Here is a 57,671-nt window from a genome sequence, read left to right as displayed (position 1 = left end):
GTTAAACATCAAATTAATTGGATTGAACACAATGGCTAACCAACTATTTGGGTTAATCTGCGAATACATAGCAAGACCTGTGCAAATTTCAAGGAACATCATAATATACACCAGTAAATAGCTAGTACGAGCTAACGAATTGCGTAGTACACGATGTTCTTCTTGACGTGGCAGCATTAAATAATGCAAAGTTGTCTGCTTAAGACCGTCCCAATATAAACGGCTACGGAATTTAGGCAACAAACGGTCACCACGATAGCGAATGGCCCCATAAATACGGAACACAAAAGCAAAAATTAAAACAAAGGCAAAGCCAAAATGGACACGGCGAATCATTTCCATTGAGAACCAACTATTAATAGCTTCTGCTGGCTCACGGCCTACAAACATACTAAAACCTGGATCACCAATATAAAGACCTGTCCAGAATAGGAAGGTTACGCATAACACCATAGTCCAATGGAAAATACGCAACCACAGACTAAATACGCGATACGGCTTTTTGTCCGGTTGTTCAAACATCTAAATCCCCCCTATTATTTGCACATAGCATCTGTATTAACGGAGATGATTTTTTCACCCTTCTTGTTATACAAGTGCGTTGCACAAGCTAAGCAAGGGTCAAAGGAATGAATCCCTTTCAAAATTTCAAGTGGTTTATCAGCAATTTTAACCTTAGTATCAATCATATTCGCTTCGTAAGCACCATGCTCATTGGCAATGGTCTTAGGACAAGCATTCCAAGTTGTCGGCACGATACATTGGTAATTGCTAGTTTTACCATCTTTAATATCACACCAATGGCCTAAACCACCACGAGGGGCATCAACTAAACCAACACCTTTAGCTTCTTTTGGCCAAGTATTTGGATCAAAATTCTTTGTATTAGCAACAGCGGTATCGCCGCCTTTAATATTGGTCACCAATTTGTTAAAGAAATATTGACTCATATTAGCAGCCACTTGTGCATCTAAGCAACGACAAGCTGTACGGCCAACAGTACTACACATCCAAACATGAGCCGGTACACCGAGTACAGAAGACACTGTATCAATTTGTTTTACAATCATCTGCTCTGCCCAAGTAGGATTGCTAATAATACCTTGTTTTACTTTAGTATAAACAATAATATATTTAGCCAATGGACCTACTTCACAAGCTTTACCTTTAAAAGTTGGAGATTTAATCCAAGAATATTTCTTCGTTTCATCAAGGTATTCCCAATGCTCTTTAGTGCCTGTTTTAGGCCCTGTATAATTTGGTTTTGTAATCCCTTCTGATGGATGAATCGTTTTCTTGCCATCTGGATATTCATACCAAGAATGTTCAACTTCTTCTGATAAGAAGTCTGGATTCATAAGGTCTTCCCCTTCAAGAGGCAAGAATTTAGCTTTATCTACACCAAGACCAAAGTCTTCAACTACCCCATTAGCACGGACTAAGCATTTTTTGAAATAATCGCCATTTTTAATGCCTGTATATGGTTCGTCTGGATAATCGCCATAAGCTAATACACGTTTCTTGGATAAACCGCCACCATCGACCATACCTGCTTTAGCATAAATCTGGCCAATAGCTAATACATCTGGCAAGTAGAAATGGTTAACCAAATCTTTAGCTAAGGCAATAGATTCATCAACTACAGCTAACCTAGCTGAGTTAACTGGCGCATTCATATCGTCCATAGAAATAGAACAAGGCATACCACCTACGATGTAATGTGGATGTGGGTTTTTACCACCAAATACAACATGAGGCGTAACAATATCACGCTGTTTGTCTAAAATATTTAAATAATGAGCTACGCCCATTAAATGCACTTCTGGTGGCAACAACTGATAATCAGGATGATCCCACCATTGAGCAGCAAAAATACCTAATTGACCACTTTCAACAATTTTTTTAACTTTCCCTTGAATGGCTGCATAGTAAGTAGCATTGCCTTTTGGGAATTCCTTAGGATAAGCAGATGTAGTAGACTGTGTTTCTGCAGGTTCAAGACCACTTAAGTTATATGTTTTAAGGACAGTTTCTTGAAGCGCAGCTGTTTTTGCAGGATCTGCTTTCAAGGCTTCCACTGGGCTTACCCAGTCAAGGGCATGCAGATGATAAAAATGCACAATATGATCATGGGCATCTAAGCAACTATGCATAATATTGCGAATATAGTTTGCATTCTTAGGAATTTCAATATTTAAAGCATCTTCTACGGACCGCAAAGAAGCTAATGCATGAGTGGACGTACAAACGCCACAAATACGCTGTACAAAGGCCCAAACATCACGAGGATCGCGGTCTTTCGCAACAAGTTCAATACCACGCCAAGCAGTACCACTAGACAACGCGTCTTCTACTTTCCCTGTTGCTTCGTCAACATTCACCTCAACTCGTAAATGACCTTCAATACGAGTAATCGGATCTACAACTACACGTTTCATTAGTGGTTACCTCCTTCATTGTTCGCCTGTTCTTTGGCAGCTTTCTTTGCATCAAGCTCTTCTTGATATTTCTTTTCTAACTGAATCGTATCATATTTATGTTTTGCCAATGTCACACCACCATGAGCTACTACCGCACCAAATGCAGTTAAACCTGCAATGGTACCAATGGTATCAGCCGTTGTAATCGTGTTAGCCACCTGTACTTGTGGCAAGCGCTGATGGAAGTTGTCATTATCCCAGAAGCCTTTTTCACTACAACCAATACAACCTGAGCCAGATTGAATTGGGTAGGATAGGCCATTCCACCACCGTAAATTACCACAAGAGTTGTACGTTACTGGACCACGGCAACCCATTTTATATAAACACCAACCGGCTTTAGCACCTTCGTCATCAAATTTTTCCACAAAAAGACCAGAGTCAAAGAATGGACGACGATAGCATGTATCATGAATGCGATTACCATAAAACTGTTTTGGACGCCCTTCCACATCAAGTGGTGGAATTTCACCAAATAGAGCATAGTGCATAATTACACCAGTCATAACTTCTGGAATTGGTGGACATCCAGGTACTTTAATAATTTTCTTACCTGAAATTACGCTAGAAACGGAAACAGTATTTGTAGGGTTTGGTTTCGCAGCCTGTACACCACCCCAAGCAGCACAAGAGCCATATTCAATAATAAAGGCGGCCCCTTCAGCACATTCTTTGAGTACATCAACAAATGGACGACCACCTACCATACAATAGGTTCCATTATCATCTAGTGGCACCCCACCTTCAACAGCCAACACATACTGACCTTTCTTTTCTGTCAATATTTTGTGTAAATGTGCTTCAAATGGAGCCCCTGCTGCTGCTGCCAAAGTATCATCATATTCTAGAGCAATCATATTCAAAACCACATCAGAAGCAAATGGTGACGTGGAACGAATAAAGGATTCGTCACAACCAGTGCACTCATGACCATGCAACCAAATTACGGTTGGCAACTCTTTCGTATCTGCTGCATCAACAACTTTATTCAATAATGTTGGTGGTAGGCCTAAAATGGCGGTCAAAGCCACACAAGTTTTCATAAATGTGCGGCGGCTGAGTTTACGTTCCTGGAATAATTTCCACAGACTATTTGTCTTTTCTTTCACAGGTGGACCCCCCTTGCTTGCAATAACTTTACTGTCCGTTTTTTAACATTTAAAAATCTTTTATCAAATAGTATTGATAGTATAACACTTTATCCCTCTAATTTCTATAGAATATTTCGTGAAAATAAGTCAATACTGTTGAAACTTAACTATATACTTTATCGTTTTATTTAATAATAGAACGAATGAGTCCTTCAACGACTGGAGCTGGCTTGTAGCCTGCAATACGGTCTTTTTCTTTACCATTCTTAAAGCAAATCAATGTAGGTATGCCTTGGATATTGTATTTTAAAGCCACTTCTTTAAGGGCTTCCACATCAATTGTTACTACATCAAGATCCTCTTTCATATCTTCTGCTAACTTTTCGATTTCAGGATTCATCAATTCGCAAGGTTTGCACCAGGTAGCCCAAAAATCAGCTACCACAACTTTTGAAGATTCTTTTAAAACTGTCTCCAAAGCTTCTAAACTTTCAATTTTTGTTACTGCCATTACTAATTCCTCCTTATACCTTATCCTCTTTGTATACTTTTAATTGTATGCTTCTGGCGACAATGTTTAGTCAAAAATCAATCTTTTTTTACAATTGATAATGACTAGACAAAATAAAACCGCCCCAAGGAGCGGTTTTAAGCAAGCAATCAATAAGCCGAGTTCTGTTCTGCTTGCGCAGTGGTGATTATCTTTCTAGGCCTATAGTTGCCTATAGGCTCAAGCGGCACAACCCGAAAGGTAGGCGGGCCACCCTTATCCCTTTCCTATTCGGCCTTGCTCCGGATGGGGTTTACCGAGCCAATACATTACTGCATTGCTGGTGCGCTCTTACCGACACCGTTCCACCCTTACCGCTAATGCGGCGGTTTACTTTTCTGTGGCACTATTCCCTATGGTCTCCCACGCCGGACGTTATCCGGCATCCTGCCCTGCGGAGCTCGGACTTTCCTCGAACTTACGCTCGCAATCACCTTTCATACTTGCTACTTAAAGTCTAGCAGATACACCGATGAAGGTCAATTATCTTTTTCTCAAAATTAATATGAACAGATAGCACATCTAAGGTTATCGATTAAATAAAACTATCTACCAATAATTAAGCAAAGAAAAAATCACTTTGCGTTTCACTAATGTGAACTGGAATTGTCGTGATAGCTTGTTCACGTAATTTCATTTCAATATGAGCGGCTAATAAAGAAGACGCCCCTACTTCAGTGCCAAAATGACCTACATCAGCCACTAATAGGCCAAGTTCCTGAGCCAACTGCATATCATGATATTTTACATCCCCCGTCACATAAGCCTGTGCCCCTGCCTTAGCAGCCGCTTTAATAAATTCAGCGCCCGCCCCTGTACAAAGGGCAACTTTAGTAATGGCCTCTACTTTAGCGCCACCGAAACGTGCTCGTCCTTGCGGAAACGCCGCTTTTATCAATTCTATAAAATCTTCCCAACCCAGCGTATCGCCTAACACACCGATACGACCAATTGTCTCTACTTTACTAGGCTCTACTAATCGATAGACTTCATACGCCACCTCTTCATAGGGATGAGCTTCTTTCATAGCGTCTATAACGGCCTGTAACTTTGCTTTAGGCACAATTGTTTCTAAACGATCTTCCGTTACCTTTGCTAGTTCACCCACATTACCAATATAAGGCTGAGCTCCTTCTAAAGGAAGAAAGGTCCCCGTCCCTTCACTATGAAATGTACAGTGACTGTAATTACCAATATACCCAGCACCTGCGTCACCCATCGCTGTTAAGACAGACTCCGTATGTGTAGTAGGTACAAAGGAAACTACTTTATATATCCCTTCTTCGGCGGTTACTTCAAGGCCGGTGACCTCAGCTAAACCAATCTGTGCAGCGGCCAAATCATTTAGACCACCTTGGGCAATATCTAAATTAGTGTGAGCACTATAAACAGCTATATTATGGCTAATTAATTTCAATACTAAGCGTCCTAACGCAGTTTCATCAGTGACTTGTTTAAGTCCTTTAAAAATAAGCGGATGATGACTCACAATTAAATTACAACCCTTAGCAATCGCTTCCTTTACCACTGCTTCCGTTACATCAAGTGCTGTCACAATACCGGTTACTGCCATCTGTTGCTGACCTACCATCAAACCTACATTATCCCAAGATTCTGCTAAGTGTTTAGGCGCCAATTGTTCTACAATCTGCCCAATTTGTTTTACTGTAGCACGCTCTTCAGTTACTTCAACTTGTGAACGTGCGCCACCTATCATTTCACTCATAGTAAAGCCTCCAATTCCATAATCTCTTTCGTTAAAATTTTATATTTCTCCGTATTCGCTAACTCAGCCGACATGCTTTGTAAAGCGGTCTGACGTAAATGAATCAATCGCTCTATATATTTTGTCCACAAAGAAGGACGTTCCTGTGCCAGTAAAGCACCCACTGACCACAACAAGGAATCTGATGATAAATTAGCATATATATCTTGCCCACTTGACTCTATGTCACTTACATACTTAGAGAGCTGCTCCTCTTTAATCGCCAATAAGGCTTGGTATAATTTTCCCATGTCTTCAACTAAAATTTCTTTGACAATACTATAGCCTTTGTTAACTAAAAACTGGCGTAACTCGGCTTGTCCATTTTGTGGCTGTAACACATAGAAATCTAATAATTCGGGGCCTTCTGCAATAATATCGCGCATAAGAAAACCACCCATGCCACAAAGCACTGCCCCTTGCAGTTCGCCCGCCTTCGTAACCTGTAAGCCATCACCAAGACGACAATCAATCAAGGACTCCAATCCATTTGCTTTGATATAAGCCTTAGCCGACTCCAAAGGGCCTTTATGCACATCACCAGCAATAACGCGTTCTGCCCGATTACGTCGTATCAATTCTACAGCCAAATAGCCATGATCTGTACCAATATCCGCTATTGATGGGGCCTTAGGTATCAATGTAAAGACCGCTTCCAAGCGGTTCGTTAGAATTTTTATTATCACAAGTGCTCCTTTATATAATCACCTAGTAAATTATTAATCTGTGTTTATTGTAACATATTTATTAAATCCACCATATATTAACCACATTTTAAGTTTACTTTAAGTAAACTTAAATAGATTTAATTCACTTAATGTGATATTATAGAATTAACGAAAGGATGTGAATTCCTATGACTTTTGGTTCAATATTATTTCATTTAAGAACTTCACGGCAAATTACTCAAGCAGAACTTGCAGCACAACTAAATATATCTAAAAGTCTAATCAGTATGTATGAACGAAATCAAAGAAAACCCAGTTTTGATATACTAAAAAAAATCTCAATTTTTTTCAACATTGATATGAACACACTTCATGGAGTAAATAGTAACAATCAACCTCAAAATCTAAACACAAATAACTACGACATTCAAAGTAAAATACAATCACTATTAAACGACCTTAATGATAAAACTGCTATAAACTTTTATAACGGCGGTGTAATTATGGATGATGAAACAAAGGAATTACTGCGCATTTCACTTGAATCATCCATCAAACTTGCCCAAAGTCGTGCCAAACATCATCTAGACGGAAAAAATAGCCAATAAATATTTGTATTTTATAATCATTTAGAGGATTCTATGGATTTAAAAAATAAAAATAACCTTTACGCTCTAATAAATGCAATAAAAAATTTATCAAAAAGACAAGAATCATATCTAATAAACGAAACTCAATATAATCATCATAGAGCCGCTATTCTATATTATGGTATGAATGATACTTTATCAAAAATAAAAAATGAGCATATTTTTCATAAAAATAAGCAATTTACAGAATACAAACGTGGTATGATATTAAAAATAAATTTTGGTTTACCTGTTGGTTCGGAATTTGGTGGTGACCATTATGCCATAGTACTGAGAGATAGCAAACGAAATAATCCTTTAGTTTCTGTATTGCCACTTAAAAGCTTTAAAGGTAAATTTCATAATAGTGATATTATTTTTAATTCTGAAATATATGATGCTATAAAAGCACATCTCACTATCTTTAAATCGATAAAGCGTCATAAATTGAAAATTTTTCATAGAGATTTAAATGCCAATAACAAAAAAATTCAAACCCTTTTTCAATTAGCAAAGGAAGAAGGATTTGCCTATTCGGAAAAATCTTTTGATTTATTAAATGCTTTATTTTACGGAAGTGATAAATTACATAACCTCCTAGCTTTTAAAAGTTCTACGTTTAGACAACAACTTTCTTCAGACCTCAGTAAAATCGAAGAGTATATGCTAAATATAGAAAAACTAAATTTAGAATCCACTAAATTTAAATCTCAAAGCATTGGCATAATCTCTCAAGTTCGAACCATTAGTAAAATGAGAGTAAAGTTTTCAGCAACTATTTATGACCCCCTTTACGGTATAAAACTTTCCTCTAATACAATGAAAAACATAGATAAAAAACTAATTTCTTATTATACTACCACTAAAGTACATTAATTTGACTCTATATTCAGAATGCTGTACAATTAATACATAAGCGGTTCGCCCGCATTTACTAATTATAAAAAAGACATGTGGTTCAACTAACCACATGTCTTTTTTATACTCTCTAAATTAGGGTTATAGGACAAAATAAGAGGGGCGTATAGAACAGCATTAAAATCTATAATATTTTATATCAATTAGCCAATAGCTTTATAATCAAAAACCGCTTACACAACTTTCACGTTGTATAAGCGGTTTATTTTTGTAAAAATTGGTGGGCCCACCTGGGTTCGAACCAGGGACCGACCGGTTATGAGCCGGTTGCTCTACCCCTGAGCTATAGGCCCATAGGGAAATACCGTAGTATTCCACCAAGATATTATACACAAAATAACTTCTTGTCGTCAATGAAATTATAAGAAGTCTTTAATTTTATCACGTTTTCCACGATTACGTAACTTAGTTAGCGCTTTACCTTCAATTTGGCGAATACGTTCACGAGTAACGTTAAAATGCTGACCTACTTCTTCCAAAGTACGAGGCTTGCCATCTTTTAAACCAAAGCGCAATACTAATACTTGCTGTTCTCTTTCGGTTAAACAAGAGAATACATCTTCAATTTGTTCTTTCAACAAAATATAGCTCGCTGCATCATCTGGTGCAATGGCGTCCTGATCTTCAATGAAATCGCCTAAATGAGAGTCTTCTTCTTCCCCAATTGGTGTTTCTAAAGACACTGGTTCTTGTGCGATTTTTTGAATTTCACGAACACGTTCTACACTAATGCCCATACCTTCAGCAATTTCTTCTGGTAATGGTTCACGCCCTTTATCTTGCAATAATTGACGAGAAATACGAATCAATTTATTAATCGTTTCAACCATATGAACAGGAATACGAATCGTTCTTGCTTGGTCCGCAATCGCACGAGTAATAGCTTGCCGAATCCACCACGTAGCATAGGTCGAGAATTTATAACCTTTAGTATAGTCAAATTTATCAACAGCTTTAATAAGGCCTAAGTTACCTTCCTGAATCAAATCCAAGAATAACATACCACGCCCTACATAGCGTTTTGCAATACTAACTACCAAACGTAAGTTAGCGTCAATCAGTTTCTGTTTTGCTTTTTCACCAGCACGCATATCCTTATAAGAAGCATCCTCTTTAGCGCCAGCTTCAATCTGTTGCGCCAATAAAATTTCTTCATCAGCTGACAACAAAGGTACGCGACCGATTTCTTTCAAATACATGCGTACAGGGTCATCAATATTAACCCCTTCTGGAATGCTAAGGTCTAAACTAACCTCTTTTGCTTCCCGCACTTCATCATTTTCTTCTTCATCTTCAATAATATCATCGTCATCATCGGCCACTTCTACATCATCCGTGATAACATCAATATTACTCTTTTGTAAGACTTCATACATATCATCTAGCTGTTCTGCCGTAAGTTCCACTTCTTCGTGAAGAGCATCCGTAATTTCTTTACTGGTCAATGCCCCTGCTTTACGTCCTTTTGCTAGTAATTGTTCTATAATTTCTTCTAACCGCGATTTAGTTTGCTTCTTAGCCACAATGCTCTTCCTTTCCTTCATAGTTGATCAAGTCCATTCCTTGATTAATGTCTGCAAATCCTGACACATCTTCAATTCTTCAACAAACCGAGTATCCCCAGCCCGATTTAACTGATCTGCTAACACACTATGCGTTTTATATTGTTCTCGTAATGACTTCAAGCGCACTGCGCGTATATAGCCATCCAATTGTGCTTCATTAAATTCCGTTTCACCCATAACCATCAGGCGTCCGTAAGCACTTCTTTCTTCCTCAGTAAGGCTTTCCTCCAACGCTGTTGCTTGTAGCGACCCGGTCTTACTGAGAATGTCCCCTGCTTTTTTAAATAAAGCTTGATACAAAGGATTGGTTATATCCTCCAACGGCAAGTAAGCCTGCACTCGTTGCCATGCTAACGGATCCGTTAGCGCAATGGCTACCAGCTTATCTTCCTCACCAATTGTGCCGACAGAGGCGGTTGTACCCGCTGTCACTTTGGGCAGCGTAATATCGCCTTTGCCTAAATATTGCCTAAACATGCGATAAATTGTACTATTATCCATCCATAAAGGCAGTGCCAGCGCTTTTAGATAGTTCTCCCGTTCTATCTGATTACTGGTAGCACTAATTAACGGAAATACTTCTTCTAATATAGCCTCTTTACCATTCACCGTATTACTATCATGGCTAATCAAGGCACTATTTAAGTAAAATTCAAAAGGAGTCACCGCATTCGCCACCAACTCTAAAAAAGCTTCTGACCCATGGTTACGCACATAATCATCTGGATCCTTGCCATCGGGCATAGCCACCACACGCACTTTAAATTCTGTATCTTGTAATAGCTCAATAGCTCGACGCGCTGCAATCTGCCCGGCATTGTCCATATCATAGGCTAATACAACTTCCTCAGCTTGACGAATTAATAATCGTCCCTGATCTTTTGTATACGCCGTTCCTAACGACGCTACCACATTAGTAATACCTTGATTATGAGCACCTATAACATCCATATACCCTTCTACTAAAATGACCTGTTTTTTCTCCCGAATAGTTCGGTACGCTTTGTCAAAAGCAAAGAGCATATGACCCTTATTAAATAATTCATATTCTGGTGAGTTTAAATATTTTGGTTTGCTATCATCTAGCACGCGCCCACCAAAGGCAACAACTCTACCTTTCCCATCACAAATAGGAAACATGACGCGATTCCTGAAATAATCATATAATTTGCCAGCTTCATTCCTACGACATAAACCACTTTCAATCAACAGTTGGTCATCAATGCCCCGTTCGTGAAACGAGCGATACAGCTTATCCCAATTATTAGGAGCAAAGCCAAGCTGAAAGTGCTCTATAGTTTCTGCCGATAAACCACGGCCTTGTAAGTAAGCCAGCCCTGGTTTCCCCATTTCTGTTTTCGTCAAACAGTTGTGGAAAAAAGTCGCTGCTAACTCATTTACTTTATACAATTTGTCTCGGTGTTCTTTTCGCACTAATTCAGCCTTAGATAAGTTTCTTTCTGGCAATACTATACCAGCCCGATTGGCTAACTGTTCGAGTGCTTCTGGAAACGACACACCATTATACTTCATAAGAAAACTGATTGCATTACCAGTTTCACGACATCCGAAGCAATAAAAAAAGCCCTTTTCTGGGTTTACACTAAAAGAAGGGGTCTTTTCATTATGAAAGGGACAACAGCCCCAATAATTCCTACCCATCTTCTTCAGCGTCATATGCTCAGAAATCACTGACACAATATCATTTGCGTCTTTTATTTGTTCAATTAATTCTGCATCAAAGTGTCTACTCATCTCTTCACATCCCATAATAAACTTCTCTGCTTATATATTTCTACAAAGGATATTATTTCTCCTGCTATGTCAAGAAGATTTTTTTCAATATCTCTATTTTTAATCTGCAAATTTTTTATGCTAATTTTGCAATAATAGGGAAATCGGCACTATTTTTGATTATCTGCAATTATTATTCACACGGAAATCTATTGTACTTCTTTTTACTAGTAAATTGCAAGATATAAAAAAAGACTACAATTGTCCATCTCCTTATGACGTTACACAAAGGGTTTCCAATTGTAGTCTTTAAGTGACTAGCTGTATTTAGTTCATCTATATATCACATAAGATATATAGGCTACGTCTAATCTGTATCATGCCTAATAGCTACTTGTATAGAAACGGCAACTACTATTTAGCATAATCTACGACTCTAGTTTCACGAATGATTACTACTTTAATCTGACCTGGATATTCCAATTCAGACTCAATGCGTTTAACCATATCGCGTACTAATAAGGTAGCTTCTGCTTCATCCACTTTATCAGGTTTAACCATTACGCGGATTTCGCGACCTGCTTGAATAGCAAAACATTTTTCAACACCATCAAAGGACTCGGCAATTTCCTCTAATTTAGTCAAACGTTTTAAGTAATTTTCAAGCGTTTCACGACGTGCCCCTGGGCGAGCTGCTGAAATAGCATCAGCGGCTGCCACCAAGACAGCTTCAACAGATTTAAATTCTTCATCACCATGATGCGCGCCAATACAGTTCTGTACCAATACGCTTTCATGGTATTTCTTAGCTACATCCACACCAATTTGTACGTGGGAGCCTTCCATTTCATGGTCAAGGGCTTTCCCTAAGTCATGAAGTAAACCACCGCGTTTAGCTAAGGTTACATCACAACCTAATTCCGCTGCCATCATACCCGCTAAATGAGCTACTTCAATGGAGTGTTTCAACACGTTTTGACCATAGCTTGTGCGGTATTTCAAACGACCTAAAATACGTATGATTTCAGGATGTAAGCCATGTACATCGGCTTCAAAGGTAGCTTGTTCACCAGCATCTTTAATAACTTGGTCAACCTCTTTACGAGCTTTACCAACCATTTCTTCAATGCGGGCTGGGTGAATACGACCATCCACAATTAATTTTTCAAGCGCAATACGCGCTACCTCACGACGAATTGGATCAAATCCAGAGAGGATAACTGCTTCAGGGGTATCATCAATGATAAGATCTATACCTGTTAAGGTTTCTAGGGCACGAATATTACGGCCTTCACGACCGATAATTCGCCCTTTCATTTCATCATTTGGAAGAGCTACTACGGATACCGTAGACTCTGCAACATGGTCAGCAGCACAACGCTGAATAGCGGCTGCAATGATTTCGCGGGCATTCTTTTCCGCGTCTTCCTTCGCCTGTTGTTCTAAATCTTTTACAAGAACCGCCGTTTCATGACGAATCTCTTGTTCTACATTCGAAAGTAAAATTCCTTTTGCTTCCTCAAATGTCATGCCAGAAATACGTTCTAATTCTGCCATCTGTTGATCGTACAATGCTTCTGTACGTTCTTTTAAAGCTTTTGCTTCTTGTTCTTTACGATGCAACGCATCTTCTTTCTTTTCTAATGATTCTAATTTACCATCAAGATGTTCTTCTTTTTGAAGAATACGTCGTTCTAAACGTTGTAATTCGTTGCGTCGATCTCGGTTTTCTTTTTCTGCTTCACCACGAAGTTTATGAATTTCTTCCTTAGCTTCTACTAAGGCTTCTTTTTTCTTTGACTCAGCAACACGTTCTGCATCGGCAACAATGCGTGCTGCTTCTATCTCAGCTTGATTCAGTTTACCTTCAGCAATGTTTTTACGCATCATGTAACCCACACCAAGACCGATGAGCACCATTACAACTGCAATAATGCTATACTCTAAAATAAGATTCACCTCCTCATATAAAAGTAAGAAGCCCACCTAGGCTTCTCCCAGATTGCCGTCTATTTCATATACATTTGAAAATTGCCCACTACTGTGAGACTACTATAATTGTAGTCGGTCAAGAAAAGACTGTCAAGAAAAACTCTATATAGACTATTCATAGTGAGCTACTTGTTCACAAATATTTCGGATAGTACTTAAACTAAATCCTCGATTTTTCAGAAAATTTATTACTTTTTTCTGATTTAGCCGTTCTTCTGTAGGCCAAGCCTCTTCATACCAAGTTATTTCACCCAAAGCCGATGCCCCTAAAAAATGCCGTATTATAAGCTTTAAAGCTGGTTCATATTCGTTATATTGACTCAATTCACTTCCCACGGCTAGGCCTCTTTGAAACATCTTATTACGAATGTATTGCACGCTATATTTAGCTTCTGCCATATAAAATTGTAATACATCATGAGCTAGCCGTTCATCATTAATATAATCTAGCTCTTCTAATCGTCCTAAGACAGTATCGATTAAATCCCGCGGGGCTCCTTTGCGTTGCAATTTTTGGGTTAACTCTAATCGGCTCAAAAAACGAGGCGCCAAGAAGCGCATAGCTTGGTCCATCACTGTCATTTCAGTGTATTCTGTAATACTCTTTTTAAATGCCATGTATGCGCTACCTTTCCGCCATAACTATAGGTTTACTGCTAATTACAAAATGTATATTGTAGGGTTTATTCCTCTGGTTGTTCTTCCCCTACTACATCAAAGGATTCTGGTTCTGCCATTAATGTATCACGCACAATCTTGTCGATTTCTTGCGCAATTTCAGGATGATTACGTAAGTAATCTTTAGCCGCTTCCTTACCTTGCCCCATTCGTTCATCATTGTAAGAGTACCAAGCACCCGATTTTTTAATGATTTCCATGTTTGTACCAATATCAATCAAAGTACCTTCATAAGATACGCCTGTACCATACATTAAATCAAATTCAGCTGTTTTAAAAGGAGGTGCTACCTTATTTTTAACAACTTTAACTTTAGTACGACTACCTACATTTTCATTATTTTGCTTAATAACTTCTCCTTTACGCACATCAAGGCGAATGGTAGAGTAGAATTTCAAGGCACGACCACCAGTAGTCGTTTCAGGGTTACCAAACATGATGCCTACTTTTTCACGCAACTGGTTGATAAATACTACAACGGTGCGAGATTTACTAATAATCCCTGTTAACTTACGAAGGGCCTTACTCATCAAACGAGCTTGCAAGCCTACGTGGGCATCGCCCATTTCACCTTCAATTTCAGCCTTTGGCACTAACGCTGCCACGGAGTCAACAACGATAATATCCACAGCACCACTTCGTACCAAGGATTCTGTAATTTCAAGAGCTTGTTCCCCATTATCTGGCTGAGAAACTAATAAATTATTAATATCTACCCCTAAATGGCGAGCATATACAGGATCAAGCGCATGTTCCGCATCAATAAAAGCAGCAATACCGCCACCTTTTTGTGCTTCCGCAATGGCATGTAACGCAACGGTTGTCTTACCAGATGACTCAGGGCCATAAATTTCGATAACACGACCACGAGGGAAACCACCTACGCCAACAGCTAAATCGATAGCTAAGCAACCTGTAGAAATAACTTCTACATTCATGCGGTCCGTAATATCGCCAAGGCGCATAATGGCCCCTTTACCATAATCTTTTTCTATTTTTTTCAACGCATTATCTAAGGCTTGTTCTCTACCGTCCATAATTCATCCTTTCTTGACCTATGCGGTCTTTCACTTATATAAATATATTTATATCTATATTAACAGATTTATTTAAAAGTTCATTTAAATAATCTATTTAAAACTTTAAAACCCTAAAAAGCTGTTTCTATGAAGCACTTTAGGTCTAAGCTTTGCCTGTTATCGCTTGATATAAGAAATATAAGGCCCGTTCTGCCGTACTTTCACGAATGCTATCACGGTCACCGATAAATTCATTCTTATAAGCCACAGTTCCTTTTGGCCCAGCAATACCAATATACACTAAACCTACTGGTTTTGTAGGCGTCGCTCCACCAGGCCCTGCAATGCCCGTAGTCGATACACCATAAGTGGTACCTAACAATTTACGAGTACCCTTAGCCATAGATTTAGCTACTTCTTCGCTAACGGCGCCAAATTCATCGAGTTCTGCTTGTGGCACGCCCAGTACATGATGTTTTACCTCATTGGAATAGGATATAACACCACCTTGTACATAAGCACTACTACCAGGTAGTTCGGTTAACCGCTTGCCTACCAAGCCGCCCGTACAAGATTCTGCTGTGGCTACGGTAGCACCCGCTTGTAAGAGAGCTTCTGTTACAAGTTCTAACATTGACTTTTCTAAGCGACGTCCTAAAGCATCCCCTAAGCGTTCTTTAAGGATTCCATCCCAAGGTGCTAATAGGTTTTCCGCTTCAGCCGTAGTAGCAGCACTCGCTGTAATGCGCAATTCTATATAACCATTTTTAATTAAGAATGCAATGGTTGGATTATGCTGTGCTTTTACTAAATCCATCAGCGCCGCTTCCAAGGCAAGCTCACGCATGCCATATACAGCATATCGGTGAGATAATACTACGCCTTGACCACCAAAGTGAGTATCTAAATAGGGGCGTACTGACTCATCAAAAACCGCTTTCATTTCAGCGGGTGGACCAGGCAACAAAATAAAGGTCGTCTGTCCTGACTGTACAGCCACGCCAGGGGCTACACCCCTACTATTCGCTAAGGCTACACTATGGAGAGGCAATAACATTTCACGACGACTAGGTTCAGGCATATCCCAGCCCTTCTGTTCAAAGAAGTTTTTTACTAGTCGTTCTGCCTCTAGGTTAAGTTCTAATTCAAGCCCTAGAGCTTTCGCTAACACAGGGCGCGTAATATCCCCTTGCGTAGGTCCTAGGCCACCTGTACAGATAACCAAATCAGCCCGCTCAGCAGCCGCCTTAAAGCAGGCTTCCATACGAGCTGGATTATCCCCTATGGTCGTTTGAAACGCTACGGTATACCCTAATTTATTAAGCTCTCTTGCTAACCACGCTACATTTGTATTAATTGTATCGCCTAATAATAGTTCAGAACCTGTGGAAATCAACTCTACAATCATACTTAGCCTCGATTCTTTATTTGCGAACTTCTGCTACCACATCATAAGCAAACCCTTGTACCACCGTAACCGGTACAATATCACCAACAGCGAGTCCTTCACAATCTTCAATATACATATTCCCATCTACATCAGGAGCTTGACATTCTAAACGGCCCTTAGCTAATAAACGACCCTGCTCATCTTCAGTAATTTCTTCAATAATAGCTTCGTGAGCGGTTCCTTCTAAATTGCGATTATTATCTTCTGAAATAGCCGCCTGAATGGCCATTAAGGTATGATAGCGTTCTTCTTTTACCTCTTCAGGCACTTGATCTGTCATAGCACCAGCAGGGGTCCCCTCTTCTTGCGAATAAGTAAATACGCCCATATTATCAAAAGCTACGTCTTTAACAAATTCACAAAGTTCTTCAAATTGTTCATCTGTTTCACCAGGGAAACCTACAATTAAAGAAGTCCGTAACGTTACATGACTCGCCTTACTGCGAACATTAGTCAATAATTTTACAATGTCTGCTTTACGATCCTTACGATTCATACGACGCAATATATCATCATTAATATGTTGTAATGGCAAATCAATGTAATTACAAATTTTAGGTTCACGAACGATAAGATCTAACAACTCATCAGTGAAGTATTTAGGATATAAATACAATAAGCGATACCATTGAATTCCAGCTACTTTTACAAGAGCTTCTAACAATTCAACAAGCATAGGCTTCCCATTGTTTAAATCAGCACCATAACTCGTCGTATCTTGGGCAATAAGATTAATTTCTTTAACCCCCATAGCGGCTAAGCGCTCCACTTCTTCTACAATGGACTCAATACTGCGACTACGATAAGCACCGCGCACTTTAGGGATAATACAGAATGTGCACCCATTGTCGCAACCTTCCGCAATCTTTACATAGGCGCTATACGTTGGCGTAGTTTGCATACGTGGCATCCGTTCATTGTAAATATTCGTAATGGAATCCATAATACAAATACGTTTGCCTTCGTCAATAGCCTCAATCGCTTCCATAATGCGATTCCAAGAACCAGTACCAATTAATGCATCAATTTCAGGAATTTCAGCAAATAATTCTTCTTGGTACTGTTGGCTTAAACAGCCCGCTACAATCAAACCGCGACAAGCACCAAATTGTTTAAGCTCACTCATTTCAAGAATGGTATTAACGGACTCCTGTTTAGCTTTTTCAATAAACGTACAGGTGTTCACAATAATAATTTCAGCCTCATCTAAAGCCTCTGTAATCTCGTAACCATTATCTTTTAAAGTACCTAACATAATCTCAGTGTCTACTAAGTTTTTAGCACAACCTAAGCTTACATAGCCTAACTTTTTACTCATTATATATCCTTTCTAAAACGCACTTGACTAATCCATTTATTCAACAATACTTTTTTGCCATCTTCAGTGTAACCACCAACCGTATTCCACAATACTAATTCGCGCCCTAATGAATCAACAGGCTTTGGTAATTCTGGATTGGTATACACATAATAAAAACCATTATCTTCCAATAATTGCGCTACTTGTTTTGATAATAACCATTTCACCAAACGAGTGGCTTCTTCTTCATTGCTAACACTTTGCAACATACCTACCCCCGTTAAATAATAAGGGGTCCCATCAGCAGGGAAAATAATTTTTACTGGGTATTTATGATTGGCATATTGCAAACCATCTGAATAATTACCAATACCCAAATCCGTTTCCCCTAAAGCAGCCAATCGAACAGGGGTAGCCAAAAACTTAGCATACTGTACTACATGAGGTTTAAGCTCTACAAAATATTGTAAGCCTTTTTCTTCCCCATCCATTTCTACAAAACTATACAGAATATTGGCGGCACTACGAGAAGCCACAAAGTCCGTCATGATAACAGCCCAATCACCAGGCAATACTAAGGACTGCCAAGCTGTTACATAGCGCCCCATGCGGTTATAAAAAGCTTCGCTTTGTGCAAAAATAACAGGATCATACCAAGTTCCCACCCATAGAGCATCGTTATTCTTAAACCGATCTGAAATTTCATCAACCCCTTCGGTAAGAACTGGTTTTAATTGATGATATTTTACACCAATATCTAAATTATCCCGCGTAGTTAAGACTAAATCGCCCTTTTGATCAGATACGGGCAACGTCATACGGGTAACCATTTGTTCCTCTGTAAGCGGTAACATGTGCAAACGCACGTGATATTGCATTTCATATTGTTGGGCCAATAAGGTTGTCAAATTCGTAGGCAAATCGGAATACATTGTCAATTCTGCCTTAACGGGAATCGCTGCCCGTTCTTTTTGCTTATTCTGTTCAATATGCGCCCCAATGCCAAAGACAATGAGTACAAAAACAATGAGTAACGCAATGGGCCAAAATCGTTTCATCCGTTTACCTGCCTCCATTATGACACATTAAGGACGTTGTTTTCTAGTAAAATTCCGCTGTTTCGTCCCTTTACTTATACTAATTTCGCCACGGCCGTTCGTCTTTGCCTTACCACGCGAACGCCCTATCGTACTTCGAGTTTCACTCTTATATCTGCCTTTACCAGAGCCTTGTGTATTCGGTTTCCCCTTAGCCATACTTTTTATTGGTCTTGGTGGAATCAAACACTGTGGTCCAAAACCAATCAAATCAGTCCGTCCCGCTTTAGTCAGCGCTTCATGGACCAATTTATAATTATCAGGATTCTTATATTGCATTAACGCCCGCTGCATCGCTTTATCACGGCCATTTTTAGCTACATACACCGCTTCGCCAGTCAGGGGATGAATGCCCGTATAATACATGGCGGTAGACAAGCTACCTGGGGTAGGAATAAAGTCTTGCACCTGTTCTGGCGTCATACCTTGGTCTCGTAAAAATTCAGCCAATTCAATCGCATCATTCAAGGTACATCCAGGATGAGAACTCATAAAATAAGGCACTAAGAATTGTTTTTTCCCCAACTGTTTATTTGCTGTATCAAACCAATCCTTAAATTTAAGAAAGGTCGCTTTATCCGCCTTTCCCATAATCTCCGTTACCCGTTCAGATACATGCTCTGGTGCCACCTTTAACTGGCCACTTACATGATGTTCACATAATTCTTTGACAAACTGTCGATTATTATCTTCTAATACATAATCATATCGCAAACCAGAACGCACAAATACTTTCTTTACGCCTTTTAGCTTGCGCAATTTGCGCAATAAAGTTAAATAGTCATCATGGCTCGTATCTAAACACTCACAAGCATGAGGGGCCGCACAATTTTTACCAGGGCACGCACCTAATGTGCTTTGTTTCGCACAGGCTGGATGACGGAAATTAGCGGTAGGTCCGCCTACATCATGAATATATCCTTTAAAATCAGGCATAGCAATCATCCGCTCAGCTTCCCCAATCAAAGATTCATGACTCCGGTTCTGAATAATACGCCCTTGATGACTCGTAATGGCGCAGAAAGAACAACTACCAAAACAACCGCGATGACTAACTAAGCTAAATTGTACTTCCCGTAAAGCGGGCACCCCACCTTTAGCATCGTAACGAGGATGCCAACGGCGCGAAAACGGTAAATTATACACTTCATCCATTTCCGTTTGTGTTAATGGCAAGGCTGGACTGTTTTGCACCACATAGCGATCCCCGTGGCGCTGTACCACCGTTTTACCAATAAAGGGATCTTGCTCTAAGTATTGTTGGCGAAACGCTTCAGCAAACTGTACTTTATCTTTTTTAACCGTTTCATAGGCTGGACATTCTACAACCTTACCTGCTGGTATATCTTTGGCCATATAGCAAATACCTTTAATGTCTGGCAAAGCCTCTATTAATCGTTCTTCATCTAGGGCCTTAGCAATTTCTAAAATCTGCTTCTCACCCATACCATAAATCAATACATCCGCTTTACTATCAGTCAAAATAGAGCGGCGCACCGTATCAGACCAGTAGTCATAATGAGCAAAGCGACGCAGGCTCGCCTCAATCCCGCCAATCACCACTGGCACATCACGGTATGCTTCACGCATGCGATTCGCATATACTAAAGTGGCACGATCAGGACGATGACCACTTTCACCACCTGGTGAATAATCATCATTGTGGCGATATTTCTTAGCAGCCGTGAATTTGTTTAACATAGAATCTAAATTGCCAGCCGTCACAAGTGATGCCAAACGGGGCTTCCCCAATACTTTAAAAGCCTCTACATCGTTCCAATCAGGCTGTGCAATGAGCCCCACTCGATAGCCATGGTGCTCTAATAATCGGCCAATCACACTACCAGCAAATGACGGATGATCTACATAGGCATCACCCGTTACGAGTACAAAATCAAGCTCTGCCCAACCTCGTGCCTCCATCTCTGCCCGTTCCGTAATTAAAAAGTCGCTCACTACACATATCTCCTTGATTTAACTATAACCAACTTAGATTTATACAAAAAATAACCAACCTAAAAATACAATAATACAAATTGAAATAACCCCTACAGCTAACCGTTCTTGAGCTAATGTTTTTTGCCGGCGTTGTTGCCTAGACGTATAGCTTAAACGTTTTGACCGTGGTACTACTTTATCTACTTCACGCTCCACCTCTTCATGGGGTGCTAATTTGCGTGGTTTCATGCGCCTTAACGGTACTCCCAACGGTTCACCAATAAGGCTTTTATAACGGTCAACCATGCGATGCCGTTCAAGGCCCAGCAAATCTGCATAATTGCCTATAAAGCCCTTCACATATACATCGCCAGGAATAATTTTATAATTATCCTCTTCAATAGCTTCTAAATAAGCGGCTCGTATGTGAAGCACCTGTTCAATATCTTTAATGGTCAATCCACGGCGATTACGTTCGCGCCGTAGCTCTTCCCCAATGGTTGACAAGGTCTACCTCCTTATTTTGAAAAATACTTAGCTTTAGCCTCTTCCATGGTCATCAATACATCCCTTGGCTTACTGCCGTTAGCAGACCCAATAATGTGCTTTTCTTCCATCGTATCAATTAAACGGGCCGCTCTTGAATAGCCGATTCTAAAACGGCGTTGGAGCATCGACGTAGACCCTTGACCTACCGTAATAACAAGCTCTACAGCTCGTTCCAATAGTTCATCTTGTTCTTCCGAAGCCTGCTCGGCTTCTTCAGCGGTTTCATGTTCCACTTCTTCTACAATGGTTTCATCATAGTCTGGCCGTCCTTGTTGCTTAACAAACGCCACTAACTCTTCTACTTCTTCATCCGAAATAAAGGCCCCTTGAATACGAATTGGCTTATTAGCGCCAATTGGATTGAATAGCATATCCCCTTTACCGAGGAGTTTTTCTGCCCCTGCCATATCAAGAATGGTACGCGAATCAATCTGTGTTGCTACCGCAAAGGAAATACGGCTTGGTACATTGGCCTTAATCGTCCCCGTAATGACATTAACCGATGGGCGCTGCGTAGCTAATACCATATGAATCCCCGCTGCACGAGCTTTTGCGGCCAAACGATTAATCGCTTCTTCCACATCAGGAGCGGTCATCATTAAGTCAGCCAACTCATCAATAATAATCAAAATAAGTGGCATTGCTTTATCCGGGTAGCGTTCATTAAAACCGCTAATATTACGCACACCATTTTCCGACATTGCTAAGTAACGCGCTTCCATTTCCCGAACAGCCCAGCGCAATACAGCCGCCGCTTTTTTCATATCGGTTACAACAGGAACCTTCAAATGAGGAATCCCATTATACACGGATAATTCCACCATTTTAGGGTCTACTAAAATAAGCTGTACTTCACTTGGTTTGCGACTAAATAAGATACTAGAAATTAAAGTATTGACACAGACGGATTTACCAGAACCTGTGGAGCCAGCTACCAATAAATGAGGCATTTTAGCTAGGTCCGTAATAACTGCTTCCCCAGCAATATCTTTACCAAGCCCTACAGGTATACCGCCACGAGCTTTTTGGAATTTTTCTGCTTCTAATACATCCCGTAAATGGACGGCCGTTACATTTTTGTTTGGTACTTCAATCCCTATGGCTGATTTACCTGGAATTGGTGCTTCAATTCGAATATCAATGGCGGCCAACGCCATTTTTAAATCGTCAGATAGATTTAAAATGCGACTTACTTTCGTCCCTGGCGCTGGTTCTAATTCATAACGGGTAACCGTTGGCCCTTGCGTGGCATTAACTACATGAGCCGTAACGCCAAAACTCTTTAGAGTTTCCTCTAATATGGTAACATTATGCGTTACTTCCTGCCCCGTCACTGGATTCACAGTTCCCTTAGATAACATAGTTAAAGATGGGAAGCGATATGGCAACTCAATGCGTCGTGGCTTAGGCGCACCACCTACAGTTACCGCTACGGCAGCCGTATCTTCCTCAGTTCCCTCCATAGTTGGCACCGCTTGCATAGGTGCTAAACTGGCCGTATTCGAGGCTACTGGCGCAGCCAAGGTATTGGCTGCACTATAGGAAGACGTTTCAGCCGGACTAGTTTCCACAGCCAGTTCTTCTGCCAAAGTCGCCGTATCTGGAGTAGCTTCCGCCGCAGGTACTGATGTACTAGCCATCGTATTTGCTTCCGTAGCCATGGCAGAACTAGTTACGTATTCTGAAGAAGCAGAAAACGCTGAAGAAACTAAATGTGAAGTCGTAAAATCTTCCGTACGACCTACACGACCTTGCAAAAATGGCGGTGCTTCTAACTCTTCCTCGTCATCCTCCTCATAATTAGCGGTATAGTCATGTCCTTTAGCAGCTAATACTTCTTTAATTTGATTAGAATCTACTGATGATTCAATAGGCTCACTTACCTCAGCCGATTCAGCCTCCATTAAAGCCCTTGCTTCCGCCTTAGCTTCCGCTGATACTTGCGCTGCATTGGCAATAGCTTCAGCCGCTGCACTTTTAGTAAAGCGTTCATCTTTTTCCTGATTATACGCTCGGCGTTTTTCTGCTTGTTGTTCTTTCCATTCCGTATAGCGCTCTTTAGCTTGATGAACCGTTTCTTCGGTAATATTGCGAGCAATTTCTAAGCCTGCATCTGTTTTTTCTTTGGCTTTATGTAAGCCCGTGCGCAACGAAATTTGATAAATCAATAATAGAAGCCCTAAAATAACAACAACTGCTACTACAATAGCCCCTACATTGCCTAGCAGGGTTCGTAATAACACAGCAATTAAGCCACCTACAACGCCCCCTTGAGTAGCAATTTTAGTAGTTAGTAACTCTTGCCCTGAATCAGCCAATAATAAAGTAACTAGGGCAATTCCAAACATGTAAACTAAGCTAAGTAATACGCCTCGTTTACTGAAACTAAAGCCTTCATCAGCGTATAAAATACGCCATCCTACATACCCTACATATAGACAGGGAATAAGACCACCAAAACCAAAACCATATTTAAATATACCAGCAATTACATCGACCACGGTGCCCGATGTAATATTAAACATACCTAAAAAAGCAACAACAGCAAATAGCATCGTAAAAAGTCCTCGTACTTCTTTACGAATTTTAGGAGCCTTATTAGCTGTTGCCTCTTTTTTTGTTGTTCGTGACGAGGTTGTAGTCTTGCGCTTCGTCGTTGTTTTACGAGGCGCCGCCTTCGCTCGTTCCTTTTGTTCCGCCATAATCTATGTGTACACCTCAACCTTGCAATCAAATGTTATTAAAATAAATACCTTAGCATTTTATTATACCACACTTCGACTACTTTTTAGAAGTTTTACCGCCTGTACGTTCGCTCCAAAGTGTTAATAATTCTTTCTCACGACCACGCGCAATGCCTTCATAGTATATACGGTCTTTTAAGGCTGTTGGCAAATACTGCTGCTTCACATAACCATTAGGATAATCATTAGGATAATCATGAGCATATTTATAAGTCACCCCATGGCCCAATTTACCAGCTCCACTATAATGAGCATCTCGCAAATGAGCTGGCACTTCCCCATGTTCGTAGTGCCGTACATCATTAGTGGCTGCAGCAATCGCCATGTACGCACTATTGCTCTTAGGCGCTAAGGCTACATACAACACGGCCTCTGACAATATAATTTGTGCTTCTGGAAAACCTACTAAATGGGCTGCTTGAGCGGCCGCATTAGCCACTACCAATGCTTGTGGATCTGCTAAGCCCACATCTTCAGCCGCACAAATCACAATACGACGCGCTATAAAATTAGGATCTTCCCCCGCTTCAATCATCCGTGCTAAATAATAGACGGCTGCTTGTGGATCAGAGCCACGCATACTTTTAATAAACGCTGAAATGGTATCGTAGTGATTATCCCCTTTTTTGTCATAACTATAAATTCGCCGACCTACGACACGCTCCAATATATCTAACGTAAGTGTCCCCCCTGGTTCTAACATAGCACTAGCTTGTTCCAATATATTAAGTGCCATCCGGGCATCACCATTGACAAAAAGACCTACTTCTCGTAACACTTCAGAAGTCGCTATAATGTGTTGTTTCCCTAAACCATGTTCTTCATCTGTTAAGGCTCGTTGCAACACCTTCACAACAGCCTCTGGAGTCAAGGTTTCTAAGGTAATCAAACGGAGCCGTGATAATAAAGGGCGATTCACTTCAAAAAAAGGATTTTCCGTTGTAGCACCAATCAAGATAATCGTACCGTCTTCTACGCAAGGCAATAACACATCTTGTTGACTCTTGTTGAACCGATGAATTTCATCGAGAAATAAAATTGTGCGCTGTTGTAAATTCTGTATTGTCTTACGCGCCGTATCAATAATGGCTCTCAGCTCGCCAATCCCTGCATTCGTAGCATTCAATACGACAAATTGACTATGTGTCATAGCCGCAATAATCCCCGCTAAGGTTGTCTTCCCCGTCCCCGAAGGACCATAAAACAATAAAGAAGGAATTGTATCTTTTTCAATCATGGCACGTAAAAAGCTACCTTTCCCTACGGCTTTTTCTTGTCCATAAAAATGATCTAATGAAGTAGGTCTAAGACGGACTGCGAGTGGTTCAAAGCGCTTCGGCTCATATTCAGCAAATAAACTATCCATGGTCAAACTCTCCTTCTATCCCAGCAAACTATATTTTTAACAACTACATCTATATTAGTTATATTTTAACTCTAGGTAAGCTATATTCTGTAAGCTACCTCTCCATACACTATAGCTCAATAAACTATATGTCTTTGCTTCTATTATACTCTAATTTTGCATAAAAAAAATAAACCGCCCTAAGGCGGCTTATAAGAGCCCCACCATGCCGTATATGTACCGTGTTTTGATCCTGCGATAGCAGGTGGGTGCCCTCCTTGTAATCTTACTGTCCTTTGCAGGCATAGCGCCATTACAAGAGTCCAGGCTCCCGATGTAATAATGTTGGCTCAAAACTGCGATACCACACGCACACAGCAGGGGTGTTTCTTTACTACTATATTAACAAAATCAGTCGTTTATTTCAAGGTCTTGAAACAAACGACTGATATAGATTTAGCATATATCAAAGGCTGGTAGACCTAAAAGTACTAGCCTAGAAGTCTAACTTCTAAGTGTAGCCTAGCAATCTAGCCTATAGGGCCAAGACCTTATTACTACTTTAAGGGTCACACCTGCCTACTAAGATTATACTAATTTTTCTTTTTCTGTATTTGTTTTAATATGCAATTCGCGAAGTTGTTTTGGAGCTACCGTAGATGGAGCTTGACTCATAAGGTCAGCAGCACTCTGCGTTTTAGGGAATGCAATTACGTCGCGGATAGACTGACGTTTCGCCATAAGCATTACTAAACGATCAAGGCCAAAAGCACAACCGCCATGCGGAGGTGCCCCAAATTGGAACGCATCCAACATGAAACCGAATTTGCTACGGCTTTCTTCTTCCGTAAGACCAATTGCTTTAAATACTTTTTCTTGTACGTCAGATTGATAAATACGAAGGCTACCGCCACCAATTTCAACGCCATTTAATACCATGTCATAGGCAATGGCTTTAACAGCTGCTGGATTGGACTCTAATTTATCCATATCTTCTTCACGAGGCGATGTGAATGGATGATGCATCGCTACATAGCGTTTTTCTTCTTCATCATACTCAAACATAGGGAAGTCGGTTACCCAAGTAAAGGCTAATTTATCTTCATCAATAAGGTTCATACGGCGACCCATTTCAAGGCGAAGTTCGCCTAAGGCTTTCGCTACAACCGCTGGTTTATCAGCAATCATAAGCACCAAGTCACCTGGTTTAGCGGCCATTTTTTCACCAATCGCACGAATTGTATCTTCCCCTAAGAACTTCATAATCTGGGATTTAATTGTCCCATCTTCGTTGAAGCAAGCCCAAGCAAGACCTTTAGCCCCATATTGGTTTACATAAGTTACTAAATCATCCAATTCACGACGTGGAATCCCTGCATCGCCAGGTACTACAATCCCTTTTACAACGCCACCATTGTCGATAACCGAACGGAATACTTTAAATTCAGTAGTTCGTACTAAATCAGTAACATCGGTAAATTCCATGCCAAAGCGTAAATCTGGTTTATCAGAACCATATTTATCCATAGCTTCGTCCCAAGTGATACGAGGCATTGGTACTGGCACATCAATATCCATAGCTACTTTAAAGACATGTTTAATTAAGCCTTCTAAGGTAGCTAAAATTTGTTCCTGATCGATAAAGCTCATTTCTAAGTCAAGCTGCGTAAATTCAGGTTGACGGTCTGCACGCAAATCTTCATCACGGAAGCAACGAGCAATTTGGAAATATTTTTCATAACCAGCTACCATCAAGATTTGTTTAAAAATCTGTGGAGACTGTGGCAACGCATAGAAAGTACCTGCATTAACACGGGACGGTACTAAATAGTCACGTGCCCCTTCTGGTGTGCTCTTAGTAAGCATTGGGGTTTCGATTTCAAGAAAATCACGAGAATCGAGGAAGTCACGCATTGCTTTAGTTACACGGTGACGCAAAATTAAATTGCGTTGCATTTCAGGACGGCGAAGGTCCAAATAACGGTATTTTAAACGAATGTTTTCATCTACATCAATATTATCTTGAATATAGAATGGTGGTGTTTTGGATGCATTTAATACACGAAGCTCTTCGCAATACATTTCATAACGACCAGTTGCTAAATTTGGATTGATAGCGTCTGCATCGCGTTCAGTAATTTTACCACGCACGCAAAGTACATATTCACTACGTACATCTTCTGCTTTGTGGAATGATTCTAAATTATGATCTGGTGATGCTACAATCTGGACTACCCCAGAGCGGTCACGCAAATCAATAAAGATTAACCCGCCATGGTCACGACGGCGTTCTACCCAACCACAAAGAACAACCTCCTTACCTACTTGTTCTTCGCTGATAGTACCGCAACCATGGGTACGGTGCAATCCCTTCATTGTTTCCATTATTGTCATCCTTTCACTAGTGAAGTTACTCGTGCCACTACTTCAGATAATGCCACGGTTTCTTGCTCGCTGCTTTCCATATCACGAATAATGGCTTCGCCACGAGCTAATTCGTCATCACCCACTATAATAACACATTTTGCATTAATTTTGTTAGCATGTTTTAACTGACTTTTCATGCTCTTCCCTTCGCCATCCATGGCAGCCTTAATATATGCCTGACGAAGTGTGTTGACCATTTTAAAACCAGCTACTTGAGCCGCCTCACCTAAAGCCACTACGAATACCGATGGATCCACAGTTTCTTCTGGCAATAAGCCTTGTTTCTCAAGAGCCAATAACAAGCGTTCAATCCCCATAGCAAAGCCAACGGCTGGTGTATGAGGACCATCTAGTTCTTCTACGAGTCCATCATAACGGCCACCGCCAGCTACGGCACTTTGAGAACCTAATGGGGCATACTGCACTTCAAAAGCTGTTTTAGTATAGTAATCTAAACCACGTACTAAGCGAGGATTTACGACATAATTTACATCCGCAGCGGTTAAGAATTTTTGTAATTGTGTAAAGTGATCAGAACATTCTTCACAAAGATTTTCATGAATTTCAGGAGCTCCTACAGATAAGGCTTTACAAGTTTCTTCCTTACAATCCAAAATACGCAATGGATTTTTGTATAAACGAGATTGGCAATCTTCACAGAGCTGCTCTTTCTTTGGTTCAAAGAAAGCAATTAATTTCTCACGATACGCTGGCCGACAATTCGGACAACCTACCGAATTGACCTGTACACTTAAATCCTGCAAACCGAAGTCTTTAAATAGCTGTAATACCATCAAAATAACTTCCGCATCGGTAGCAGGCGCTTGTGTACCAAGCACTTCCACACCAAATTGGTGGAACTGACGATAGCGACCAGCTTGTGGTTTATCGTGGCGAAACATAGGCCCAATGTAGAACCATTTTGTTAAATTTTCTTGCCCATATACTTTATTTTCTAAGTAAGCACGAACAGCCGACGCTGTGTTTTCAGGACGCAATGTATAGGTTTGCTCTTTTTTATCCCCTGTAGGGAATGAATACATTTCTTTTTGTACTACGTCAGTCGTTTCACCAATACCACGTAAAAAGAGGCCTGTTTCTTCAAAAATCGGCGTACGCACTTCATCAAAGCCATAAGCTTTACAAATGCGACGAATTCGATCTTCAACATAGCGCCAATTGCCTATCACATTAGGCAACAAGTCCTGTGTGCCCCGTGGCTTTTGAATTCCCATGATTATCCCTCCCAAAATTGTTTACATAATTGACTTCGTTTACCCAGTAATGTATCCATAGTATCAATGTATACGGATACATCTTTTGGCATATGTTGTTGTAACTGTCGATATTCAGGGGCTCGCATCCATTTGGAAGAGCTTCCTGGTCCTACCGACAAAATACTCTGCCGTTCTTCCATGATTCGAATATTATATTCACACACATGACCAGGCAAGGTATAGCCAATATTCTCAGTTTGACTCGTCATATATTGTTGACGATACACATAATACGGTACATAACCAGCGGCTTCCAAGCGCTCTTTACAATACGCTACCATAGCCTGTACCGCCTTTTCCTCAGGCATAGCTTCACGACCAACCCCCTCATATAAGGGACTGCCTCGCTTTAACGCCAATGTATGAATTGTAACATTTTCAGGCATAGCCTGACAAACATAATCCATATTTTCTATCATATGCACTTCTTGCTGATATGGCAAACCAGCAATAAAGTCCATATTTACCTGAAACGGCGTATGCAGGCGAACATATTCATATAAATCCTTAATAGCCTGTGCCGTATGGCCCCGGCCGATGGCTTTTAAAATAGAATCCTGCATACTTTGCGGATTAATACTAATGCGATTAACCCCTTGTCGCGCCATAGTTTGCAATTTATAAGGTGTTACCGAGTCTGGTCGCCCTGCTTCCACCGTAAATTCTAAGGCTTCCGCAGTGCGACTATACGCTAGCAGTTTAGCTAAGGCGGTAATTACCGCTTCAAAATCAGCCTCACCTAAACTCGTAGGTGTACCACCACCTACATAGAGCGTAGCTAACTGTAAGTGATACGTGGCTAAGAGGCTTTGCAAATGCTCACTATCGGCTACAAAGGCCTCTACAAATTGAGGTACTCGCTTATAATCTTGAAGAAGCCCATACGGAAAGGAGCAATAGGTGCAGTGCGTTTGGCAGAACGGGATCCCACCATACACACTGACTAAGCGATCGCTATCAGCTGACGGTACTACATAAGGTCGTTGTAAGCCAGTCACTTGCGCTAATAACGACAGCTTAGGCTCCGTTACTTCATATTGGGTACGCAAACGTTCTACCGCCGCTTCAGCAGAGCCTAATTGGTCCCACAACTTATGGAACAACTTCGTCGGCCGAACACCTACTAAAGTGCCCCAATCCCCTAAAGGCGCTAACCCCTGATGAGTCCGCAAAAGGCGGAGTAGCTGCCCACCAATGTGCAAACGCCCTTCATTCGTAAGAGAACCTGTAAAGGTAGCTTGTAGCGTACCGTTCTCATAAACCGCTAAGCTATACTGTGTAGCCTGTTCCTCTCCTACTAATAGCCAGGTAGACCCTTCCTTATATGTCGTTAATCCAGCAGCGCCACAATAATGGGCGACCACACTACCTAGCGGTAATGGCCCGCGATAGGAATATGTTAACTTATTCACCTTTTTGAGCAGCCTCAGCTTCCTCTTCCGCTTTCATTTTTTCTTGGCAATCGCCACAATAGCCATATACTTTTAACTGATGATCGATAGTTTTAAAATTAAGTTTTTTAGCAATAATCGATTCTAAGGTTTCTAACATATCATCTTCAAATTCTTTAACGCAACCACATTTCACACAAATTAAATGATGATGGAAATGAGCAAATTCTTCATCATTTAACTCATAACGATTACGGCCATCGCCAAAATCTAAGCGTTTCAACAAATCAAGTTCTGTAAACAAATCTAAGGTACGATAAATAGTAGCTAACCCAATATCTGGAGCGACTGCTTTTACCAATACATACACATCTTCAGCACAAAGATGTTTTTCTTCAGCATCAATAAAGGCTTGAAGAATTGTTTGACGTTGCGTCGTCAATTTATACTTTTTGTCTTTGATACGTTCTTTTAATTTTTCTAATGTCGTGTTCATACGTTCCCATCCTTTTTGTAAAACGAATTAAAATACCAAAGCTTTGTAAGCACAATTTGTAACATTGCTGTAAGTGGCACCGCTGTCATCATGCCAATGATACCGTAAAAATAACCACCTACAAAAATGACGGTTAATATAACTAACGGATGCAGTTTAATTACATGCCCCATTATTTTAGGCATAACAATCTGTCCGTCAATTAACTGAATAATAGCATAGGTAATCACTACTTTGATTACTAAGGCAGGACCTACTAAAGAGGCCAATACAATAGCTGGCACAGCACTCACAATAGGACCAATAATTGGAATCCATTCCGCAATAGCCGCTAATAAAGCCAATACTAAGGGATATGGTAAATCATATATGTATGTGACAATCAACGTAATGCAAAACATATTAGTTGCTAGTACAAGTTGCCCGCGCAAATAACCACCCATGGTGCGGTGAATTTGATTGACCACATCTAATAAATACCGATTATGAGGCGGTGCAAAAATAGATAAGACCTTAGTTTTTAAACGTCGACCATCCTTTAACAAATAGAAGGTCATAATCGGTACTAAGAGAAACTCTAGCATAGTGGTAGCAATGGAGAAAATAGCAAAAATACCACGCTGCGCTAGCTCTACACCATACGCACTAATACGGGCTAAGGTGTTCATTACAATCGCATCCACTTGCGGTGGCAAGGCTACCCATTGACCAGCCGTAAGATTTTGCCACAATACAATCAATTGCGAAATTAAATACGGTAAGTTATTTAATAAGCGTGTAAATTCTACAATAAAAGGTAAAATAATAAATTGAATAACTAAGGCCGCTACTAAGACTACCAATAAAAAAGCTGGCAAAATAGCGAGCCACCGTGGAAACCACGTATAGCCTAATCGATGTCGCATATAATCTTGAATGCCATTGACAATGGGCAATAAGATTAACGCAAAAATAAACGATACAATCAAGGGCCAAAGTACAGGAATGATAGCCCATAAAAAGATGGCCGCCAGTACAATCAACACCACGCGTAACCAATACTGGGTTGATTTCTTAAACATACCTACTCACCGCCTAACGAACAAAGGGATTATAGGTTTTTTCATGGCCTATCGTCGTTTCAGGGCCATGACCGGGATACACAACCGTTTTCTCAGGCAGTGCATAGAGCTTTGTTTTAATAGCCTCAATTAAATCCTCATAGCTACTACGAGGAAAATCTGTACGGCCAATAGACTCTTGAAATAAAGTATCACCTGCTAATAATAAGCCTTCCCCATAATAGCAGACACCCCCGGGCGTGTGGCCTGGCGTTTCAATAACCGTAAACTGATGGTCACCTAAGGAAATAACGTCCTCTGCCTTCACTAACTGAATATCTCCATGCACCTGTACATTAAGGCCCATAGCACTACTTAAATTTAAGTCGCTATTAGTAAGAAACTCTTTATCACCACTATGAATGTACACAGGCACCTTAAAGGCATCAACTACGTCCTGCACGCCACCAATATGGTCACCATGACCATGAGTCAAAAGCACCGCTTGGGGTACTAAACCTTTATCCTTAAGTAAGGCTACCAATTGCGCCCCATCACCACCGGGATCGACCACAAGACAATGATGAGTCGCTTCCTCTTCTAAAATATAACAATTCGTACCTAATGGCCCTAAGGGCATACGATATAATTTCATGGGCATCACTCTCCAAAATCTCTGTAAAGAACTATAGTAGTTCCTACTTATAAGATAAAACAGACTAACTCGTTATAAAGCCTTATTAAAACTGCTTTTGACTATCTAATAAAATGGTTACTGGTCCGTCATTTACTAAGGATACCATCATATGCGTTTGAAATTGCCCCGTTCCAACAGTAACGCCCAAAGCCTGACAGCGCTTAATAAACACTTCATACAAAGCTTCGGCCTCGGCAGGCGCTGCCGCTTGATCAAAGCCAGGGCGACGCCCCTTACGCACATCACCATACAAAGTAAACTGCGATACGGCTAATAATTGACCACCTACATCTAAGAGAGATAGATTCATCTTCTCTGCTTCATCTTCAAAAATACGAAGATTAACAATTTTTTCCGCCAAATAGTTAGCATCTGCTTCTGTATCGCCCTTACCTACCCCTAATAAGACAAGTAAGCCTGTCGTAATAGCCCCCACTTTAGTGTCAGCCACCGTGACCGACGCTTCGCTCACCCGTTGTACTACAGCTCTCATTAACTGCCTCCATTAGCACGCTGCACCGTATATACATCACGGATACGGCGTATCTTCGTCATAACAAAATCTAATTCTGAAACGTCGCGAATTTCAATAACTAAGCTAATATTGGCATTCTTCGTATCATCCACTTTAGCATTAATATTTACAATGTTGATTTTCATTTCAGATAAACAAGCCATAATTTCCATGAGCATACCCCCACGGTCATAGGCCGTAATATCAATAGCAACATGGAAGTTTTCCCGTGTACCTACATCCCAGGATACTTCAATCATACGATCCACATCTTCTGGGGTATGGCCAATATTGGGGCAATCAGCACGATGCACCGATACACCACGACCACGAGTAATATAGCCTACCACTTCATCGCCTGGTACCGGATTACAACAACGAGCCATACGGACCATAACATCCGGTTCCCCATTGACGAGAATACCGGTACTGCTCTTACGCCGCACTGGTTCGTGAGTCCGCAATTTCTCAAGTAAGGCCATGGTATCGCGCCGATTATCTTCCTTCGCTAAATCCCGTTTATATAAATCAACGAAGCGAAGTAATACGGAATTTACGGGAATACCACCATAGCCCACGGCCGATAATAGCTCCGTGTCACTGCCAGCATTTAGAGCCTTCGCAATTTGATCTAATCGCCCTGGTTTATTAAGCTCTTTCCAATCGTAATTTAAGCGCCGAGCCTCTTTTTCCAGTAACTCCCGCCCTTTAACGACATTCTCTTCTTTATTTTCTTTCTTAAACCAATTGCGAATCTTACTCTTACTTTCCGTCGAGCCCACAATATTCAGCCAATCTAAACTTGGTTTGCCATTTTTTGACGTAATAATATCAACAATATCGCCATTTTGTAAGGTATAATCTAAAGATACAATTTTGCCGTTTACTTTAGCCCCTACACAGCGATGGCCCACATCGGTATGAATGCGATAGGCAAAGTCTAAAGGGACAGCCCCTTTTGGTAATTTTAAAACATCACCGCGCGGTGTAAATACAAAGACTTCCCCAGAAAATACATCTAGTTTTAAGGCATTTACCAATTCTTTAGGATTACTTGAATCCTGCCATTCGAGTACTTGACGAAGCCAACCCACTTTCTGATCAAAATCCTTATCGCCATTCTTAGCCCCTTCTTTATAGCGCCAATGAGCGGCTACCCCATATTCTGAAACGCGGTGCATATCCCATGTGCGAATTTGAATTTCCACTGAATGGCCCATAGTGCCAATAATCGTAGTATGCAAGGATTGATACATATTAGATTTAGGCATAGCAATATAATCTTTGAAACGATATGGTAATGGTTTCCACAAATTATGAACAATGCCTAGTACTGCATAGCAATCAGGAATCGTGTCTACAATAACGCGCACGGCGTATAAATCGTAAATTTGCGACAAATCACGATTATCCTTTTTCATTTTTTTATAAATACTATAAAAATGCTTAGGTCGGCCTTTTACATCAGCTTTAATATTCGCATCAGCAAGGGCCTTCTTTAGCTGTTCCATCGTATCATTAACAATTTCTTCGCGCACATGCCGTTTCTCTTGCATTTGCTCTACTAAATCATAATATTTATCAGGCTCTAAATAACGGAACGATAAGTCTTCCAGTTCCCATTTAATATTAAAAATACCTAAACGATGCGCTAAAGGGGCAAAAATTTCTAGCGTTTCTTGGGCAATCCGCTTTTGTTTATCACTGCGCATGTGCTTTAGCGTACGCATATTATGCAATCTATCGCCTAACTTTATAACCACAACGCGCACATCTTTAGCCATAGCTAAAATCATTTTACGATAATTTTCTAATTGCTGGTCCTCCTTCGTGTGGTATTGGAACTGATTTAACTTAGTTACACCATCCACTAAAAAGGCCACATCTTTACCAAAAGCGTCTTCAATTTGCTCTAAGGTAACCTCCGTATCTTCCACTACATCGTGAAGCAATGCAGCAATAACAGTGGTCGCATCAATTTGTAAATTCGCTAAAATGGTAGCCACTGCCAGCGGATGTAAAATATAAGGCTCACCAGAGGCCCGTTTCTGCGGTGCATGCGCTTTATCCGCCATTTCAAAAGCGCGCATAATCTGCTCACAATCCGCTTCATCCAAATAGGCTCTTACAATCTCCATAAGGTGGGCTAATTCAACTTCTTTATTAAACGTCGGCATATCCACCAGCGCTTTGCCTTCTTCATTTTCTAACATATCTCCCACCTCCTTAGGCACTATATTTTAAAAACGTCAGCGACGTAATCAATTCTAATTTTTCCTTTACATGACACCAACGGTATAAGGCCATCCCTTCTTCCGTCGTTTCTTCTTGTAAAATTCCTAACTCTTTAAATACATCCAAGGCTAACATAGCCTCTTTATCGGTTTGATTCTGCGGATGCCGATGTAATACTTCTGATTCCACAATGTAACGCGGTGCTGTAGCACTGCGGAATACACCACGAACAATTACATACATTTCCCGCAAGCCTTCCGTCGTCAATTGTGCCCGCTGTTCTCCTAAGAGAGCTAAATCTTGCACCATTAATTGTGGGGAAACGCGCCCTTGCCACTCATTTTTTTGTAATGCAAAGGCCACCTTAATTTGTTCATCTGGAAAAACTTCGCGATGATACTCAGCGCCATGCCATATAATAGCATCCAAAGGGCCTACTTGAGACTGTAAAATAATTTTACAGTGATTTTTCTGCTGCCCTAATAAGAACACATCTTGCACGGCAATAGGATTAATGGCAAATACAGGTGTACTATTTCCCATGCCATAAGGCTCTAAGGTTTCAATTTGATCAACTAGCTCGACAGTCACTTCCGCCGGTTCTAACGGTGTATCAATGTCAATAATAGGCACATAATCTTCCGTCGTTAAATGCTGTTCACAATATTCAGTTAACCGCTGCCGTAAAGCAGGAATATTTTCAGCAGCAATGCTAAAGCCGGCGGCCTGTTTATGACCACCAAATTGTAATAACAAATCTTCCGCCGATTTTAATGCTTCATAAATATTACAATTCTCAATACTACGACAAGACCCTTTACCAATACCATCATGAATGCTAATAACTAAGGTTGGTCGATAAAACTCTTCCACCAAACGGGAGGCCACAATCCCAATAACCCCAGGGTGCCATCCCTCGCCAGCTACGACAATGACTTTTGAAGCCTCTTCTGCTTGATTAATTACATCTAAACGAGCCTCTTCATGGATACCTCGTTCAATAAGCTGTCGTTCTTGATTCGTCGCTTGTAGCTCCTCTGCTATACAATTAGCCGTTGTTTGATCAGTGGTAATCAATAATTCCACGGCTCGTGTAGCATGCGTAACACGGCCCGCTGCATTCAGCCGAGGGGCCAAGGTAAAACCAATATGACCAGTCGTCAATTTTCGGCCACCTAAGCCAGCCACTTCAACTAAAGCTGCAATCCCTATATTAGGCGATTCCGTCATCTTTTTAAGACCTTCTCGCACAATGATTCTATTTTCACCCACTAAGGGCACCACATCCGCCACTGTACCTAAGGCCACAATGTCTAAATCATCTAAATACGCTTCACCCGTACGTTCGCGCCAAATAGCTTGGCATAATTTAAATGCTACCCCTACGCCAGATAAATTCTTATCACTATAGGAACAACCTGGTTGTTTATGATTAATAACCGCCGCGGCTCGTGGAATATCTGGCGGTGCTGTATGGTGGTCAGTAATAATCATTGTCAAACGGTGGCGCACCGCTTCCACAATATCATACGAACTAATCCCACAGTCTACCGTTATAACAAGCTCCGTCCCCTGCTCTATAATATGCTCTAACGCCTCCGCATTAAGCCCATATCCTTCACTTTGTCGTTCTGGTATATAATAACTCACATTCGCGCCACAACGTGTTAAAAAGCGATACATTAAGGAAGTGGCCGTAATGCCATCTACATCATAATCGCCATATACAACAATGCGTTGTTGTTCCTCAATGGTTGTTTGAATTAAAGGCACCGCTTCAGCCATGCCTTTTAAATCGTAAGGATCTAATAAATCATTCACTGTGCCATATAAAAAGTCCTGTCCAGCTGCTACTGTATCGATGCCCCGATTTACTAATAACTTAGCCACTACAGGGTATACCCCGAGATGACGAACCAAGGCCTGTTCCGCTTGTTCATCACCTGACGCTAAGCGCCATCGTTTTGCTTTACTCTGTCTCATATCTATCTCGTCTCACTTATATATTCAGGTATCGAATTTCAATCTCAATATTAAAAATCCTATTGTTACAATAGTGTATTATCATTCTCAATATATTTTATTATACATCATTTATCGATTAAATTAAACTCTTTTCTATTCTTTTTCTCAATAAGACGCATTCAAAAAAGTAAAAAAGAATGAGTGATTATCAATTTATAACCACTCATTCTGCGTTAATCAAGGTGTATTTAAAAGCAATTTTTAGCAATAATTCTTGCACGTAATTTTTAAAGCCAAACTATTAGAAACGGAAATCTCGTTCCCCATGTTCCATTTGCTTAATATAGTTAGTAGATGCTTCTTTAACTTTTTCATTTTTAATCTTATGAAGTTGTTCTTCAATTACCGCTTCACCAGTTGCTTTCGTTTCATCCGATGCATAATCGAGCAAATACTCATTAAGCGTCATCAAAGCATTTGGCTGGCAACAATTATGAATCTGACCACTCTTCGCCAAAGCCATGAAACGGTCACCGGTACGGCCAGCGCGATAACAAGCCGTACAGAAGCTTGGTACATAGCCCAATTCTAACAACCAATCCACAATTTCATCCAAACTACGACGATCGCTCGTATCAAATTGTGCCGAATTATCTTCTGGTAATTCTTCTTCTTTATAGCCCCCTACACTCGTACGGGAACCACCACTAATTTGGGAAATACCAAGAGCCAACCCACGTTCACGCATACGTTGACTTTCACGGGTAGACATAATCATCCCAGTATATGGTGTAGAAACACGAATTAAAGCAACAATTTTTTCAAAAATATCGTCAGGTACAGCATTACTGAAATCATCTACATCAATATCATCAGCTGGGCAAATACGAGGTACACTAATCGTATGTGGCCCTACGCCAAATACGGCTTCTAAATGTTCAGCATGCATCAACAAGCCAACAAAATCATAACGATAGTGTTCAAGACCATATAATACGCCAATCCCTACATCATCAATGCCACCTTTCATAGCGCGGTCCATAGCTTCTGTATGGTACGCATAATTGCTCTTAGGGCCATGTGGATGAAGGGCTTCATAGTTTTCTTTATTATACGTTTCCTGGAACAAAGTGTAGGTACCAATACCGGCTTCATGGAGTTTTTTATAATCTTCCACTTCACAAGCAGCAATATTTACATTAACACGGCGAATTTCACCATTTTTGTTTTTAATGCTGTAAATAGTATTAATACATTCTAAAATGTATTCCAATGGGTTATTAACAGGATCTTCACCAGATTCAATAACAATGCGTTTATGCCCCATAGCTTCTAAGGCCAATACTTCTTCACGCACTTGTTCTTGGGTTAACTTCTTACGTGAAATGTGACGATTTTTAGCATGGTATGGACAATATACACAACCATTTACGCAATAGTTAGACAAATATAAAGGGGCAAATAAAACGATGCGATCCCCATAAATTTTCTGTTTAATTTCTTTTGCCAAAGCAAATAGTTTTTCTTTATACTCAGGCAATGGACATTCCAATAAGACAGCGGCTTCACGGTGGTTAAGACCATTATAAGTGGCTGCTTTAGCCAAGATTTGATCGAGCAACTCTCGGTTTTCCTTATTGGCCTCAGCATATGCTAAGGTATCTAAAATCTCTTCGTGATTAATAAACTCTTCCGCCTTGGAGGATTTTACATCATACATATTGATCTCCTTTACTCTACCATAGCGAAGCCCTGTGCGCTCGCCTTTCCCTAATATGAGCTACAATAACCATCTACACTTTGATAGTTTATTCAGGTTTAGCATACTACTTATGCACTTTGCTTCTACTATATTGAATCTCTTGAATATGTATTAATTATACACCTTTTCTCCACTTTTGGAAACACTGTGGCAGAGTAATAAGCTTAGTTTTGTCATTATTTAAATTCCATTCTATTATTCAGAATACGAATAATATTATATTTTTAATATATTTATATTCCGTATCAAATTTGAAGAAGCCTAGCTATTTTTGCTTCCTACGAGTCAAGCTCTGAAGGTCGCTACAAATAGCTAGGCTTCTTTAAATTATCCAATCCAAATAGAAATTTTATCAAAATCACTATATAAATTCGTATTCTGAATATCGTCATATTATACATCAATGACAAAACTAAGCTATTACCATTTCAAACTTTGTCTTAAAAGTGGAGAAAGGGTGGCATAATTTTGTGGTGGTGATGAAAAAAATCCCTATTAACTGATGACTCAGTTAATAGGGATTCATATTTACTTACGCTTCTACTGGGTATACGCTAACTTTACGGTTATAACGACCAGCACGTTCGAAAGCAACTTTACCAGGAACTAACGCGAATAAAGTATCGTCTTTGCCAATACCTACATTAGTGCCAGGATGGAAATGAGTACCACGTTGACGAACGATGATGTTACCGCTTTTTACAACGGAACCATCATGGCATTTAACGCCAAGACGTTTGGATTCGCTATCGCGACCATTACGTGTACTGGATACACCTTTCTTATGTGCAAATAATTGCAAATCAAAAGTAAACATTCCGTTCACCTCCTATGTTTCACTCAGTGATACAAAATCACCATATTGTCTAGCTATTTCTTGAAGTCCAAGAACCATAGTAGCCAATATAGCCTGTCCGTTTTCAGTGATGGCCCCTTCTAAAGAAATGGTACATTCACCGGAACGATTGTTATATGTTCCTGCCTGTTGCGCAATATCTTGCAAGCCTAAAATAGCCGTACAAGATAAAACGGATACAGCAGCACAAACAATATCATAGCCATGCTCATCGTACTCAGCATGTCCGCTAATATGACACTTAACAATTTGCTGTGCCTTATTGCGATTGATTTGAATCCGAATCATAGCTTATGCCTGGATGGATTCAATGCGAACTTTTGTGAATGGTTGACGATGACCTTGGCGACGACGATAGTTGGATTTTGCTTTATATTTGAAAACTAAAATCTTCTTCGCTTTACCATGTTCAAGTACTGTACCTGTTACTTTTGCACCGTCCACAAGTGGAGCGCCTACTTTAACATCGCTGTCGTTAACTACAGTTAATACTTCGTCAAACGTTACAGTTTCTTCAGCAGCTGCTTCCAATTTTTCGATAGTAATTACATCGCCTTCAGCAACGCGATATTGTTTACCACCAGTTTTAATGATTGCGTACATTGTGACACCTCCTTGTTTTCGAACTCGCTGAATACGGTATTCTCTCATGCCTGATGGAATGAGGGACATTTACAAACCTCTCCATGCGGCTGCAATAGTTGGGCGTACCCAAACTATGACTAATTTATTTTACATAAAAAAACGCAGTAAGTCAACTACTTACTGCGAGTATTTAACAAGTTATTACGATATGGCCCCTTTTAGAGACTATTATTCATAGCCTAAATAATTTGTAAATGTTGTAACAATATTTTCAACCCAATAAGGATTAATACGACACCACCTACAACTTCAGCCTTACCAGCAAAAATCTTTTTCAGCTGTTGCCCTAAATAAACCCCAGCTAAGGATAAGACAAACGCCACAATCCCAATCAAACTGGTGGCCGCTATAATATTAATATCAAAAAAGGCAAGGGTTAAGCCAATAGCTAACGCATCAATACTAGTAGCTAATGCTAACACCAATACTTCGCGCCAAGTCAAAAGGCTACATATAATTAAGTCGTCCTCGTCGTTTTCTTCTTTTTTACCATTGCGAATCATATTTAGCCCCAAATAAGCTAGCAAACCAAATATAATCCAATGATCATAGGCATCTATTTTCCCTGCTAACTGGGCCCCAATAAGCCAACCAATAATGGGCATAATCATCTGAAATAGGCCAAATAACACCGGCATACCTATTTTCTTTGCAAACTCACGTTCAGATAAACAAGGGCCTTTAGCTACCGCTACCGCAAAGGCATCCATAGCTAAACTGATAGCAATTAAAGCTAATTCCCAAATCGACATATGCGGACATCCTCTCTCAAGATTAGGGTCATTCTACGATATCTACCTCAAACAAAGTTGAAGTGACAACCTATATAAAGTTGAAGTGACAACCTATATATTATATAAAAAAAAGGAAAACTTAGCAACCTAAGTTTTCCTAATTTTCACTAACCGCTAGTAGCGAGTAAGCTTCCCGATTCATGGCCGTTTGCACTTCAAGGCGAATCGATCGTTTACATTCCCCTTCTAGCTGCGCTATAACGGCTTTAGTAAAATAGCGTCCTACTTCTTCATTCACTTCAATGAGTAAATCTGATTTCAAACGCCCCGCTCGATAGAGTTCACGCAAGCGTCTAACAATTTGTAAATAAACCGTTTCAGCTGACAAGAGTTGCCCTGTCCCGCCACATTGCGAACAAGTGTCGAATAAAATGCTTTGCAAGCCTTGCCGTTCCCGCTTTCGCGTCAACTCAACTAAGCCTAACGACGTAATACCACATACTACTGTTTTCACAGGATCCTTGCGAACCAATTCAGTCAAGTAAGTCACTAACGCTTCACGCTGTGCTTTTTTAGGCAAGTCAATAAAATCGCAGACAATAATACCTCCAATATCACGCAAACGCAGTTGGCGCGCAATCATCTGAGCCGCTTCACGATTTACTTCTAAGGCTACCTCGCTAGCCGTTCCAGACCGCCCTGTATAATGACCTGAATTAACATCAATTACTGTCAGTGCCTCTGTCGTATCAATTTTTAAAAAGCCACCAGACGGTAAATCCACCCGTGAATTCAATAGGGTATCTAATTGGCTTTCAATGTGCCATTCTTTAAATACAGGCTCTGCGCCCTCATGGCGTTTCAGCGTAACCGTATCGATTAGCTTAGTCATTTGTAGCAAATCCCGTAAATGCTCATAAGCACTTTCATCATCAACAATAATTTCGCTCACATCACGACTTAAATATTCCCGAATCAAGCGAAACCAAAAGTCAGCATCACTATATAGCTCCGTAGCACCTTTCGCTACTTTATAGCGGTTTTGTAATTGCACCCACGTATTCCAAAGAAATTCCATATCCCCTTGCAAAGCTTCTGGCGAAGCAGTAGCTGCCGCTGTGCGCAAAATAAAACCACAACCACGTGCTAAATAGGGCGCGGCCAGCTGAGCAAGCTTAGCCCGCAGATTATCATCCGTAATCCGCTTAGAAATATGCAAACCATCGGAATAGGGTAAAAGGACCATAAAGCGACCAGCTAAACTGACATCAGCACTAACACGAGCCCCTTTACCCAACATTTCTTCTTTTACTACTTGCACTAATATAGTCTGACCTACATGGAGTTTACCCATAGACTTAGTCTGCTTACCTTGTTTTAGATTCAAATAAGCATTTTGTTTAAGTCCAATGTCAACGAAGGCAGCCGACATGCCAGGCAATACATTACGCACTACCCCTTTATAAATATGGTTAATCGTTTCTTCGCGACTGGGTCGGTGAAACGCCGTGTCAATGAGTTGATTTGCTTCATCTAACACAACCATACGAATTTCTTCGGCCATTACATTGGCTACAATTCGCTTCATGGTAAACTCCTTTCTTTATATAGTAACCGCTAACGGTGAAATTAATTGCCCATCCCGTTCTACCATAATAGCTCGGCGATGAATGGAATACCCGTCCGTAACGGGCCAACCATACTTTTCACGTCCTAATTGCCATACATCGCCTGGTTTCATCGTTCCTTCGGGATAAATCCCAATGCCCATCGTTAAGGTCACTCGATTACCTTCAAGCTTGGCTGTAATAGGCTCTTTTACAAAATGTTTAACATCAATGGTCCGCGTTTTTTTTGGCGTTACCTTTTCATAGGCAATTTCAGTTGCTTCATTAAACGCTTTCAATAAGTCGTCCCAATTAGCCTCTGCAGTCACTGGCCCCGACACTTCATATACCGCATAGTTACAAATAGCCATCAATTTTTTTACCTTATCAGGCATTTCACGACCATCTAATACTTGCAACCCTGGTGGCGCCACTCGATTCAAACGTTCCATAACCTCAGATACTGTCAAATCATCTACAATGTCCATATCTAAGTATTCTACATCTGCTGTAATACCTAACGCCAAGGCTGAGGAGAAACTAATTTTCATATGAGGATTAAACCCTTCTGAATAGGCCATGTTAATAGCAGCGCGTCGAATCATCCGTTCCACCGCTTGTGCATAGTCTAAATGCGATAAAAATCGCATAGCTTCGCCCTTACTTAAGGCCAAACGTAACTTTTTCAACGCGTCCACCCTCCTTATAATCAACAATTGCCGTGTTTAACTCAGGACATACATTACAGCCATTGCATGGCAAACGACGGCAATCCCGTGTTAACGATGCTTCCACGGCACGGTCCCATTCCATTTTTAGATATTTTTTAGACACTGTATCATCCAAATGATCCCAAGGCAATGGCTCATCAAAATCACGGTCGCGACGGGCATAATAATCAGGGTCAATGCCGGTGTTTTTAAAAGCCTGTAACCACGTATCAATGGAGAAAAACTCAGTCCAACCATCAAATTTACAACCTAATTTCCAAGCTTCAATCAAAGTTTTGCTTAAACGGCGATCACCCCGAGCAAATACGGCTTCCATATATCCCGTAGCACCATCATGATAATGATAGGAAATATTGCGATTATTAATTAATGTTTTTAAATACTGCTGTTTACGATGAATTTCTTCTACCGATTGTTGCCCATACCATTGATATGGCGAATGACTTTTTGGCACAAAGAAGGATACACTTACCGTAACTTTACCATTGCGTTTACCCGTAATTTCACGATGTAAATCTAGTACTTTATAGGCCAAATCAGCAATACCAGCCACATCCTCATCAGTTTCCGTCGGCAAGCCCATCATGAAGTACAATTTAACTGTATTCCACCCAGACTTAAACGCATTCGTACAAGCAGCTATTAAATCTTCTTCACTAACCCCTTTATTGATAACATCACGCATACGCTGCGAGCCTGATTCTGGTGCAAAGGTTAACCCACTTTTACGCACTTGTTGTACCTTCTTAGCAATGTCTATGGAAAACGCATCAATACGCAAGGAAGGTAAGCTTACACTTACTTGTTTATCTTTAAATTCTTCCATGAGCATGTCTACTAATTCAGGTAATTTAGAGTAATCAGCGGAGCTTAAAGACATTAAAGAAATTTCATTATACCCTGTATTGGCAATAATTTCTTTAGCTAATTGCACTAATTTTTCAGGGGAACGTTCACGTACAGGGCGGTATAACATACCAGCTTGGCAGAAACGACAACCACGCGTACAGCCACGGAATAATTCTAAAACAGCGCGATCATGGACCACATCAATGTATGGTACTACTGGTTTCGTCGGATAATGACAATTATCCATATCTTCAATAATACGTTTTTGCACAACTGCAGGAGCTTCTTCAGCCAACACTTTCATGCCTTTAAAATCACCAGTAGCCGTATATTGTGGTTCATATAAAGAAGGCACATAGTTGCCTGGAATTTGTGCCATTTTACGCAATAAACCTTCTTTGCCACCAGGGAAACCAGCTGCTTTCTCTTGACGGTATAATTCTACCATCTCTACAATATGCTCTTCTGATTCACCTAAATTAACAATATCTACAAAGTCAGCAATGGGTTCCACATTGTACGCACAAGGACCACCGGCTGTAATCAATGGAAATGACAAGTCACGATCTTTACTATAAAAAGGGATACCACCTAAATCCAACATGTTTAAAATGTTGGTGTAACTCATTTCATATTGTAAGGTAAAGGCTAAAAAATCAAAGTCTTTAACCGGTGTTTTTGTTTCTAAGGAAAATAAAGGAATATCACGCTTACGCATTTCTGCTTCCATGTCATGCCAAGGTGCACACACACGTTCAGCCGCTACATAAGGCAATTCATTCAACAAAGAATATAAAATTTTAATACCTAAATGGCTCATCGCCACTTCGTAAACATCAGGAAAACCAAAACACATGGTAACATCCATGTCTTTGTGATCTTTCACAACGCTATTCCATTCACCGCCAGTATAACGGGCTGGTTTTTGCACATGCTGCAACCAGCTAGCATCTAATTGAACCATAGGACCTCCGATTCAAACGTTATCTTAACATCTAGAACATTCGATATATTTATGTTACAGATTTTTATTATACAATATACGGTTCCCTTCGCCAAATAACAAAATTAAAACATCAATTTTTTACGATGCATGGCAATATTAAGGAGTAAACCTACACTAATCATATTAGTCGTAAGAGCACTAACACCATAACTAATAAATGGCAAAGGAATCCCTGTTACTGGCATAATCCCAGTGGTCATGCCAATATTGACTAATACTTGGAATACAAGCATAGAGCCAATTCCGGTAGCTAATAGCATACCAAAAGTATCATTAGCACTACGAGCAATGACAATACTACGATAAATTAAGCTAAATAACAAAATTAATACAATAACACAGCCTACAAAGCCTAGTTCTTCACCGATTACAGAAAAAATAAAGTCCGTATGATTTTCTGGTAAAAAGTTCAACTGACTTTGGGTACCTTCAAATAGACCTTTGCCCAGAATCATACCAGATCCAATGGCAATTTTAGACTGAATAATATGATAGCCCGCACCAAAAGGATCAATGTTTGGGTTTAAAAATACCAAAATACGTTGCTTTTGATATTCCTTCAACACAAACCAGCCTAATGGGGCTAACACAACCGCTACGCCCACAATAATTTGAACTAAGCGCATTCGAATGCCCCCAACAAAGAGCATGCCACATAGAATGGCTAAGTAAACCAAAGAGGTTCCTAAGTCAGGTTGCTTAAATACTAATAAAGCAGGAATCCCAACAAATAATACTATAGGTACTAAGGAGCGGAACGTATTTAGTTGATTAACTCGGCTCTCCATCATTTTTGCCATACTAATAATCATAAGGAGCTTAGTAAACTCCGATGGTTGAATGGTAATTGGCCCAATTTGAATCCATCGCTGAGCCCCTAATGCCGAAGTACCGATAAACATAACGGCCAAAAGTAATACAATGGTAACGAAATATAAGGGGCGCCCCCATGCGCGTAAGCGCCGATAATCAAACCATTGCATGAGTACCACAATCACTGCATTAATAAAGAAAAATAAAATTTGCTTGCTTACTAAATCTGTAAAATTTAAACCTTCGCGGTTCACATGGGTAGCACTGCCAATAACGACAACCCCTACGCCAATGAGCAAGACTGTACAAATCACGACTGTCCAATCCCATTCGCGCCAGATTTTATGCCACATATATACCTCCTAGCGTAAACGTCCACCACGAGTCCAAAAGCTCGTGAAACGACGTTTTAAGAGGGACCCAAAGCTTAATTTCTTAGGCGGTTCCTCTATTGGTTGTTCTTCCGTTTTAACTACTTCATCGACTGCTTCCAACGTGTCTTCCTCAGTGGCTACCTTAGCCGCGGTCACCCCTGGTTCAGCCACTGCCACCTCACTGTCAGCGGTAGTAGCGGTAACCTTAGTATTGACACTACTAGAAAGGTTCGATTCCCCTTCACTCACTGAAGTCTTATCGATTTCAGAATCACTGTCATCAGTTTCATCGTCCGTGTTAGCAGCCACTAAGGTATTCCAACGAGTCAACACGTCCTCTTCTGCCCAAGCCGTATCAGACTCGATATAATCTAAGAGCGGATCCATCATCGTATCTATGGCCCCATCGCATTCTTCATGAAGCACCCCGGCTTGTGACCAGGTCAAAATATTAGTACTATGAGGTAAAATTGTCCCTATATTTTCAACTTGTAAACTTTGCAAAGCTTCTTCGACAGGTACAGCCGCTTCACTACGCCCTACATTATTCAAGACCAAACCATAGTTAAATAGTCGTTCTTCATGACAAAGTTGCATCACTCGTTGCACAGCCCGCAAGGATACCCACATAGGTTCAGCTACTAATAATAATTGTTCGACCACTCTAAAAATAGCCTCGTTGCCACGACCAATGCCGGCTGGGGCATCAATAATGACATAATCATAGGATTTTGCTATTTTTTTAATTAATTTACCATAGCCTTTACGACCTACATCTTCCCAACGACGACTTTGAGTAGCCGGTAAAAAATCAAATCCTGCCCGCAAAGGTAAAATAGCATTATCTTTATTACAACGTTCTTTCCAAATGTCTATGGCATCAAAGAAAATATCATTTTCCTTGCCTAACACTAAGTCAAGATCGCGCATCCCAAAATCCGCATCGGTAATCAATACACGATGGCCTCGACGATTTAAAGCCGCTCCCATATAAGCGGTTAACGTAGTCTTACCAACGCCACCCTTACCTGACATAATGGCTATAATTTTTCCCATAGCAACTCCTTTCTCCTCAGGTTACTAAAGCCGCTTACGGTGCTTTAGGCCCTGTAACGGTATCCTCTGTTGTATTGGTCATATTATTAGTACTATTAGTCGTATCTCCAGTCGTAGCACTGCTACCTTGACCAGTAGTAGCAGCCCCATTAGTAGTAGCCGTATTGCCGCCATTAACAGCCGTATTAACTGCATTGCCAGCTGGCGTTTTACCTTCATCAATATGGAAATATTCAGCTAATACATCTTTTACGATTGGCCCAGCCGAACCAGCACCAAAACTGCCTTGTTCTACCAGTGCCACCACTACAATGCGTGGTTTATCGTATGGCGCATAGGCTACAAACCAACCATGGTCACGGCCCGTCGCATTTTCAGCAGTCCCTGTTTTACCAGCAATTTCAATAGGCCAGCCTTTAAATAAAGAACCGGCTGTACCGCCTTCAGCCGTTACGTCACGCAAGGCATTGCGAATTAAATCCATCACTGTTTTGGAGACTTGTAACACCCCAATTTTCTTAGGACCAAAAATTTCAGCAGGCGTACCATCACTATTATCAATGCGACTAACTACATAAGGTTGATAACGAATACCACCATTAGCCACCTCTGACATGAGTACAGCCATTTGAATCGGCGTTACCAACGTAAAGGACTGTCCAATCGCGGCATCAAAGGTTTCCCCTAAATACCAATCTTGGTCAAACACTTTCCGTTTATATTCAGGACTTGCTAAATTACCACTAGATTCGCCATATAACTTAATCCCAGTCTTTTCACCAAGACCAAATAATTTAGCAAACCGATCTAATTCTTCAATGCCTACGCGATTGCCCATTTCATAAAAATACACGTTATCTGATTTAGCCAACGCTGTATTAAAATCTAACCAACCTAAGGCTTCACCTTCCGCATTACGCTTATCAATCAACCAGTGGCGGCCACTATCAAAGATCATTTCATTCGGCGTTACTTTCTTTAACTCTAAAGCCGCTGCGCCAGTAACAATCTTAAACGGTGAACCAGGCGGATATTCCCCGGAAATAACTTTATTATCAAAAGGATGATTAGGATCAGTATTCAACTGATTCCATTGCGCCGAGGTAATGCCACGAGCAAACCAGTTAGGATTAAAGCCAGGCGCACTCACCATAGCTAACACGGCCCCTGTATTCGGATCCATAGCTACCACGGCAGCACCGCGAGCTGGTATGCCTTGAGAACGCAACGAAGCTAACTGATCCGCCACGGCTTTTTCAGCGGCTTTTTGTAACGGTAAATCAATTGTTAAATGAATGTCACGACCAGGAATGGTATCTTTACGCCCCACTTCCGCTACAGGCCGGCCAGTGGCATCTACTTCCACTTGCTTGCCCCCGTCAATACCACGCAACACATCATCATACATCTTTTCCAGACCAGACCGACCTAAAATCGTCCCTGGCCCTACCGTCGTTTCAGGATCTTCCGTCTTAATTTCATTTAATTCATCCTCACTCACTTCACCCACATACCCAAAGAGTTGCGAAGCTAAGGAATCATAAGGATAATACCGAAGTGGCTCTACTTCAATAGACACACCTGGCAATTCATGACGATGTTCTTCAATCATAGTCACGCGGTCCATAGTAATATCCGTAGCCAAACGAATCGGTTCATAGCCGCCTTTATGGGCGGCAATCTTACTTTGAATCGTTTCCGGCTTAATATTTAACATCGTAGCCAAACGCTGTAATTCAGCTGGGTCAATATCTTTGCCAGTGGGAACAATCGATACGGTATACGCTGGTCGTGAACCAGCTACAATTTGCCCATTTCGATCGTACATAACCCCACGAGCAGCCGTTACCGATACCATGCGCAAACGGTTACCTTCCGCCTTGGTGTGATAATATTCCCCATCCATAATTTGCAGATAAAATAGGCGAATGACTAAAATGACAAAAATCGCCATAATTATATATGCTAAGGCATCAAAACGGCCTTTTTTATTCTTTTTATATAATGCTTCAAGCACGCCGATGCCTCCTTATCCGTATACTACCAAATGTATTCATCCTTCTCTTCCATATTCCAGAGAATCTCATGAATCATAATACCTAATAGACCATTTAGCCACCATACGGGCCAAATGTGATGCCAAATATAGGTGCCTATCAAAATATCTTCCCTTCCTAACCAGAGCATGCCTATGCGCACTAGCATGTCAACCACAGTAGCTACTGACACCCACGCAAAGGTTACGTACCATTGTTCCTCATACACGCTATGGGACCAAAAGCTAACAATATAAGCTACTGCAATATAAGGGAAAAAGTGCAAACCAAAGGCATTAGAGATTAATATATCATGTACTAAGCCACCTACTATAGCGGCCATTAAACCAATGCGCCGACCTTTAAGCAAAGATAAGACAATAACCCACACTAAAATGAGATTAGGTAGCCACCCTTGTCTAAAAAGTACTGGCAATACATCAGCTTGAATAAGAAACGTAAAAATCCCCATGAGTATATAAATCATAGTCCTCATTGTTTCGTCGCTCCTTTGACCCCTTCCACTTGGTCACGTTGAGTCTGTGGCACTAATTTAGGGGTTAAGCTTGGTTTATCCAATTCCCCTTCACGGGAACGAAGGATAACAAATACTTCTTCTACATTGCGCAAATCAGCGGACAACTGAACAACTGCATTTTTCACAAACCCTTCGGAGTCATTGTCAATGCGGGCTACATGACCTACTAATAGACCTTTCGGATAAATACCACCATACCCAGAGGTAATAAGTGTATCCCCCGTTAAGACGTCACCATCGCGCGCTACATTTACCAATAAAGGCTCATCCGGATTGCTCCCGTTACCTTTCACAATAGAAGCTACGCGCGACTCAGGACGCTGTACAATAACCCCAATAGCAGTCCGCGGGTCAAGTATAGTCTGTACCCGTGCCGAATGGGTGTACACGTCACTAATAAAGCCCACTACACCGCCAGGAATGACCACTGCCATATTTGGCTCAATGCCTTCTTCGCTGCCACGATCAATAGTAAAGGTATTGGTCCACGTCCCTACATCACGAGTTACCACCGCAGCGGCCATCATATCAAACTGCGGATGACTATTCTGAAACGATAATAACTGACGCAGACGCATATTTTCAGCCACCACTTCATCATAAGTGGTTACTTTTTGCTGTAATTGTGCATTTTCTTCACGAATAGCATCCATTTCTTTCGTGCCATTAATAGCTGTATCTAAAACAGCAATACCGGTGTGAATATTCCCTAAAAAACGGGAAGCGCCATAAGTAAATGGCGTTGTAATACGTTCAAACGGTACGGTTACATAGGGAATACTCGTGCGTTGCTTCCAAGCGTAGCCTAAAAGGGCCAAAAACGCACAGCAAAGCCCTACAATAACGATTAACCGTCGTTCTGATGAAAACATTAGGCCCTTCCTTTCCGATTCTTCGAAGCAATAATAAACCGTTCCATACGGGCAAATTCCTTAGACGCTTGGCCTAGCCCAACGGCTACAGCAAAACCAGGCTCTGGCGGCACTTGTACAGGAATGCCCAATTCTTCACTTAAACGTTGCCCTAGGCCTTCCATAAGGGCCGTCGCACCAGTGAGAACCATACCTCGCTCCATAATATCTGCGGCTAATTCCGGTGGTGTTTGTTCCACTACCGCTTTAATCTCATCGACAATACGTTGCAAAGTTTCTTGCATCACTTGATATACTTCCGATTTACGAATTATAATTCGTTTCATAAGGCCATTAGCAATATCACGACCTAAAAAGGATAATTCTGCCTCTTCTTGTGGCGGTAAGGCTGTACCCAATTCTAATTTGATTTCCTCTACCGTTTCTACGGCTACCATAACAGAAAAGGTATTTTTAATATATTGTAAAATACTTTCATTGAAATCATGACCACCAATGCGGGCTGAATGGGCAATTACCTTGCCACCTAAGGACATAACGCCAATATCGGTCGTACCGCCACCAATATCAACAGCCATGCTACCACAGGCTTCAAACACAGGCAAATGACAGCCTAAAGCAGCTGCCACAGGAGCTTCTACTAAATACGCTTCCCGCGCTCCTGCTTGAATAATAGCGTCCGTCATGGCTCGTTTTTCCACATCCGTAATCCCACAAGGTACAGCCATAATAACTCGTGTACGGCCTACTGTGCGGGAGGCTTTATTCATAAAATGTCGCAACATCGTTAACATCACTCGATAATCAACAATGAAGCCATCTCTTAAAGGCCGCATTTCATCGAGCATATCAGGGGTACGCAATAACAACCGTTCCGCATCAGCCCCTACTGCAACAATACCTTCTTGTTTAGTATCGGTGGCAACTAAGGACGGTTCTGATAAAACCACACCCCGTCCTTGCACGTGAATATGCGTATTAACCGTGCCTATATCTATACCTAAGTCTCGCCCTAAGGACGAAAATATACGAATCATTTGTTTAGTCTCCTTACTTAACTCATCTTTTAATTATACTATTGCCAGTAAGGATAAATCAACCAACGGAGTCTGAGTTATTCCATTATAATAACCCTTTTTCACAAAGGCTAGTATAAACGCCATCACCAATAATAATGTGATCTAATACGGGAATTCCCATGACCAAACCAGCTTCCATAAAAACTTTAGTAATATGGACATCTTCTTTACTTGGCGTACAATCGCCAGAAGGATGATTGTGAATTAAAATTAAACTTGCCGCATTGGCCTGTAAAGCTTGGCGGAACACAGTGCGCTGCTCGGCCAAACTTCCAGTAAGCCCACCAATGGAAATGGTATCAATGGTAATTAATTTATTCTTGCAATTCAAAAAAGCGGCACACACATGCTCTTCCTTTTCATATCGCAACCGTTCCATCACATACGTAGCCACCGCTGTCGGATTACTAAAATCTTCATACCGTTGCTTTACTTTCAATTGCCCTAACCGTCGTCCTAATTCAATGGCTGCACATACCGTCACGGCCTTATCACGGCCAATTCCTTTAATGGCTTGTAACCCTTGTACCGTTATTTCATTGAGCCCATAGGCACCATGTTGAACTGAATTTAAAACTTCTCGTGCTAAGTCTAAGACCGACAAACCTCGCCGCCCTGTACGCAATAAAATCGCTAGTAACTCTTCCGTACTCACATTATGTGGCCCTAATTTTAAAAACTTTTCCCTTGGTTGTTGCCACGGTTGCCACTCCCGCACACAACTTGTCATGACTTGTTTCACTATAACCCCTTCTCCCTTACAAAATCTTAACGGCTACCGTCTTTTAATTTACGAGCTACTACCTCAACAGGGAGCCCCACTACATTAGTATACGACCCTTCAATGCCCTTTACTAAATAGGCCCCTTTACCTTGAATCCCATAAGCCCCCGCCTTATCCATAGGTTCACCCGTAGCCACATACGCTTCTATGTCAGCTTCTGTTAAGTCAAAGAAATACACCTTCGTGCACACATGAAATACACTCTGCCCCAATAAGTCACCATTACTATCATAGTGACAAAGAGCTACCCCAGTCACAACTTCATGATAATCACCAGCTAACTCACCCAGCATCGCCTTAGCGCCCTCTACATCATGGGGTTTACCTAACTTATGACCTTTATGCACTACAATGGTATCAGCCCCCAGCACAGTATGAGCATTGCCCTTTGCTTCGGTTGGCAAAACAGCGGCTAACGCTTTGCCTAAGGCTTGTTGTTCCACTAATTCATAGGGTGATTCATATTGTTCATTATGCTCTTCGTAGGTACTCTTTACTACTGTAAACGGAATACCCAATTGATCTAACAATTCCCGTCGACGTGGTGAACCAGATGCTAAATATAATATCATCGTTTATTCTTACCCCCTATCATATGATAAACTACAACGCGCAGTACCCCCAAAGGTACTGCGCGTCTTAATTATATGTCGTTTACACGAATTTGTATTACCAGTTTTTCATTACAAGGCTAGCTGTAATACGTTTTGTATCACGAGCAATCATAATTTCTTCGTTAGTAGGAACTACGAAGATTTTTACTTTAGAGCCTTCTACGCTGATTTCAGTTTCTTTACCACGTACGTTGTTGCGTTCACGGTCAAGACGAGTGCCAAGATATTCAAGGCCATTACAGATAGCATCGCGGTTACCAATACCATTTTCACCGATACCAGCAGTAAATACGATAGCATCTACACCGCCCATAACAGCTGCATACGCACCAATTGTGGAACGAACTTTGTAGTGGAACATATCAAGCGCTAATTGAGCACGTTTGTTGCCTTCTTCAGCAGCTTCTTCAATAACACGGAAGTCATTGGATACGCCAGAAATACCAAGTACGCCAGATTTTTTATTCATAATAGCGTCGATTTCATGGTAAGTCATATCCCATTTATCCATCAAGAAAGGTACGATAGCAGGATCAATGTCGCCACAACGAGTACCCATGATTAAGCCGGATAATGGTGTGAAGCCCATGGATGTGTCAATAGAACGACCCGCTTTAATAGCGGCCACACTAGAACCATTACCAAGGTGACAAGAAATAATGCGCAAGTCACTCATGTGTTTACCCATTAATTCAGCTACACGTTGAGATACATATTTATGGCTAGTACCGTGGAAACCATAACGACGAACACCTAATTCAGTATATGCTTCGTAAGGCAAACCATAAAGGAAAGCTTCCGCTGGCATTGTCTGATGGAATGCAGTGTCGAATACAGCAACTTGTGGAACATTTGGCATAATAGCTTCACAAGCTTCGATACCTTGAATATTTGGTGGGTTATGAAGAGGTGCAATTTTAGCACATTCCTGTAACGCTTCCATAACAGCTGGTGTAATTAATACGGAGTCAGCAAACTTTTCAGCACCATGAACCACACGATGACCTACAGCGTCGATTTCGTCCATAGAAGCAATAACGCCATATTCAGCATCAATTAAGATATCAAGCAAAATTTTAAGTGCTTGTTTGTGGTCCAAAATTGGTTCTACCCGTTCTAATTTTTCAGCATCAGGACGTTTATGAGTGAAGATAGCATCTTCAGCACCGATTTTTTCAAATTGTCCTTTAGCTAATACCGCTTCTTTGTCCATGTCAATAAGCTGGTATTTTAAGGAAGAACTACCACAGTTTACTACTAAAACATTCATTACTTATCCCTCTTTCTTAGTAATTTGAATTTTGCCTACCACAAGGTCAGAAATCTGAGCACCCATAGTGCTATCGATTGGGTACTGATAGGTTATATTCCACAATACACCCTTATCTACAAACGTGTATTGAAAGAAACGAATCTTTGCTTTGTCAGACATTAGCGTTGCATCAGCTGTAAACGCTGAAACGCCATCAACCGTCTTCGTAGCCTCAGACCAAGTTAGGCTTTTTCCAAAGCTTTTTTCAAAAAATTGCTTAGCTTCCGCTCCATACGCTTGCGCTGTTGGTAACGGCTGCCCCACTTTCGGCGTAACCGCTTCAATGGATACTAAAAAATTCTTATCCGCTCCTAAGTAAGTAGTCACTGGATAGCCAAGCGCATTTTGTATCGTATTAGGTTGCACCCCAATATCATAGGGAAGGGCTACCGTAATCTCTGAAGCACCGGCTTTAATCACTTTGTGACCAAAACTATAGGAATCTAATGCATTATCACTGCCACAGCCGCTCATAACGAGAACCATAAGAGCCATAAGACATACAGTGAACCATTTCTTCATACTATCCCTCGATTCAGTTTGTCTGTACAAGTAATCACGTACGCTTAAATTATACCATTCTTTCTCAATCCTTGCACCTCTCTTTTTACACATATTCACTATTAATTTTACACATAATAATACAAAATCAATGGTCCCTCGCTGGACAACAGTTATTATATGCTATAATAAGCATACAATAACTTGTAAATACAATGTTTTGACATTTACATCTTCAACAACACATGTCTTATAACTTATAACTTATAACCTATTCCCTAAGTCACATTCACTATAACCTATTCTTAAGACACATCATTTAAAGGAGATTCCTATGAACTGTATCGGCATCGTAGCTGAATATAATCCCTTTCACATCGGCCACGCCCATCAATTGCAACAACTACGCCAAGCACATCCAGATGCTCTAATCATCATTGCTATGAGTGGCTCCTTTGTGCAACGTGGTGAACCAGCCATCTTTAATAAATTCATTCGAGCCCGCTGGGCGCTCCTCAATGGGGCTGATGCAGTTATTGAACTACCTACCATCTATGCTACGGCTAATGCGGAGCGCTTTGCAGCTGGTGCCATTCGCCTCTTAGCCGCTGTTGGCGTCAATGCGATTTCCTTTGGTAGTGAAACCACTGATCTAAAAGCTTTACAACAACTAGCCCAACTAAGTGAATCTCCCATAGTGCAAGACCATTGTCAAAAGTTACTAAAAAAAGGGCTTTTCTATGGCGCCGCCTTACGCCAAGCCTTAGCGCTGGAAGCACCTCAATTAGAAGCCCTATTACAGCAACCTAATGCCCTTTTAGGCATTGAGTATATACGAACTAACCAAGCCTATAACTTACATCTCAACTTATATCCGGTGAAGCGCGAGGGGCAACACCATAGTCAAGATCTCACTAGCCCTTGGCCATCTGGTTCTGCTTTGCGCAACTATTTATATAATAGCTATCCTCAAAACAGGCTAACGAATACGACTCACCCCTTAACATCTTTTGTGCCCGCCACACTCCTACCGGCCTATGAAAGCCTCTTAAATCACAACGAATTAGTCAATCCTAGTCGCTATCAGGATTATATTCTGTACGAAAGTCGTCAACACACGGCCAAGCAACTACAAAGGCTTTGTGATTTTAAAGAAGGCCTAGAAAATCGTTGGATCAAAGCAAGCCAAGCCCCTACCTGGCACGAAGCTCGTGAAATGTTAAAATCCAAACGCTATTCCTATGCTCGTTTGCAACGCATGGCGTGCTATACAGTCCTTGCTATTTCGCAACACTTGCAAGACATGGCCCATCAGCACGGTCCTTCTTATGCGCGCTTATTAGGTTTCACGGAAAAGGCCCGACCTTGGTTACAGCAAAAGAATTTTACAATTCCTATGGTACAAAAGTGGGCTCCTTTCCTAAAAGAAACCCAAGGTTTAGCCAAAGACCTAGCTATACTAGATATGCGGGCTACCGATATACAGCAACTATGTATGGAAGCACCCCAAGCACGCCAAGGTGGCCTAGATTATACCTTCACCCCTTGGTATATTCCCGAAAATAAAAAAGAATAAAAAAGAAAGAACCTCACTCTACAAACGGCATTGGCTCAAACGTACAAAATACGTAACAACCAAGCCCTTATATAGATGAGGTTCTTTTCTTCTATAAAAGACTATTACAGAAAAAGCTATCAAAAAGACTATTAAAGAAAAGACTATCAAAGAAGCCTTTGGGATTATCGAACAAAACTTATTGTGAGATAGTCACACTGTCTTCCCCATCTTGTTCTTTTACATTAACACGCACTGTTTCCATATGAGACGTAGGAATATTTTTTCCCACATAATCGGCCCGAATCGGTAATTCACGATGACCACGATCCACTAATACAGCTAATTGAATAGCCCGTGGGCGTCCTACTTCCATAAGCGCATTCAAAGCAG

General features: G+C 40.8%; 49 protein-coding genes, 1 tRNA gene and 2 other RNA genes (2 of these 52 cut by a window edge). 3 read left to right on the top strand and 49 right to left on the bottom strand.

All coding sequences use genetic code 11. The features are described from left to right. The 7 genes from cybH to VER_RS06770 form a co-directional block, all read right to left on the bottom strand. Positions 1–522, bottom strand: the 5' portion of a protein-coding gene (gene cybH / locus VER_RS06800; RefSeq protein ID WP_162100101.1) for a Ni/Fe-hydrogenase, b-type cytochrome subunit. The gene continues 192 nt to the left of window position 1, outside the view; only the first 522 of its 714 coding nucleotides appear in the window; its start codon is at positions 520–522; the stop codon falls past the left edge of the window. A 14-nt stretch (positions 523–536) separates the two neighbouring features. Next, entirely contained in the window at positions 537–2,438 is a 1,902-nt protein-coding gene (locus tag VER_RS06795) for a nickel-dependent hydrogenase large subunit (protein WP_162100100.1), read from the bottom strand. After that, positions 2,438–3,589, bottom strand: a complete 1,152-nt coding sequence (locus VER_RS06790) for a hydrogenase small subunit (RefSeq protein ID WP_162100099.1) — start codon at positions 3,587–3,589, stop codon at positions 2,438–2,440. The genes VER_RS06795 and VER_RS06790 overlap by 1 nt, the downstream gene beginning before the upstream one ends. Positions 3,590–3,755: 166 nt before the next feature. Further along, positions 3,756–4,082 (bottom strand): thioredoxin, encoded by a 327-nt coding sequence (trxA, locus tag VER_RS06785; protein WP_162100098.1) that lies wholly within the window; start codon positions 4,080–4,082, stop codon positions 3,756–3,758. Positions 4,083–4,219: 137 nt separating this feature from the next. Then, positions 4,220–4,568, bottom strand: an RNA gene (gene rnpB / locus VER_RS06780) — RNase P RNA component class A. A 112-nt stretch (positions 4,569–4,680) separates the two neighbouring features. Next, positions 4,681–5,838, bottom strand: a complete 1,158-nt coding sequence (locus VER_RS06775; RefSeq protein WP_162100113.1) for a Nif3-like dinuclear metal center hexameric protein — start codon at positions 5,836–5,838, stop codon at positions 4,681–4,683. A gap of 5 nt (positions 5,839–5,843) precedes the next feature. Then, on the bottom strand, positions 5,844–6,566 hold the full coding sequence (locus VER_RS06770; protein WP_162100112.1) for a class I SAM-dependent methyltransferase: 723 nt from the start codon (positions 6,564–6,566) through the stop codon (positions 5,844–5,846). Positions 6,567–6,742: 176 nt separating this feature from the next. On the opposite strand from VER_RS06770, the gene VER_RS06765 reads away from it, so the two are divergent. Then, positions 6,743–7,162 (top strand): helix-turn-helix domain-containing protein, encoded by a 420-nt coding sequence (locus VER_RS06765; RefSeq protein WP_162100097.1) that lies wholly within the window; start codon positions 6,743–6,745, stop codon positions 7,160–7,162. Between the two features lie 33 nt (positions 7,163–7,195). Beyond that, positions 7,196–8,059 carry a type II toxin-antitoxin system PemK/MazF family toxin gene (locus tag VER_RS06760; RefSeq protein ID WP_162100096.1) on the top strand — a complete coding sequence of 288 codons (864 nt, stop codon included), beginning with the start codon at positions 7,196–7,198 and terminating at the stop codon, positions 8,057–8,059. A gap of 260 nt (positions 8,060–8,319) precedes the next feature. Here VER_RS06760 and VER_RS06755 read toward each other — a convergent pair. The 41 genes from VER_RS06755 to VER_RS06555 all read right to left on the bottom strand — a co-directional run bounded on the left by VER_RS06755 (position 8,320) and on the right by VER_RS06555 (position 55,744). Beyond that, positions 8,320–8,394: transfer RNA gene (locus VER_RS06755), tRNA-Ile, on the bottom strand. Positions 8,395–8,460: 66 nt separating this feature from the next. Next, the gene (rpoD, locus tag VER_RS06750) at positions 8,461–9,624 is read right to left on the bottom strand and encodes an RNA polymerase sigma factor RpoD (protein ID WP_162100095.1); all 1,164 of its coding nucleotides are present in this window, start codon (positions 9,622–9,624) and stop codon (positions 8,461–8,463) included. A 27-nt stretch (positions 9,625–9,651) separates the two neighbouring features. Next, positions 9,652–11,421: a DNA primase gene (dnaG, locus tag VER_RS06745; RefSeq protein WP_162100094.1), complete on the bottom strand. Its 1,770-nt coding sequence runs from the start codon at positions 11,419–11,421 to the stop codon at positions 9,652–9,654. A 393-nt stretch (positions 11,422–11,814) separates the two neighbouring features. Further along, positions 11,815–13,359: a ribonuclease Y gene (rny, locus tag VER_RS06740; protein WP_255494024.1), complete on the bottom strand. Its 1,545-nt coding sequence runs from the start codon at positions 13,357–13,359 to the stop codon at positions 11,815–11,817. A gap of 144 nt (positions 13,360–13,503) precedes the next feature. Continuing rightward, positions 13,504–14,010 carry a regulatory protein RecX gene (locus tag VER_RS06735; protein WP_238390169.1) on the bottom strand — a complete coding sequence of 169 codons (507 nt, stop codon included), beginning with the start codon at positions 14,008–14,010 and terminating at the stop codon, positions 13,504–13,506. A gap of 65 nt (positions 14,011–14,075) precedes the next feature. After that, positions 14,076–15,107 carry a recombinase RecA gene (recA, locus tag VER_RS06730; protein ID WP_162100093.1) on the bottom strand — a complete coding sequence of 344 codons (1,032 nt, stop codon included), beginning with the start codon at positions 15,105–15,107 and terminating at the stop codon, positions 14,076–14,078. Positions 15,108–15,252: 145 nt separating this feature from the next. Beyond that, complete coding sequence (locus VER_RS06725; protein WP_162100092.1) at positions 15,253–16,497, bottom strand: competence/damage-inducible protein A; 1,245 nt, start codon at positions 16,495–16,497, stop codon at positions 15,253–15,255. A gap of 16 nt (positions 16,498–16,513) precedes the next feature. Next, positions 16,514–17,857 (bottom strand): 30S ribosomal protein S12 methylthiotransferase RimO, encoded by a 1,344-nt coding sequence (gene rimO, locus VER_RS06720; RefSeq protein WP_162100091.1) that lies wholly within the window; start codon positions 17,855–17,857, stop codon positions 16,514–16,516. Next, positions 17,857–18,897, bottom strand: a complete 1,041-nt coding sequence (locus VER_RS06715; RefSeq protein ID WP_162100090.1) for an ABC transporter substrate-binding protein — start codon at positions 18,895–18,897, stop codon at positions 17,857–17,859. The genes rimO and VER_RS06715 overlap by 1 nt, the downstream gene beginning before the upstream one ends. Before the next feature lie 27 nt (positions 18,898–18,924). Continuing rightward, complete coding sequence (locus VER_RS06710) at positions 18,925–20,892, bottom strand: YgiQ family radical SAM protein (protein WP_162100089.1); 1,968 nt, start codon at positions 20,890–20,892, stop codon at positions 18,925–18,927. A gap of 39 nt (positions 20,893–20,931) precedes the next feature. Beyond that, positions 20,932–21,381, bottom strand: coding sequence for a helix-turn-helix transcriptional regulator (locus tag VER_RS06705; protein WP_162100088.1), 450 nt, complete (start codon positions 21,379–21,381; stop codon positions 20,932–20,934). Positions 21,382–21,392: 11 nt separating this feature from the next. Next, a complete protein-coding gene (locus tag VER_RS06700) occupies positions 21,393–24,125 on the bottom strand; it encodes a DNA translocase FtsK (protein ID WP_162100087.1) in 2,733 nt (910 codons plus the stop codon). A gap of 79 nt (positions 24,126–24,204) precedes the next feature. Next, on the bottom strand, positions 24,205–25,533 hold the full coding sequence (locus VER_RS06695; protein WP_162100086.1) for a replication-associated recombination protein A: 1,329 nt from the start codon (positions 25,531–25,533) through the stop codon (positions 24,205–24,207). Positions 25,534–25,726: 193 nt separating this feature from the next. After that, positions 25,727–25,899, bottom strand: a non-coding RNA gene (gene ssrS, locus VER_RS06690) — 6S RNA. A gap of 201 nt (positions 25,900–26,100) precedes the next feature. Then, positions 26,101–27,897, bottom strand: a complete 1,797-nt coding sequence (aspS, locus tag VER_RS06685; protein WP_162100085.1) for an aspartate--tRNA ligase — start codon at positions 27,895–27,897, stop codon at positions 26,101–26,103. Positions 27,898–27,902: 5 nt separating this feature from the next. Next, positions 27,903–29,174: a histidine--tRNA ligase gene (gene hisS / locus VER_RS06680; RefSeq protein ID WP_162100084.1), complete on the bottom strand. Its 1,272-nt coding sequence runs from the start codon at positions 29,172–29,174 to the stop codon at positions 27,903–27,905. 2 nt (positions 29,175–29,176) lie between these two features. Next, entirely contained in the window at positions 29,177–30,628 is a 1,452-nt protein-coding gene (gene hemZ, locus VER_RS06675) for a coproporphyrinogen dehydrogenase HemZ (protein ID WP_162100083.1), read from the bottom strand. Next, positions 30,621–31,103, bottom strand: coding sequence for a Fur family transcriptional regulator (locus tag VER_RS06670; RefSeq protein WP_115311026.1), 483 nt, complete (start codon positions 31,101–31,103; stop codon positions 30,621–30,623). The genes hemZ and VER_RS06670 overlap by 8 nt, the downstream gene beginning before the upstream one ends. Continuing rightward, on the bottom strand, positions 31,100–32,164 hold the full coding sequence (locus VER_RS06665) for an AI-2E family transporter (RefSeq protein WP_162100082.1): 1,065 nt from the start codon (positions 32,162–32,164) through the stop codon (positions 31,100–31,102). Before VER_RS06665 ends, VER_RS06670 begins: the two co-directional genes overlap by 4 nt. A gap of 13 nt (positions 32,165–32,177) precedes the next feature. Next, positions 32,178–32,798, bottom strand: coding sequence for an MBL fold metallo-hydrolase (locus VER_RS06660; RefSeq protein WP_162100081.1), 621 nt, complete (start codon positions 32,796–32,798; stop codon positions 32,178–32,180). Positions 32,799–32,883: 85 nt separating this feature from the next. After that, entirely contained in the window at positions 32,884–33,333 is a 450-nt protein-coding gene (gene dtd, locus VER_RS06655) for a D-aminoacyl-tRNA deacylase (protein WP_162100080.1), read from the bottom strand. Further along, positions 33,333–35,567, bottom strand: coding sequence for a bifunctional (p)ppGpp synthetase/guanosine-3',5'-bis(diphosphate) 3'-pyrophosphohydrolase (locus tag VER_RS06650; RefSeq protein ID WP_162100079.1), 2,235 nt, complete (start codon positions 35,565–35,567; stop codon positions 33,333–33,335). The genes dtd and VER_RS06650 overlap by 1 nt, the downstream gene beginning before the upstream one ends. Before the next feature lie 13 nt (positions 35,568–35,580). Further along, positions 35,581–37,572, bottom strand: a complete 1,992-nt coding sequence (gene recJ, locus VER_RS06645; RefSeq protein WP_162100078.1) for a single-stranded-DNA-specific exonuclease RecJ — start codon at positions 37,570–37,572, stop codon at positions 35,581–35,583. A 283-nt stretch (positions 37,573–37,855) separates the two neighbouring features. Continuing rightward, positions 37,856–39,274 (bottom strand): [FeFe] hydrogenase H-cluster radical SAM maturase HydG, encoded by a 1,419-nt coding sequence (hydG, locus tag VER_RS06640; RefSeq protein ID WP_162100077.1) that lies wholly within the window; start codon positions 39,272–39,274, stop codon positions 37,856–37,858. Between the two features lie 574 nt (positions 39,275–39,848). Then, on the bottom strand, positions 39,849–40,133 hold the full coding sequence (gene rpmA, locus VER_RS06635) for a 50S ribosomal protein L27 (protein ID WP_006555123.1): 285 nt from the start codon (positions 40,131–40,133) through the stop codon (positions 39,849–39,851). Positions 40,134–40,145: 12 nt separating this feature from the next. Further along, positions 40,146–40,460, bottom strand: coding sequence for a ribosomal-processing cysteine protease Prp (locus VER_RS06630; protein WP_162100076.1), 315 nt, complete (start codon positions 40,458–40,460; stop codon positions 40,146–40,148). 3 nt (positions 40,461–40,463) lie between these two features. Then, a complete protein-coding gene (rplU, locus tag VER_RS06625) occupies positions 40,464–40,775 on the bottom strand; it encodes a 50S ribosomal protein L21 (RefSeq protein ID WP_115311015.1) in 312 nt (103 codons plus the stop codon). Positions 40,776–40,996: 221 nt separating this feature from the next. Next, a complete protein-coding gene (locus VER_RS06620) occupies positions 40,997–41,569 on the bottom strand; it encodes a manganese efflux pump MntP family protein (protein WP_162100075.1) in 573 nt (190 codons plus the stop codon). Between the two features lie 139 nt (positions 41,570–41,708). After that, a complete protein-coding gene (locus tag VER_RS06615) occupies positions 41,709–43,139 on the bottom strand; it encodes an Rne/Rng family ribonuclease (RefSeq protein WP_162100074.1) in 1,431 nt (476 codons plus the stop codon). Positions 43,140–43,154: 15 nt separating this feature from the next. Beyond that, positions 43,155–43,847: a TIGR03936 family radical SAM-associated protein gene (locus VER_RS06610; protein ID WP_162100073.1), complete on the bottom strand. Its 693-nt coding sequence runs from the start codon at positions 43,845–43,847 to the stop codon at positions 43,155–43,157. Further along, the gene (locus VER_RS06605) at positions 43,819–45,702 is read right to left on the bottom strand and encodes a TIGR03960 family B12-binding radical SAM protein (RefSeq protein ID WP_162100072.1); all 1,884 of its coding nucleotides are present in this window, start codon (positions 45,700–45,702) and stop codon (positions 43,819–43,821) included. Before VER_RS06605 ends, VER_RS06610 begins: the two co-directional genes overlap by 29 nt. Before the next feature lie 104 nt (positions 45,703–45,806). After that, positions 45,807–46,910, bottom strand: a complete 1,104-nt coding sequence (gene rodA, locus VER_RS06600; protein WP_162100071.1) for a rod shape-determining protein RodA — start codon at positions 46,908–46,910, stop codon at positions 45,807–45,809. Positions 46,911–46,919: 9 nt separating this feature from the next. Then, positions 46,920–47,987 (bottom strand): P-loop NTPase, encoded by a 1,068-nt coding sequence (locus tag VER_RS06595; RefSeq protein WP_162100070.1) that lies wholly within the window; start codon positions 47,985–47,987, stop codon positions 46,920–46,922. Between the two features lie 34 nt (positions 47,988–48,021). Further along, complete coding sequence (gene mrdA, locus VER_RS06590) at positions 48,022–50,004, bottom strand: penicillin-binding protein 2 (protein ID WP_162100069.1); 1,983 nt, start codon at positions 50,002–50,004, stop codon at positions 48,022–48,024. Positions 50,005–50,027: 23 nt separating this feature from the next. Then, positions 50,028–50,519 carry a rod shape-determining protein MreD gene (mreD, locus tag VER_RS06585; RefSeq protein ID WP_162100068.1) on the bottom strand — a complete coding sequence of 164 codons (492 nt, stop codon included), beginning with the start codon at positions 50,517–50,519 and terminating at the stop codon, positions 50,028–50,030. Further along, positions 50,516–51,433, bottom strand: coding sequence for a rod shape-determining protein MreC (gene mreC, locus VER_RS06580; protein WP_162100067.1), 918 nt, complete (start codon positions 51,431–51,433; stop codon positions 50,516–50,518). The genes mreD and mreC overlap by 4 nt, the downstream gene beginning before the upstream one ends. Continuing rightward, positions 51,433–52,470 (bottom strand): rod shape-determining protein, encoded by a 1,038-nt coding sequence (locus tag VER_RS06575; protein WP_162100066.1) that lies wholly within the window; start codon positions 52,468–52,470, stop codon positions 51,433–51,435. The genes mreC and VER_RS06575 overlap by 1 nt, the downstream gene beginning before the upstream one ends. 85 nt (positions 52,471–52,555) lie before the next feature. After that, positions 52,556–53,242, bottom strand: coding sequence for a DNA repair protein RadC (radC, locus tag VER_RS06570; RefSeq protein ID WP_162100109.1), 687 nt, complete (start codon positions 53,240–53,242; stop codon positions 52,556–52,558). A gap of 38 nt (positions 53,243–53,280) precedes the next feature. After that, positions 53,281–53,868 (bottom strand): nucleoside triphosphate pyrophosphatase, encoded by a 588-nt coding sequence (locus VER_RS06565; RefSeq protein WP_162100065.1) that lies wholly within the window; start codon positions 53,866–53,868, stop codon positions 53,281–53,283. Between the two features lie 97 nt (positions 53,869–53,965). Then, positions 53,966–55,180: an acetate/propionate family kinase gene (locus VER_RS06560; RefSeq protein WP_115311004.1), complete on the bottom strand. Its 1,215-nt coding sequence runs from the start codon at positions 55,178–55,180 to the stop codon at positions 53,966–53,968. A gap of 3 nt (positions 55,181–55,183) precedes the next feature. After that, entirely contained in the window at positions 55,184–55,744 is a 561-nt protein-coding gene (locus tag VER_RS06555) for a hypothetical protein (protein WP_162100064.1), read from the bottom strand. Between the two features lie 313 nt (positions 55,745–56,057). On the opposite strand from VER_RS06555, the gene VER_RS06550 reads away from it, so the two are divergent. Next, entirely contained in the window at positions 56,058–57,299 is a 1,242-nt protein-coding gene (locus VER_RS06550) for a nucleotidyltransferase family protein (RefSeq protein ID WP_162100063.1), read from the top strand. A 178-nt stretch (positions 57,300–57,477) separates the two neighbouring features. Here VER_RS06550 and pyrR read toward each other — a convergent pair whose 3' ends face one another. Continuing rightward, positions 57,478–57,671, bottom strand: partial view of a bifunctional pyr operon transcriptional regulator/uracil phosphoribosyltransferase PyrR gene (gene pyrR / locus VER_RS06545; RefSeq protein WP_162100062.1) — the end only. The gene runs 328 nt beyond the window's last position; the window shows 194 of its 522 coding nt (coding positions 329–522); its start codon lies beyond the right edge, outside the window; the stop codon is at positions 57,478–57,480.

It is taken from the genome of Veillonella sp. R32 (assembly GCF_010093125.1).
Taxonomy (GTDB): Bacteria; Bacillota; Negativicutes; order Veillonellales; family Veillonellaceae; genus Veillonella_A.
This window is presented reverse-complemented; position numbering and strand designations above follow the sequence as displayed.

What these genes read in the sequence shown, in the direction of transcription:
- VER_RS06795 (WP_162100100.1), bottom strand. Translation starts at nt 2,438, where the DNA reads ATGAAACGTGTAGTTGTAGATCCGATTACTCGTATTGAAGGTCATTTA.
- trxA (WP_162100098.1), bottom strand. Translation starts at nt 4,082, where the DNA reads ATGGCAGTAACAAAAATTGAAAGTTTAGAAGCTTTGGAGACAGTTTTA.
- VER_RS06775 (WP_162100113.1), bottom strand. Translation starts at nt 5,838, where the DNA reads ATGATAGGTGGCGCACGTTCACAAGTTGAAGTAACTGAAGAGCGTGCT.
- VER_RS06765 (WP_162100097.1), top strand. Translation starts at nt 6,743, where the DNA reads ATGACTTTTGGTTCAATATTATTTCATTTAAGAACTTCACGGCAAATT.
- VER_RS06760 (WP_162100096.1), top strand. Translation starts at nt 7,196, where the DNA reads ATGGATTTAAAAAATAAAAATAACCTTTACGCTCTAATAAATGCAATA.
- dnaG (WP_162100094.1), bottom strand. Translation starts at nt 11,421, where the DNA reads ATGAGTAGACACTTTGATGCAGAATTAATTGAACAAATAAAAGACGCA.
- VER_RS06735 (WP_238390169.1), bottom strand. Translation starts at nt 14,010, where the DNA reads ATGGCATTTAAAAAGAGTATTACAGAATACACTGAAATGACAGTGATG.
- recA (WP_162100093.1), bottom strand. Translation starts at nt 15,107, where the DNA reads ATGGACGGTAGAGAACAAGCCTTAGATAATGCGTTGAAAAAAATAGAA.
- VER_RS06725 (WP_162100092.1), bottom strand. Translation starts at nt 16,497, where the DNA reads ATGATTGTAGAGTTGATTTCCACAGGTTCTGAACTATTATTAGGCGAT.
- rimO (WP_162100091.1), bottom strand. Translation starts at nt 17,857, where the DNA reads ATGAGTAAAAAGTTAGGCTATGTAAGCTTAGGTTGTGCTAAAAACTTA.
- VER_RS06715 (WP_162100090.1), bottom strand. Translation starts at nt 18,897, where the DNA reads ATGAAACGATTTTGGCCCATTGCGTTACTCATTGTTTTTGTACTCATT.
- VER_RS06700 (WP_162100087.1), bottom strand. Translation starts at nt 24,125, where the DNA reads ATGGCGGAACAAAAGGAACGAGCGAAGGCGGCGCCTCGTAAAACAACG.
- VER_RS06695 (WP_162100086.1), bottom strand. Translation starts at nt 25,533, where the DNA reads ATGGATAGTTTATTTGCTGAATATGAGCCGAAGCGCTTTGAACCACTC.
- aspS (WP_162100085.1), bottom strand. Translation starts at nt 27,897, where the DNA reads ATGGAAACAATGAAGGGATTGCACCGTACCCATGGTTGCGGTACTATC.
- hisS (WP_162100084.1), bottom strand. Translation starts at nt 29,174, where the DNA reads ATGGGAATTCAAAAGCCACGGGGCACACAGGACTTGTTGCCTAATGTG.
- VER_RS06670 (WP_115311026.1), bottom strand. Translation starts at nt 31,103, where the DNA reads ATGAACACGACATTAGAAAAATTAAAAGAACGTATCAAAGACAAAAAG.
- VER_RS06665 (WP_162100082.1), bottom strand. Translation starts at nt 32,164, where the DNA reads ATGTTTAAGAAATCAACCCAGTATTGGTTACGCGTGGTGTTGATTGTA.
- VER_RS06660 (WP_162100081.1), bottom strand. Translation starts at nt 32,798, where the DNA reads ATGAAATTATATCGTATGCCCTTAGGGCCATTAGGTACGAATTGTTAT.
- dtd (WP_162100080.1), bottom strand. Translation starts at nt 33,333, where the DNA reads ATGAGAGCTGTAGTACAACGGGTGAGCGAAGCGTCGGTCACGGTGGCT.
- VER_RS06650 (WP_162100079.1), bottom strand. Translation starts at nt 35,567, where the DNA reads ATGTTAGAAAATGAAGAAGGCAAAGCGCTGGTGGATATGCCGACGTTT.
- recJ (WP_162100078.1), bottom strand. Translation starts at nt 37,572, where the DNA reads ATGAGACAGAGTAAAGCAAAACGATGGCGCTTAGCGTCAGGTGATGAA.
- hydG (WP_162100077.1), bottom strand. Translation starts at nt 39,274, where the DNA reads ATGTATGATGTAAAATCCTCCAAGGCGGAAGAGTTTATTAATCACGAA.
- rpmA (WP_006555123.1), bottom strand. Translation starts at nt 40,133, where the DNA reads ATGTTTACTTTTGATTTGCAATTATTTGCACATAAGAAAGGTGTATCC.
- VER_RS06630 (WP_162100076.1), bottom strand. Translation starts at nt 40,460, where the DNA reads ATGATTCGGATTCAAATCAATCGCAATAAGGCACAGCAAATTGTTAAG.
- rplU (WP_115311015.1), bottom strand. Translation starts at nt 40,775, where the DNA reads ATGTACGCAATCATTAAAACTGGTGGTAAACAATATCGCGTTGCTGAA.
- VER_RS06620 (WP_162100075.1), bottom strand. Translation starts at nt 41,569, where the DNA reads ATGTCGATTTGGGAATTAGCTTTAATTGCTATCAGTTTAGCTATGGAT.
- VER_RS06615 (WP_162100074.1), bottom strand. Translation starts at nt 43,139, where the DNA reads ATGAAGCGAATTGTAGCCAATGTAATGGCCGAAGAAATTCGTATGGTT.
- VER_RS06605 (WP_162100072.1), bottom strand. Translation starts at nt 45,702, where the DNA reads ATGGTTCAATTAGATGCTAGCTGGTTGCAGCATGTGCAAAAACCAGCC.
- rodA (WP_162100071.1), bottom strand. Translation starts at nt 46,910, where the DNA reads ATGTGGCATAAAATCTGGCGCGAATGGGATTGGACAGTCGTGATTTGT.
- VER_RS06595 (WP_162100070.1), bottom strand. Translation starts at nt 47,987, where the DNA reads ATGGGAAAAATTATAGCCATTATGTCAGGTAAGGGTGGCGTTGGTAAG.
- mreD (WP_162100068.1), bottom strand. Translation starts at nt 50,519, where the DNA reads ATGAGGACTATGATTTATATACTCATGGGGATTTTTACGTTTCTTATT.
- mreC (WP_162100067.1), bottom strand. Translation starts at nt 51,433, where the DNA reads ATGTTTTCATCAGAACGACGGTTAATCGTTATTGTAGGGCTTTGCTGT.
- VER_RS06575 (WP_162100066.1), bottom strand. Translation starts at nt 52,470, where the DNA reads ATGATTCGTATATTTTCGTCCTTAGGGCGAGACTTAGGTATAGATATA.
- radC (WP_162100109.1), bottom strand. Translation starts at nt 53,242, where the DNA reads ATGACAAGTTGTGTGCGGGAGTGGCAACCGTGGCAACAACCAAGGGAA.
- VER_RS06565 (WP_162100065.1), bottom strand. Translation starts at nt 53,868, where the DNA reads ATGATATTATATTTAGCATCTGGTTCACCACGTCGACGGGAATTGTTA.
- VER_RS06560 (WP_115311004.1), bottom strand. Translation starts at nt 55,180, where the DNA reads ATGAATGTTTTAGTAGTAAACTGTGGTAGTTCTTCCTTAAAATACCAG.
- VER_RS06555 (WP_162100064.1), bottom strand. Translation starts at nt 55,744, where the DNA reads ATGAAGAAATGGTTCACTGTATGTCTTATGGCTCTTATGGTTCTCGTT.
- VER_RS06550 (WP_162100063.1), top strand. Translation starts at nt 56,058, where the DNA reads ATGAACTGTATCGGCATCGTAGCTGAATATAATCCCTTTCACATCGGC.